General features: G+C 58.4%; 53 protein-coding genes and 1 pseudogene (2 of these 54 running past the window's edge). 23 read left to right on the top strand and 31 right to left on the bottom strand.

Annotated features, from left to right (window positions below; genetic code table 11):
* The 4 genes from gmtY to ACZZ0G_RS19465 form a co-directional block, all read right to left on the bottom strand.
* Positions 1–1,144, bottom strand: partial view of a gamma-mobile-trio recombinase GmtY gene (gene gmtY, locus ACZZ0G_RS19480; protein WP_259198001.1) — the 5' portion only. It extends 212 nt beyond the left edge of the window; 1,144 of the gene's 1,356 nt are visible here — the first part of the coding sequence; its start codon is at positions 1,142–1,144; the stop codon falls past the left edge of the window.
* 404 nt (positions 1,145–1,548) lie between these two features.
* Complete coding sequence (locus tag ACZZ0G_RS19475; protein ID WP_259198003.1) at positions 1,549–2,250, bottom strand: Rossmann-fold NAD(P)-binding domain-containing protein; 702 nt, start codon at positions 2,248–2,250, stop codon at positions 1,549–1,551.
* A gap of 113 nt (positions 2,251–2,363) precedes the next feature.
* The gene (locus ACZZ0G_RS19470) at positions 2,364–5,693 is read right to left on the bottom strand and encodes a UvrD-helicase domain-containing protein (RefSeq protein ID WP_463557205.1); all 3,330 of its coding nucleotides are present in this window, start codon (positions 5,691–5,693) and stop codon (positions 2,364–2,366) included.
* 1 nt (position 5,694) lies between these two features.
* A complete protein-coding gene (locus ACZZ0G_RS19465) occupies positions 5,695–6,927 on the bottom strand; it encodes a hypothetical protein (RefSeq protein WP_259198007.1) in 1,233 nt (410 codons plus the stop codon).
* A gap of 141 nt (positions 6,928–7,068) precedes the next feature.
* On the opposite strand from ACZZ0G_RS19465, the gene ACZZ0G_RS19460 reads away from it, so the two are divergent.
* Positions 7,069–8,058, top strand: a complete 990-nt coding sequence (locus ACZZ0G_RS19460; RefSeq protein WP_463557204.1) for a TauD/TfdA family dioxygenase — start codon at positions 7,069–7,071, stop codon at positions 8,056–8,058.
* A 211-nt stretch (positions 8,059–8,269) separates the two neighbouring features.
* On the opposite strand, the gene ACZZ0G_RS19455 is transcribed toward ACZZ0G_RS19460, so the two are convergent.
* Positions 8,270–9,700, bottom strand: coding sequence for a hypothetical protein (locus ACZZ0G_RS19455; RefSeq protein WP_463557203.1), 1,431 nt, complete (start codon positions 9,698–9,700; stop codon positions 8,270–8,272).
* 191 nt (positions 9,701–9,891) lie between these two features.
* On the opposite strand from ACZZ0G_RS19455, the pseudogene ACZZ0G_RS19450 reads away from it, so the two are divergent.
* A pseudogene (locus ACZZ0G_RS19450) lies at positions 9,892–10,428 on the top strand (mechanosensitive ion channel family protein); the annotation flags it as partial.
* Positions 10,429–10,533: 105 nt separating this feature from the next.
* Here the strand turns inward: ACZZ0G_RS19450 and ACZZ0G_RS19445 are convergent.
* The 3 genes from ACZZ0G_RS19445 to ACZZ0G_RS19435 all read right to left on the bottom strand — a co-directional run bounded on the left by ACZZ0G_RS19445 (position 10,534) and on the right by ACZZ0G_RS19435 (position 12,893).
* Positions 10,534–11,400, bottom strand: a complete 867-nt coding sequence (locus ACZZ0G_RS19445; protein ID WP_463557202.1) for a carboxylate/amino acid/amine transporter — start codon at positions 11,398–11,400, stop codon at positions 10,534–10,536.
* Positions 11,401–11,745: 345 nt separating this feature from the next.
* Positions 11,746–12,345, bottom strand: coding sequence for an FMN-dependent NADH-azoreductase (locus tag ACZZ0G_RS19440; protein WP_463557201.1), 600 nt, complete (start codon positions 12,343–12,345; stop codon positions 11,746–11,748).
* A 233-nt stretch (positions 12,346–12,578) separates the two neighbouring features.
* Positions 12,579–12,893 carry a 3-phosphoglycerate kinase gene (locus tag ACZZ0G_RS19435; protein WP_463397277.1) on the bottom strand — a complete coding sequence of 105 codons (315 nt, stop codon included), beginning with the start codon at positions 12,891–12,893 and terminating at the stop codon, positions 12,579–12,581.
* Between the two features lie 49 nt (positions 12,894–12,942).
* On the opposite strand from ACZZ0G_RS19435, the gene ACZZ0G_RS19430 reads away from it, so the two are divergent.
* The 5 genes from ACZZ0G_RS19430 (at position 12,943) to aqpZ (ending at position 18,145) form a co-directional block, all read left to right on the top strand.
* Positions 12,943–13,866 (top strand): LysR family transcriptional regulator, encoded by a 924-nt coding sequence (locus ACZZ0G_RS19430; protein ID WP_007914443.1) that lies wholly within the window; start codon positions 12,943–12,945, stop codon positions 13,864–13,866.
* A 14-nt stretch (positions 13,867–13,880) separates the two neighbouring features.
* A complete protein-coding gene (locus ACZZ0G_RS19425; RefSeq protein ID WP_463557200.1) occupies positions 13,881–14,684 on the top strand; it encodes an alpha/beta fold hydrolase in 804 nt (267 codons plus the stop codon).
* Positions 14,685–14,687: 3 nt separating this feature from the next.
* Complete coding sequence (locus ACZZ0G_RS19420) at positions 14,688–15,251, top strand: peptidylprolyl isomerase (protein ID WP_122608913.1); 564 nt, start codon at positions 14,688–14,690, stop codon at positions 15,249–15,251.
* A gap of 88 nt (positions 15,252–15,339) precedes the next feature.
* Positions 15,340–17,172, top strand: coding sequence for an ABC transporter ATP-binding protein (locus tag ACZZ0G_RS19415; protein ID WP_463557199.1), 1,833 nt, complete (start codon positions 15,340–15,342; stop codon positions 17,170–17,172).
* A 280-nt stretch (positions 17,173–17,452) separates the two neighbouring features.
* Positions 17,453–18,145 (top strand): aquaporin Z, encoded by a 693-nt coding sequence (aqpZ, locus tag ACZZ0G_RS19410; protein ID WP_463557198.1) that lies wholly within the window; start codon positions 17,453–17,455, stop codon positions 18,143–18,145.
* 116 nt (positions 18,146–18,261) lie between these two features.
* Here the strand turns inward: aqpZ and ACZZ0G_RS19405 are convergent, their stop codons facing one another.
* Positions 18,262–19,386: a GNAT family N-acetyltransferase gene (locus ACZZ0G_RS19405; RefSeq protein ID WP_463557197.1), complete on the bottom strand. Its 1,125-nt coding sequence runs from the start codon at positions 19,384–19,386 to the stop codon at positions 18,262–18,264.
* A gap of 282 nt (positions 19,387–19,668) precedes the next feature.
* Here ACZZ0G_RS19405 and ACZZ0G_RS19400 point away from each other — a divergent pair, with 282 nt between their 5' ends.
* Positions 19,669–20,991 (top strand): putative porin, encoded by a 1,323-nt coding sequence (locus tag ACZZ0G_RS19400; RefSeq protein WP_463557196.1) that lies wholly within the window; start codon positions 19,669–19,671, stop codon positions 20,989–20,991.
* A 143-nt stretch (positions 20,992–21,134) separates the two neighbouring features.
* Here the strand turns inward: ACZZ0G_RS19400 and ACZZ0G_RS19395 are convergent, their stop codons facing one another.
* The 5 genes from ACZZ0G_RS19395 to aceK all read right to left on the bottom strand — a co-directional run bounded on the left by ACZZ0G_RS19395 (position 21,135) and on the right by aceK (position 29,504).
* Positions 21,135–21,371: an anti-sigma factor family protein gene (locus tag ACZZ0G_RS19395; RefSeq protein ID WP_463557195.1), complete on the bottom strand. Its 237-nt coding sequence runs from the start codon at positions 21,369–21,371 to the stop codon at positions 21,135–21,137.
* The gene (locus tag ACZZ0G_RS19390) at positions 21,365–21,976 is read right to left on the bottom strand and encodes an RNA polymerase sigma factor (protein WP_463557194.1); all 612 of its coding nucleotides are present in this window, start codon (positions 21,974–21,976) and stop codon (positions 21,365–21,367) included. The genes ACZZ0G_RS19395 and ACZZ0G_RS19390 overlap by 7 nt, the downstream gene beginning before the upstream one ends.
* A gap of 137 nt (positions 21,977–22,113) precedes the next feature.
* Positions 22,114–23,235, bottom strand: coding sequence for a beta-ketoacyl-ACP synthase III (locus ACZZ0G_RS19385; protein ID WP_150795748.1), 1,122 nt, complete (start codon positions 23,233–23,235; stop codon positions 22,114–22,116).
* A 346-nt stretch (positions 23,236–23,581) separates the two neighbouring features.
* Complete coding sequence (gene hrpA, locus ACZZ0G_RS19380; protein WP_463557193.1) at positions 23,582–27,493, bottom strand: ATP-dependent RNA helicase HrpA; 3,912 nt, start codon at positions 27,491–27,493, stop codon at positions 23,582–23,584.
* A 289-nt stretch (positions 27,494–27,782) separates the two neighbouring features.
* The gene (gene aceK, locus ACZZ0G_RS19375) at positions 27,783–29,504 is read right to left on the bottom strand and encodes a bifunctional isocitrate dehydrogenase kinase/phosphatase (protein ID WP_463397287.1); all 1,722 of its coding nucleotides are present in this window, start codon (positions 29,502–29,504) and stop codon (positions 27,783–27,785) included.
* Positions 29,505–29,901: 397 nt separating this feature from the next.
* Between aceK and ACZZ0G_RS19370 the strand changes: the two genes are divergently transcribed.
* Both ACZZ0G_RS19370 and ACZZ0G_RS19365 read left to right on the top strand, forming a co-directional pair.
* The gene (locus ACZZ0G_RS19370; protein ID WP_463557192.1) at positions 29,902–31,527 is read left to right on the top strand and encodes a methyl-accepting chemotaxis protein; all 1,626 of its coding nucleotides are present in this window, start codon (positions 29,902–29,904) and stop codon (positions 31,525–31,527) included.
* A gap of 85 nt (positions 31,528–31,612) precedes the next feature.
* Positions 31,613–32,521, top strand: coding sequence for a DMT family transporter (locus ACZZ0G_RS19365; RefSeq protein ID WP_463557191.1), 909 nt, complete (start codon positions 31,613–31,615; stop codon positions 32,519–32,521).
* Between the two features lie 119 nt (positions 32,522–32,640).
* On the opposite strand, the gene ACZZ0G_RS19360 is transcribed toward ACZZ0G_RS19365, so the two are convergent.
* The gene (locus ACZZ0G_RS19360) at positions 32,641–33,504 is read right to left on the bottom strand and encodes a DMT family transporter (protein WP_463557190.1); all 864 of its coding nucleotides are present in this window, start codon (positions 33,502–33,504) and stop codon (positions 32,641–32,643) included.
* A 95-nt stretch (positions 33,505–33,599) separates the two neighbouring features.
* Positions 33,600–33,764 carry a hypothetical protein gene (locus ACZZ0G_RS19355; protein WP_463557189.1) on the bottom strand — a complete coding sequence of 55 codons (165 nt, stop codon included), beginning with the start codon at positions 33,762–33,764 and terminating at the stop codon, positions 33,600–33,602.
* 292 nt (positions 33,765–34,056) lie between these two features.
* On the opposite strand from ACZZ0G_RS19355, the gene ACZZ0G_RS19350 reads away from it, so the two are divergent.
* Both ACZZ0G_RS19350 and ACZZ0G_RS19345 read left to right on the top strand, forming a co-directional pair.
* A complete protein-coding gene (locus ACZZ0G_RS19350; protein WP_463557188.1) occupies positions 34,057–34,479 on the top strand; it encodes a hypothetical protein in 423 nt (140 codons plus the stop codon).
* Entirely contained in the window at positions 34,476–34,673 is a 198-nt protein-coding gene (locus ACZZ0G_RS19345) for a hypothetical protein (protein WP_147303366.1), read from the top strand. The genes ACZZ0G_RS19350 and ACZZ0G_RS19345 overlap by 4 nt, the downstream gene beginning before the upstream one ends.
* Positions 34,674–34,730: 57 nt before the next feature.
* On the opposite strand, the gene ACZZ0G_RS19340 is transcribed toward ACZZ0G_RS19345, so the two are convergent.
* Together ACZZ0G_RS19340 and cysK are read right to left on the bottom strand one after the other, a co-directional pair.
* Entirely contained in the window at positions 34,731–35,669 is a 939-nt protein-coding gene (locus ACZZ0G_RS19340) for an aspartyl/asparaginyl beta-hydroxylase domain-containing protein (protein ID WP_463557187.1), read from the bottom strand.
* 184 nt (positions 35,670–35,853) lie between these two features.
* On the bottom strand, positions 35,854–36,828 hold the full coding sequence (gene cysK / locus ACZZ0G_RS19335; RefSeq protein ID WP_127926224.1) for a cysteine synthase A: 975 nt from the start codon (positions 36,826–36,828) through the stop codon (positions 35,854–35,856).
* A 128-nt stretch (positions 36,829–36,956) separates the two neighbouring features.
* Between cysK and ACZZ0G_RS19330 the strand changes: the two genes are divergently transcribed.
* On the top strand, positions 36,957–38,033 hold the full coding sequence (locus ACZZ0G_RS19330) for a DUF748 domain-containing protein (protein ID WP_463557186.1): 1,077 nt from the start codon (positions 36,957–36,959) through the stop codon (positions 38,031–38,033).
* Here the strand turns inward: ACZZ0G_RS19330 and ACZZ0G_RS19325 are convergent.
* Both ACZZ0G_RS19325 and ACZZ0G_RS19320 read right to left on the bottom strand, forming a co-directional pair.
* Positions 38,030–38,527, bottom strand: coding sequence for a helix-turn-helix domain-containing protein (locus ACZZ0G_RS19325; protein ID WP_463557185.1), 498 nt, complete (start codon positions 38,525–38,527; stop codon positions 38,030–38,032). The genes ACZZ0G_RS19330 and ACZZ0G_RS19325 overlap by 4 nt on opposite strands.
* Positions 38,515–38,745, bottom strand: a complete 231-nt coding sequence (locus tag ACZZ0G_RS19320) for a DUF4160 domain-containing protein (protein ID WP_463557184.1) — start codon at positions 38,743–38,745, stop codon at positions 38,515–38,517. The genes ACZZ0G_RS19325 and ACZZ0G_RS19320 overlap by 13 nt, the downstream gene beginning before the upstream one ends.
* A 201-nt stretch (positions 38,746–38,946) precedes the next feature.
* Between ACZZ0G_RS19320 and ACZZ0G_RS19315 the strand changes: the two genes are divergently transcribed.
* Both ACZZ0G_RS19315 and ACZZ0G_RS19310 read left to right on the top strand, forming a co-directional pair.
* Positions 38,947–39,792: an AAA family ATPase gene (locus tag ACZZ0G_RS19315; protein ID WP_028620815.1), complete on the top strand. Its 846-nt coding sequence runs from the start codon at positions 38,947–38,949 to the stop codon at positions 39,790–39,792.
* 12 nt (positions 39,793–39,804) lie between these two features.
* Positions 39,805–40,983: a vWA domain-containing protein gene (locus tag ACZZ0G_RS19310; protein WP_064388394.1), complete on the top strand. Its 1,179-nt coding sequence runs from the start codon at positions 39,805–39,807 to the stop codon at positions 40,981–40,983.
* Between the two features lie 92 nt (positions 40,984–41,075).
* On the opposite strand, the gene ACZZ0G_RS19305 is transcribed toward ACZZ0G_RS19310, so the two are convergent.
* From ACZZ0G_RS19305 to ACZZ0G_RS19290, 4 genes are all read right to left on the bottom strand, one after another.
* The gene (locus ACZZ0G_RS19305; RefSeq protein ID WP_463557183.1) at positions 41,076–41,999 is read right to left on the bottom strand and encodes a 5-oxoprolinase subunit C family protein; all 924 of its coding nucleotides are present in this window, start codon (positions 41,997–41,999) and stop codon (positions 41,076–41,078) included.
* A complete protein-coding gene (gene pxpB, locus ACZZ0G_RS19300; RefSeq protein ID WP_463557182.1) occupies positions 41,996–42,700 on the bottom strand; it encodes a 5-oxoprolinase subunit PxpB in 705 nt (234 codons plus the stop codon). The genes ACZZ0G_RS19305 and pxpB overlap by 4 nt, the downstream gene beginning before the upstream one ends.
* The gene (locus ACZZ0G_RS19295) at positions 42,697–43,449 is read right to left on the bottom strand and encodes a 5-oxoprolinase subunit PxpA (protein WP_463557181.1); all 753 of its coding nucleotides are present in this window, start codon (positions 43,447–43,449) and stop codon (positions 42,697–42,699) included. The genes pxpB and ACZZ0G_RS19295 overlap by 4 nt, the downstream gene beginning before the upstream one ends.
* Before the next feature lie 61 nt (positions 43,450–43,510).
* The gene (locus tag ACZZ0G_RS19290) at positions 43,511–44,797 is read right to left on the bottom strand and encodes an MFS transporter (RefSeq protein ID WP_463557180.1); all 1,287 of its coding nucleotides are present in this window, start codon (positions 44,795–44,797) and stop codon (positions 43,511–43,513) included.
* A gap of 159 nt (positions 44,798–44,956) precedes the next feature.
* On the opposite strand from ACZZ0G_RS19290, the gene ACZZ0G_RS19285 reads away from it, so the two are divergent.
* Positions 44,957–45,871, top strand: a complete 915-nt coding sequence (locus tag ACZZ0G_RS19285) for a LysR family transcriptional regulator (protein WP_463557179.1) — start codon at positions 44,957–44,959, stop codon at positions 45,869–45,871.
* 109 nt (positions 45,872–45,980) lie between these two features.
* Here ACZZ0G_RS19285 and ACZZ0G_RS19280 read toward each other — a convergent pair whose 3' ends face one another.
* The 3 genes from ACZZ0G_RS19280 to ACZZ0G_RS19270 are packed head-to-tail and all read right to left on the bottom strand — an operon-like array spanning position 45,981 to position 47,825.
* Positions 45,981–46,523, bottom strand: a complete 543-nt coding sequence (locus tag ACZZ0G_RS19280; protein ID WP_463557178.1) for a DUF2937 family protein — start codon at positions 46,521–46,523, stop codon at positions 45,981–45,983.
* Between the two features lie 12 nt (positions 46,524–46,535).
* On the bottom strand, positions 46,536–47,312 hold the full coding sequence (locus ACZZ0G_RS19275; protein WP_007911322.1) for a class II glutamine amidotransferase: 777 nt from the start codon (positions 47,310–47,312) through the stop codon (positions 46,536–46,538).
* 15 nt (positions 47,313–47,327) lie between these two features.
* Positions 47,328–47,825, bottom strand: coding sequence for an MFS transporter (locus tag ACZZ0G_RS19270; protein WP_463557177.1), 498 nt, complete (start codon positions 47,823–47,825; stop codon positions 47,328–47,330).
* Positions 47,826–48,051: 226 nt separating this feature from the next.
* Here ACZZ0G_RS19270 and ACZZ0G_RS19265 point away from each other — a divergent pair, with 226 nt between their 5' ends.
* Complete coding sequence (locus ACZZ0G_RS19265) at positions 48,052–50,106, top strand: S9 family peptidase (protein WP_463557176.1); 2,055 nt, start codon at positions 48,052–48,054, stop codon at positions 50,104–50,106.
* 203 nt (positions 50,107–50,309) lie between these two features.
* On the top strand, positions 50,310–50,783 hold the full coding sequence (locus ACZZ0G_RS19260) for a Crp/Fnr family transcriptional regulator (RefSeq protein ID WP_008085900.1): 474 nt from the start codon (positions 50,310–50,312) through the stop codon (positions 50,781–50,783).
* Here ACZZ0G_RS19260 and ACZZ0G_RS19255 read toward each other — a convergent pair.
* Positions 50,780–51,064 carry a hypothetical protein gene (locus ACZZ0G_RS19255; RefSeq protein WP_463557175.1) on the bottom strand — a complete coding sequence of 95 codons (285 nt, stop codon included), beginning with the start codon at positions 51,062–51,064 and terminating at the stop codon, positions 50,780–50,782. The two genes, ACZZ0G_RS19260 and ACZZ0G_RS19255, sit on opposite strands and share 4 nt — an antisense overlap.
* Positions 51,065–51,143: 79 nt before the next feature.
* Here ACZZ0G_RS19255 and ACZZ0G_RS19250 point away from each other — a divergent pair, with 79 nt between their 5' ends.
* From ACZZ0G_RS19250 to ACZZ0G_RS19235, 4 genes are all read left to right on the top strand, one after another.
* A complete protein-coding gene (locus ACZZ0G_RS19250; protein WP_258450151.1) occupies positions 51,144–51,830 on the top strand; it encodes a spermidine synthase in 687 nt (228 codons plus the stop codon).
* Positions 51,831–51,878: 48 nt separating this feature from the next.
* The gene (locus ACZZ0G_RS19245; protein WP_007911336.1) at positions 51,879–52,250 is read left to right on the top strand and encodes a YajD family HNH nuclease; all 372 of its coding nucleotides are present in this window, start codon (positions 51,879–51,881) and stop codon (positions 52,248–52,250) included.
* A 192-nt stretch (positions 52,251–52,442) separates the two neighbouring features.
* Complete coding sequence (locus tag ACZZ0G_RS19240) at positions 52,443–52,913, top strand: RNA methyltransferase (protein WP_007911337.1); 471 nt, start codon at positions 52,443–52,445, stop codon at positions 52,911–52,913.
* Positions 52,914–52,993: 80 nt separating this feature from the next.
* Positions 52,994–53,371, top strand: coding sequence for a YgaP family membrane protein (locus tag ACZZ0G_RS19235; protein WP_095049253.1), 378 nt, complete (start codon positions 52,994–52,996; stop codon positions 53,369–53,371).
* 102 nt (positions 53,372–53,473) lie between these two features.
* Here ACZZ0G_RS19235 and ACZZ0G_RS19230 read toward each other — a convergent pair whose 3' ends face one another.
* Both ACZZ0G_RS19230 and ACZZ0G_RS19225 read right to left on the bottom strand, forming a co-directional pair.
* Positions 53,474–54,703: a hypothetical protein gene (locus tag ACZZ0G_RS19230; protein ID WP_463557174.1), complete on the bottom strand. Its 1,230-nt coding sequence runs from the start codon at positions 54,701–54,703 to the stop codon at positions 53,474–53,476.
* Between the two features lie 35 nt (positions 54,704–54,738).
* Entirely contained in the window at positions 54,739–55,188 is a 450-nt protein-coding gene (locus ACZZ0G_RS19225; protein ID WP_463557173.1) for a YcgN family cysteine cluster protein, read from the bottom strand.
* A gap of 165 nt (positions 55,189–55,353) precedes the next feature.
* Between ACZZ0G_RS19225 and ACZZ0G_RS19220 the strand changes: the two genes are divergently transcribed.
* Positions 55,354–55,947 carry a nitroreductase family protein gene (locus ACZZ0G_RS19220; RefSeq protein WP_463557172.1) on the top strand — a complete coding sequence of 198 codons (594 nt, stop codon included), beginning with the start codon at positions 55,354–55,356 and terminating at the stop codon, positions 55,945–55,947.
* Between the two features lie 132 nt (positions 55,948–56,079).
* Here ACZZ0G_RS19220 and ACZZ0G_RS19215 read toward each other — a convergent pair whose 3' ends face one another.
* Positions 56,080–56,444 carry the 3' portion of a D-2-hydroxyacid dehydrogenase gene (locus ACZZ0G_RS19215; RefSeq protein ID WP_463557171.1) on the bottom strand. The gene runs 568 nt beyond the window's last position, so 365 of the gene's 933 nt are visible here — the last part of the coding sequence; the start codon falls outside the window, past its right edge; the stop codon is at positions 56,080–56,082.

The raw sequence follows: 56,444 nt of genomic DNA, 5'->3' as shown, positions 1-56,444 counted from the left end.
TATTCACCGCGTCACAGTGTTGCCGATTGAAGTTCTTCAGCGTTTCGGGACGACCATGAGTGTTAGTGAACGCATATGGGTGATCATCGTCAGGTTCTGGGTCTACCCGCTGATGCTGCAAGTACATGATGAAGTTATACAAGAAGTCCTTCGATGCTTCAGGAGGGCAGAAATGTACTTCTACATAATCCTCAGTAAGCATCGGCGACTTCCAGCCAGCATGGAGCGCGTTTGACGTTGGATACTTATGCCTAGGCTGCATGCTATACCGTCGATTCAGATAATCTTGGCGATTCGTATAGCCTTCTTCAGGTGCTCTGCCCAAAGACGGATGACTGATCCGAACCACCGCCTCATTCAGCTTGCGGTCGATAATGATATCTTGCAGATACGTGTGAAAAATCTCACTCTTCCTAAGGCCACCGTAGTGCATCAGTATCGTCATCGCCCTACCTTTGTAGTCAATAAAGGCATGCTCTGTAGCGTTGGGATCGCTACACGACCTCGTCCAACCGTTGGTAAGCAGATTATGGAACTCACGCTCAGGAAACCGCTTGGTAATTTTCTGTGACATCGGTATATCAGGCCCTCGCACAGTGCGCACCAATTTCAATTTCCTGGCTGCCTCGTCGGGATTGCGAAGGTGAGCCAGGAAAACATTAGCTTCCTTGTGATAGTAGGCACACCAGTTCATACGCTCCTCAAGTGAGGTAGCAGTACGAAATGGATTGAGTCGGGGCTGACCAAACTCGGGCTGTTCGGCGAGCCAGTCTGTGTAGGCGGTAACATGGCCTATCATTGTACGTGCATCAGTTGCGGAACGCGTTAACCAATAAAGCCCACTAGGATCTCGCTGCGTATCGATATCAATAGTCCCGTATTCGACAGCGACCGCAAAAGACTTGAGCAATTCAGTAGCTTTTTCGAACACGCCTTCATTAGCTTGAATGTACTTAACCAGCATTCGAATCGCGTAAATGTTCCTCGTTCGCCATTCTTCACTTTTCCTATAGTAATCCGGATCAGCCAAGAATCGTAAATGAGATATTAAAATACCATCTTGAGTGAGCAACGCAGGGAGCTGACGCTCCTTGCCGGTACTGTCATTCCTATATAGTGTTTTGATTTTCCTTACAAACGCCATGCTTTTTCCGTCGCAGGATATAAAACTTTCACGAGCACATCGCTACCATCGATTTTTTAGAAATAGCAAAAATACATGAGCGCCGCCAACCAAGAATGCAAAATTTGGCCGGCCATATTAGAGACAATAAGCCCCTTAATACTGCCTAAATTTAAAATTGGGATGTGAGGGTGTTCGTTTTAGCGCGAAAATTCAAAATCATGGTGGTCAAATTTGAAATGCGAGAGGGCTAGGGGGCTTTTCGTGCGCAGAATTCACGTAGCGAACGCTAATTCAGAATTGGAGATTTCTGCGATTTCTGTGAACTGCATCACATTATGTGGAGGGGCGTGACGTTTTTGCGCTCACGCCCGACGCCATGTCGGCCTGTCAAATCGAGGCTAATGCAGCATCGAGCGCTATGGCTAAGCTGGCTGCCAGAAGCGGCAACTGAAGTTATTCAGCGTCCCACTATAGGGATCTGGTTTAGCATCAAGGGCTTCAGGGATGTCGTGTCCAGTTCCACCCTGGCGGAAGAAATCCCTAACAGCGCACAATGCCTGTCCCTTCAAGTATTCCCATTGGCGGTACAGTTCATCTTGGTGATCACGTGCTGCCTTGGCTTTGCTGGGCTTACGTTTAGAAAGGGGCTGTGAGTAATCCGGTAGCGGTGAATAGGCGTAGATAAACGTGATCTGTCCCCTCGCCCAATCTGATGCTGGGGAAGACCGCCAACTATAATCAATGCTGACGGTTAACCGATTACTGAGATGAAAGGGCGATCTCATTTGGTCATCAATTCGAAACAGCTGCCCTTCTTCCTGTTCTGTTTCAACGCGATCTTTCATTGCAGCTACAGCATGGGCCAGGTCTCGACCGGCGTGTAACAGATCGGCCTTGGTTTGCTCGCGTTTTGCAAAAGCCTTGGCTTTGTTGTGTGCGGCCATAGCACGCTCGAACGCCCCTAGTTCGGAACCCACATGCTCCCCGCACTCCCTGAGGCCAAACTCATAGAGTGGAGAAATGCGCTCTTCCATCACACATCTGTCAATTGCCGAGTCAAGAGCCCGCATGTCCACAGCGCTGATCGCTCTCTGCTGATCTTGCGGCAAGTTTATGTAGGTCATAGCTAGTACTTTCCTTATCTACTATCTTGCCCCTTTCCCCGGCCAACCTGAACAAGGCAACGCTTGGGTCAACGCCAATGAAGGGGATGGATCAAATCCCGCAATCGATACGGTCAGTGTCTCTGAGCACAAATCGTCGAATAGGCGCATCGATTGCAGTGCTTGCCTCGGCTCGCTTTACGCTCACCAGCACGCAATGCCGCGATCGCCTTAAACACACTGGTACTGCTCGCTCTTGCAGACGGAACTGCGTCTTCAGAAAGGCCCGTGACGAGCGAATGAATAGACATTCGGTTGCAGCGTCTGCCTCCCAGGTTCTCCAGGATGGGTCGAACATTTCGCGCTACGGTACTCAGGCCTACCCCCGTGCGCAGCCAGATCACATCACCACTCGCATCACGAAGCATCCAGGGCATGGTTATGGCCTGGCCATTCACGCTGGCAGTCGTTTCGGGAACGTAAGACGCGCTGCCCGGCTGCCATGCAGCACCTCGATTGAAGGCGATCCAGGCATGCTCAATCAGCATTTTGTCCTCCTCCAATGTCGGCAACGGCTTCTCGCCCCACGCTTGCAGGAAGGCATCATCGGTCTTCATTCCATCGCGGTAGACGTACTCAAGCCCTGCCAGCACTGCTCGACGAGCCCGAATTGAGACATCCAACTCCTGCTCGATCGGAAGGCCCAATTCGTGGGCATAGTGATATTGCAGGGAGCAGGTCATGAATCCATCAAGGACGGCGTAGGTCATCGCCACGGGTGGTGTCATGGATACGCGCGAGACAGGCGCCGCTACTGGAACAGAGGCTCGCGCGACACTGGCAGGGATGGCTGAAGGATCACACAAGGGGTCGGGAATCGTCGCTGCGTCAGTGCCGCCGTAGACCTTCAACCGATCTTTCGCCCTGGACAGGCCAACGTACAACAAATTGTTCCGCTCGATTGCCTCACCTTGGAGCCGCAGGGCTTGCGTGCTGTGCAACGCTTCAGGGGGCAGCAGCAACGCCTGGCGCTCATCAAAACGTGGCGGTGCCTCTGCGCCAAACTTGCTCTTTTCCACGTTGGCCATGTGCACGACGTCGAACTCAAGCCCTTTGCTGCCATGGACGGTCATGAGCCTCACAGCGTCGATCGCAGCCGCCTCGGGTGGAAGCGCGCGCTCCGCCGAGCGTTGCCCGATGTAGCGCCGAAAATCTTCTCTGACCAAAAACTTCGATAACGTCGCCTGGCTACCTACGCCATCGCTGTTGCGAACCCCGTAGAGGAATTGCCACAACGCCAGGCGATTGATCTGCGCCGCAGCAGACTGGTCAGCCAGCGACTCCAACCCAAAGCCTTTTTCAAACAGGAGGTCACAGACAAACACCCAAGGGCGAGAGCTTCGCGTTGCACCTTCCAACAAATCACTCAATTCCTGGACAACCTGCTGCCCTTGCGCCGAGAGGCCTGCAGTGGGACGGCTCAGCCAACGACCACGCTGGTGGTTGAAACCGATCTTAGACTGGTTCGTCAGCGCCTCGATGTCTGCCGCCGGCATCCTCAAGTTTGCACGCCCGAACAAGCCGAGGAGCGCTCCAGGCGAACGCTGCGTCAGCAGTTGCATCAGGCACATGAATTCTTTGACTTCAGCCCTCTGATTCAACTCACCCAGGTGCAACACAGGAATGCCAGCCGCCTCGATGTCTTGAGCAAGCTTGTCTACTTGGGCATTCGTTGAGCTGATGATGCCCTGACTGCCGTACGAGTGCCCCGCCGCTCGACACTGAGTAATCTCGCCGACGATGACACTGCTCTGAGCATCCCTTTGGGTGTGGAATAAAGCTGGCATGACCCCGCTCACGGAGCGAGAAGGTGATACAGGATCCAGAGGCACGAATGGCTGCAACACATGGTAGGTTCCAGCCCGCTCAACCAGACGAAGAATCTCTGGAGAGCTGCGCCGGTTGATGTCCAAGCTGTACCGCCTGATAGAGGCGGCCTGTCCTCTAGCAACGTACGCCTCGTCAAACTTGAGCAAACTTTGGATCGACGCACCACGCCAGTGATGAATAGCCTGACGAATATCACCGACCACCCACAGGTAACGTTGCGGCGATCCGATCTTTTTGACGAACTCGATCATCACATGATTGACGTCCTGGTACTCATCTACCAAGACGTGATCGTACTGTTCTAGGAAGGCAGCCAGGGACGCACGATCATCACGAGCCTGTACAGTGGGTCGAACCAGAAGGTCTGCATAGTCCACCCACCCTTCCCGCCGTAGTACGGCTTCGTAGGCCCTGTAGAGGGTCACTATGTCGTTCCGCTCTCGCTCGACATCGGGCTGAACCGCCGGCAATGCTCGAACGATCGCAGCGTATTCGTCCGGGGTGACCAATTCTTCTTTGAGACGATGGATGATCCTCAACACATCAGGCAACCAGTCATACGGGTTGCTCAACCTGAAGAAATATTCGAGCTGCAGGGTGGGCAATTCTTCGACCATCATTCTGACTTGCTGCAGCGCGTCAGCAATCTTGATCTGAGGTGTCAGACCGAAGAGAAGGTGGTGCTTTCGCAGGAGCTCAAGCCCAAACGAATGGAAGGTGCCAGCCCATACCTGTGAAGCATTCGGAACATTGGCTGCGGTCAGTCGCTCGACAAGCTCCTGGGCGGCACGGTTGGTAAAGGTCATCACCAAAATTCTATTGGCGGGAACCCCAATGGCGATCAAATGGGCCACTCGGTGTACCAACGTCGTGGTCTTACCGGTTCCTGGGCCCGCAACCACATTGACGAACTTCTCCGGAGCCTCAGCCGCAAGACGCTGGGCATCGCTTGGGGGATGTGCAGGCGCCGGAGGAACTGGAGGGACATCTGGGAGCAGCAGCGCATCAGCCAGTTGCTGCCTTACGACTTCTAGCGGCAGCAGAAAATGCGACGCTATCGATCGAGAACGCCATCTAGCTGACCACAATGCCCTGGCCGTCGTCCTAGGTAGCAACAGTTCTCGCGCAAAAACGTTTGCTTGGAGCTCGTTGCGCTCCCATGCACCATACCCTTCCACCACCGCACTTCCGGGACTAGTGCTGCTGGGGGTGCTAGCAGCGGTGGTTGTATCAGCTTCATCGTCGGGGTCTGCGATGAAAGACACGGTAGAGGTACCTGGAGCAGGTTGGGGTGAGTCGAGATACCAATGGCCCAGTTCGTGAGCCAACAGATAAGCCTTCGCCTCCTGTCGAACGTCATCACGAATCAGGATCGTGCGCATCGACCGCTGCAGTAGCGCATCTGCCCCGCCCAATGCATAGTCATCGGGTGACACCCACTCGATCGCAATGCCTAACGTCGCTTCAGCAACGTCAATCAGTTGCTGGCTGGTCGGATACTGTTCACCGCACGCAGCGATGAGTTTCGCCCGTGCATTGATAGCCTGAATTCGTGCACGGTCGAAAGGATTCATATCAGTCCCCTAAGCCCAACAGTTGCGCCTCTTCGTCATGAGGTAAGTGGAGCGCTTTCACCGCCTCCTCCCAAGAAACAGGCTCTGTTAGCACTCTTGGTTGGCCGTTGGGCGCCTTAAAGGAAGGTGCCGCTAGCTGACGGAAATTCAGACTCACCGCTTCATTCATCGCTTCTGGCGAAACCTGGAAGTACTCGGCGACATCTCTCATCAAGACTCCCGGTGCACGAACTATCCCAACCAGCACCTCGTTGACCAATCTTCGCTTGCCGGGAAGGCCCAGGTGATTGGCCAGCTCATTGGCTTTAGGGCCTACAAAGCCTGCAATCGCGGCTTGAGCACGTACCACTTCAGCTGGATCAGCGATTACTCGGGCAGCGGTAGTAGCGACTGCTTGGGCAGTGGTAGAGACTGCCTGGGCTTGTGGGCAATGAGAAAGCTCCTCAGCCAATAGCCCACCGACGATTTGAGAAGCAGACCGTCCGTATTCTTTCGCGGTCAACTTGAGCTCCAGACTGAGCTTGCGATCAAGTCGGGCCATCCATTGTTCGGACTGGCCATCATAGCTCGCCACCTTCTGCTCATAGCCGTCGAGCACCTTTCTCCCGCTATGCTCTTCGATCGCATCCTCAAAACGCTCGTGGCCACGCTCGACCATCTCTCGAACGAGCACAGAGAATTTCTTACCCTGCTCCTCCGCAACGGCCTTAAGCACTTCATGCATCGCTACCGGCACATACACGCCTACCGTCTGCAATGTGCCCTTGGTGCTAGACACGGATGCAGATCGCGGCGCCTGCGATGCACGAGGCAAAGCGGGTTCGTAATGACTGCGCATAGACACCTCCTGTGGCGACGCTTGGGTTTGTAGACCTTCGGGAATCACGGGCCCGGGTTCGTCCTGCCCTGGCTCACCCTGCTGCTGTTGCTTCTGGCGCTGTTTCGGTTGTTTCGGCTGTTTCGGTGCATCGTGAAGCGATGATGTTGTTGAGCGATCCATGGTCGGCGGAACCACCATGTTGGCAGTCAGGTCGGCCATGACCTGCTTGGCCAGAAGATCTGGGGTCGCCGCCTGCACCTCCAGGATCTGTCCCTCCGGCATCGCAACCGTACACCGACAAACGCCCCCTACCACCTGAAAATCCGCCGTCGCAGACACCCATCCCAGGTAATCCGACCACGCCCTAAGCGGAGCGCTGAGGGCTGGAGACGGCAAATTGACATTACGTTTCATGGTAGACTCTGGGCATCTGGACGGAAGCAGTGGCGCGCTAAAAGGCGCCTGTATATCATCTTTATATCACTTGCGATGGTAGGGACACAATTGATCGACGCTCATTTTTCCAAGGCTATCCGAGGTTCAGTGAGCCAATGGATGCACGATAACTCGCTCGAATCCTGCCTCGCAGCGCTCGACAACCCAGTGGATCTTGGCGCCTACCTGCTACCCCAGGTCATCGCTGCTCTCACCGCTGTGGGCGTCGATCTGTACGACGTCCAGCGCAGTGCTTGGACGAATCCGTTGATTCATCTGCGCGCTGTTTTTGACATTCACGATCTGCCAGATACGCCAACTGCGTTCATCCCCGTGCCTGACGTTGCCAGCACCGTCGCTGCCAGGGCCAGTGCAGTGGTCTGCCTCGCCGCGCTCAATTCGGACACCATTTCATATGGCTCCGAGAATGACGGCCACCTGTTCGTGAACTTGGTGGTGCTTCCGGGCGACGGTGACTTCGCTGACAAATCAAAGAGCAATATGCGCGGCCACACCGACGGCGTGTCGTTCCCGGTTCGCGGACAGCCGCATGAGTTTGACCAGCGCGTAGCACCCTCCCCTGACTTCGTTTGCCTGAGCGGTCTTCGTAATCCCAACAGCACTGCCACCACGGTCATGCCCCTCTCTGCAGTCCTGCAGAAGCTGACGGACGAGGAGATCGAAGAGCTCACGAAGCCTCAGTACATCCTCCGCCCCCAAAAAACTTTCAAGGTTGGGCTGCGCAAGCTCTTGGGCAAGGACAGTCCTCTGCTGGAGGTAATGGTGGACATCCAGCTGCTGTTCGAAACCCAGGATGGACACTGGATTCGCTACAGCCACAGTGCGGCAGATACCGATTTTGACTCTGAGCTTGCGAGCCAAGCGATCAAGAGTTTCGAGCAGGCCTGTCAGGAATGCTCCGCGTCGGTGGTCATCGCACCTGGCGATATCCTGCTCGTGAACAATCGCGTTGGACTGCATGGGCGCGGCGTAGTGGGTGGCAAGGCAGGTGGCGACTCACGGTGGCTGCTGCGTACCTACGGCCTGGATACCCGGGAGTTGCGGGCTGAACAGCGCTATCCCGACAGTACCTTCAAGCTCTACCCGTGATTTGGGCGGGATGCTGTATGTGGCATCCCGCACTACTTCCTAGCGCTGTACGAAATGTGTTCGAGCGAAGGCCAGACAAGGCGAAAACAGGCGACGAAGCGGAGTTTACTGGAGTAAATGAGCATCCGAGCGCGTGTTCAACGCAGCATGGGCGAGCTCGGATGCATTTCGTACAGAGCCTAGCGCTGGACGGTTTTTTCACTTAGCAAGATCAGTTCATGCCGACCGACTGACCATACGAGTTTCGTTCGTCGTTGTACGCGGTACAAAGCACGTGGATCACGCTTTGAGTATCTTCTTCAGTCCAATCTGGAGTCGGCTGCCATTTGGAGTCGTAGAGACCCATCAAGGCATCCTCTTGCCCCCAAAACGTGGAGAATATAACCGCACCGCTCGGGAATGGGATGAACTCATCCACAAGTAGCCCATGTTTGGACATATGACCATCGAATGTCGGAGCACCTTCAAAGTCGGGCACTTTGGAGATTGGTGTACCTATTTTGGCGAAGCATGCATTCCAAAGCACACCAGAAATGTCTGACTCATAATCATGGTCGAAGTACTGAGGGGCGACGCTATCGTTGCCCTTGGGAATTCGCAATCGATCACAAAGCATAAAAGCGAATGTTGGGCCCTGGGCAAACTGAGAATCTTTGAAGGCAGACCTTGCCTTCTTCATCAGCGTATTAATAACTAGCAAAAAAGAACGCGGATCGTATGAGCCATCATCAAACGGCGGTTTAAATGGAGCGATCTCCCTTTCTGCCATCGCGATTCTATTACCCTTCCGAAGCTGGTCTTCGATTTCGATATTCTGATTCATCGCGTCTTCATGCATCTGATCTGATCGAAGCGAAGCCTCCACCAGATCCAAAGATTTCAACTCAACATAGAACTCCTTTCCATTCGGCAGAGCGCAAACGAAGTCAGGCTTCGAATCTTTTTTCGCCACGATCCGCTTAGTCTTGAAGTGCTTGCTGAGCTTCGAATATACAAGTGCTTCGCCGTAGAACTCAAACATCTGCCTGAACCCTTGGCTATCGGACACATCCTTCACACGACCAAATGACAACTTCAGCTCATGAACAAGAGCCTTTAACTCATCATCCGCATATGATTCTTCTTCCAGCCTTTTCAAATGATCCCACGATATAGAGCTCAAACTGTGATCTGCCGAAAGCCTATGGAGCTGGTGGTGCCAGTAGAGATACTTATCATTTACAGGAAATACGCTCTCATGGGTGCGTTTGTAAGTTTCTTTCAGCTCAGCCGCTTGTTCAGGTTTGAGAGTTGTTTGGGAGGCAATATTTAGAAGATTTTGTAGCGAATTTAGGTCTGGCTTGAGGGATGGCAAATGCTGTTCTATCACTCGCGTTATAGCGTCGAGTCTTTCGTAAGCAAACTCAACCAAGTGGGTAGTGCGCTCTTCTCGCGGGAGAGTGCGCTGGTACATCAGAGCGTTGTGGAGAGCCAGGGACAGAGCTGATGCGCCTTCAGGTTGAGGGTGCTGGGCTTGCTGGGATTGTGAGGGCTGGTGAGCTTCTGGAGGGGTTGGGCTGAGCTTTATGGAGGCAGGCGTTAGCTCTCGGGGGTTCAGGTTCTGCTCTGGCAGCTGGGCCGGAGGAGTGCTAGATGATTCCATTCGGGGTAGCTCCTTGTAGGGGTTTCTGGACTTAGTACTTAGTACATAGTTTGTGGAGATTGGGTCAAGGCACCGGGAGACATCCTCTGTCGAAAACCTGGGTTAATGAGTGAACTGGTGGTTTTTTGGGCGTTTCGGGGGTAAGGGACTGCGGGGAAGGTCTAGATAGTATGAAAAATTACCGGTTGTAATGGCGCGGCATGCAGCAATCCGGCGGTAGGCGCATCAAACGCAGCCTGTTCATCGACGCCAGCGGCGTGCGCTTCATCCGTGACGACGAAGAAGAAAAGCTCTCGCAGGTGCACTTGCTCACCGACTACATGAGCCGCAAGAAAGCCGAACTCAAGGCGTGGAACGAGGCGCAGGGCAATGTCGCGGCGATGTCGGCCAATCGCCGGCGCATGACCAATATCGGCACGTTCCGCGCCTATGCGCTGGCGTATCTGAAGAGCCATCCGGAGATTCAGCCGAACATGACCTGCATGGTCCGGCAGATGCAGACCACCGCGCAGGGCATTCCGCTGGAGATCTACTGCTTCACCCGCACCACGGCGTGGGCCGATTACGAGCGGATTCAGGGGGATATTTTCGATTATCTGCTGGCGGTACTGCCGGAGTTCGGGCTGAGTCTGTATCAGCAGCCGAGTGGTGGGGATTTGCGTTCGGGGTTGTTGCCGGCGGTGCTCGGCGCGGCCAGCATTCCCGAGCCGCAGAAACACCTGATGTAACCCAAAGATCAATGTGGGAGCGAGCCTGCTCGCGAATGCAATGTGTCAGTCGCCCCATACTTATCTGACCCAGCGCCTTCGCGAGCAGGCTCGCTCCCACAGGGGTTACGCAGTGACCGGTTTTTTTCGGATGCCCAGTCGACTGATCCATACGGCAGCGAGGATGACGCTGCCGCCAAGGAACAACCGCCCCAGTTCCTCATGCTGATTCCAGATCAGCAGATTCAGCAGCAAGCCCACCGGCACATGCAGGTTGTTCATCACCGCCAGCGTGCCGCCGTTGACCATGCACGCACCCTTGTTCCACCAGTACATGCCCAGCGCGGTCGAGACCAGACCGAGGAACAGCAACACGCCCCACTGCAACGGCGCTTCCGGCAGGAAGTTGGCTTTGCCGAACATCAGGAATGCCGGCAGCACCACCGCCAGTGCGCCGAGGTAGAAGTAGCCGAAACGCCGGTAATGCGGCAGATCGCTCGGGTGTTTCGCCACCAGATGCTTGTACATCACCTGGCCTGCGGCGTAGGTGAAGTTGGCCAGTTGCAGCAGCAGGAAGCCGATGAAGAAGTCTGGACTGATGCTGTCGAAGCGAATCACCGCTGCCCCGCTCACCGCCACCAGCGCGGCGATCAGTGCCCACGGGTTGAAGCGGCGGTTCAGCGCATCTTCGATCAACGTCACGTGCAACGGCGTGAGGATGGTGAACAGCAACACCTCCGGCACCGTCAGCACGCGGAAGCTCAGGTACAAGCAGACGTAGGTCACGCCGAACTGCAACGCGCCGATCACCAGCATGCCGCGCATGAACGCAGGTTCCACCGAGCGCCAGCGGGTCAGCGGGATAAACACCAGACCGGCCAGCACCACACGTACCAGCACCGCGAAATAACTGTCGACATGACCGGCCAGGTATTCGCCGATCAGACTGAAGGAAAACGCCTGGATCAGCGTGACAAAAAGTAGATAGCCCATGCTCGCCCCTAATTTGAATGGCGGCGACGATAGCGGTTTTTGCGCAAGACCGCGAACCCACGGACAACGCCGATTCCTGTGGGAGCGAGCTTGCTCGCGAAGAGGCCGTGTCAGTAAACATCGTTGCTGAATGAAATATCGCTTTCGCGAGCAAGCTCGCTCCCACAAGGATCTGATGACATTCAACAAATCCCAGGCAAAAAAAAGCCCGATCTCGCTAATGCGTTCAATCGGGCTACAGCACTCAGGAGCAACAAGTGCAAAGGGAGGTTCGATGCGCGTAGAGCCTTGAAGGGGTTGCGCCGGGTCACTTAAACAATCGGCGATTATCTGGGGATTAACCTATCAAGCGACCTGGGACAGTTTGGCGTTGGCCTGATTCAGGCCCTTCTCCTGGAAGTCGCCACCGAGGTTCATGCCTTCGGCGTGAATGAACGTCACGTCGTTGATGCCGATGAAACCCATCACCTGACGCAGGTACGGTTCCTGATGATCCGCCGGGCCACCGGCGTAAATGCCACCGCGAGCTGTGAGCACATAGGCACGTTTGCCGCTGAGCAGGCCTTGCGGGCCGGTTTCGGTGTACTTGAAGGTCACGCCGGCACGCAGTACGTGGTCGAGCCAGGCCTTGAGGGTGCTCGGGATGGCGAAGTTGTACATCGGCGCAGCCATCACCAGTACGTCGGCGGCGAGCAACTCATCGGTCAATTCGTTGGAACGATCCAGCGAGGCTTGTTCGCTGTCGTTGCGCTGTTCTGCAGGTTTCATCCAGCCACCCAACAGGTTGGCGTCCAGATGCGGTACCGGATTCACGGCGAGGTCACGCACGGTGATCTGATCGGTCGGGTGCGCCGCTTTCCACTGACTGATGAAGGTCTGGGTCAGTTGACGGGAAACCGAGTCTTGCTGGCGGGCGCTGCTTTCGATGATCAGAACGCGGGACATGGTGTGTAGCCTCCATCCGAGAATGTTGTAGGTCGATGGAGTGAAGGTTAAACAGAGTCGAATCGATGAAAAAGCGCAAATAATTGCTGCAAAGTATCGAATAATTCGTTTAGATGCTGACACATACTCTGTGGGAGCGAGCTTGCTCGCGCATTGGCCGTATCAGTCGACATCATTGTTGAATGACACACCGCTTTCGCGAGCAAGCTCGCTCCCACAAGGGATTCACAGTGTTATTTCGGGGTGCAGGTCAGTTTGATGCGCAGCTTGATGATCTCGCGGGTGAACTTGGCCGTGGCGTTCTTGTGTTTGCCGGCCGGTACATCGATCGTGCGGGTGCGCGGTGCTTCCGGGCCATTGCTGAACACGGCTCTGCACGTCGCGTCGACATCGCCGTAGTTGGCCACCCGAATCGAGCCGATATCGTTATCGGTAGCGAAGGTCTCGTAATCGATCTTCATGCCGTTGAGATCCTTTTCCACATCGATCGGGTAAGCAAAAGCAGTCAGCGGCAGCAGCGCCAGCACCACACAACAGAATTTTTTCATTCGGCAGTCTCCATGAGGGACGGCCAGCTTAGGACAAGAGGAGCTATTGATGAAAGCGCCCCGCGTGACCCTTGATCAATGGCGAACATTGCAGGCCGTGGTCGACCACGGCGGATTCGCCCAGGCCGCCGAGGCCTTGCACCGTTCGCAATCGTCGGTGAGCTACACCGTCGCCCGTATGCAGGACCAACTCGGCGTGCCGTTGCTGCGTATCGACGGGCGTAAAGCAGTGCTCACCGAAGCCGGTGGCGTGTTGCTGCGCCGCTCGCGGCAACTGGTGAAACAGGCCAGCCAACTGGAAGACCTCGCCCATCATATGGAACAAGGCTGGGAAGCCGAGGTGCGGCTGGTGGTCGATGCCGCGTACCCGAGCGCGCGCATCGTCCGCGCGTTGACCGCGTTCATGCCGCAGAGTCGCGGCTGTCGCGTGCGTCTGCGTGAGGAAGTGTTGTCGGGTGTTGAAGAGGTGCTGCTCGAAGGCGTGGCCGATCTGGCCATCACCGGCCTGAGCATTCCCGGCTACCTCGGCGCGGAACTGAGCGACGTCGAATTCGTCGCCGTCGCCCACCCCGATCACCCGCTGCACCGGCTCAATCGCGAACTGAGCTTTCAGGATCTGGAAACCCAGATGCAAGTGGTGATCCGCGACTCCGGCCGTCAGCAACCCCGGGATGTCGGCTGGCTCGGCGCCGAACAGCGCTGGACCGTCGGCAGTCTCGCCACGGCCGCCACGTTCGTCAGCAGCGGACTGGGCTTTGCCTGGCTGCCCCGGCACATGATCGAGCGAGAACTGAAAGATGGCTCGCTCAAGCTGCTACCGTTGGACAGGGGCGGCAACCGCAACTCGAGCTTCTATCTGTATTCGAACAAGGACAAACCCCTGGGTCCGGCCACGCAAATCCTCATCGAACTGCTGCGCACCTTCGACACTTTGCCGCTGGACGCACCGTTCGCCGCCCCTGAACAAGCCTGACACGGAGTTCACCGATGGCCTATTTCGAGCACGAAGGTTGCAACCTGCACTACGAGGAATATGGCCACGGCACGCCGTTGCTGCTGGTTCACGGGCTCGGCTCGAGCACGCTGGACTGGGAAATGCAGATCCCGGCCCTGGCCGCACACTACCGGGTGATCGTCCCGGACATCCGCGGCCACGGGCGCTCGGACAAACCGCGCGAGCGCTACAGCATTGCTGGTTTCAGCGCCGACCTGCTGGCGCTGATCGAACACCTGAACCTCGGCCCGGTGCATTACGTCGGACTGTCGATGGGCGGCATGATCGGCTTCCAGTTTGGCGTTGATCAGCCGCAGTTGCTTAAAAGCCTGACCATCGTCAACAGCGCACCCGAAGTCAAAATCCGCAGCCGCGACGATTATTGGCAGTGGTTCAAACGCTGGAGCCTGATGCGTGTGCTCAGCCTCGCCAGCATCGGCAAAGCCCTGGGCGGCAAACTTTTTCCGAAACCGGAACAGGCCGATCTGCGGCAGAAAATGGCCGAACGCTGGGCAAAAAACGACAAACGTGCTTATCTCGCCAGCTTCGATGCGATTGTTGGCTGGGGTGTTCAGGAACGACTTTCCCGAGTGTCCTGTCCAACGCTCGTCATCAGCGCTGACCGTGATTACACACCGGTCGCACTGAAAGAAACCTATGTAAAACTGCTGCCGAATGCGCGGCTGGTGGTGATCGCCGATTCGCGCCACGCCACCCCGCTCGATCAACCCGAACGCTTCAACCAAACGCTGCTGGAGTTTCTCGCCACAGCCGATATTCAATCTCAGGATCACTGACCCATGCTGAAAAAACTTGCCCTCGCCGCCGGTACCGTATTGTTTGCCGCCAACCTGATGGCTGCCACGCCGGCCAAGGCACCGCACGTGCTGCTGGACACCACCAACGGTCAGATCGAAATCGAACTGGACCCGGTCAAGGCGCCGATCAGTACCAAAAACTTTTTGGATTACGTCAACAGCGGCTTCTACACCAACACCATTTTCCACCGTGTGATCCCGGGCTTCATGGCTCAGGGCGGCGGTTTTACCCAGCAGATGCAACAGAAAGACACCAAGGCACCAATCAAGAACGAAGCCAGCAATGGCCTGCACAACGTTCGCGGCACCTTGTCGATGGCGCGCACCTCCAACCCTGATTCGGCCACCAGCCAGTTCTTCATCAACGTCGCCGACAACGCCTTCCTCGACCCGGGCCGTGACGCCGGTTACGCGGTGTTCGCCAAAGTGGTCAAGGGCATGGACGTCGTCGACATCATCGTCAACTCGCAAACCACCACCAAAAGCGGCATGCAAAACGTGCCTGTCGACCCTGTGATCATCAAGTCGGCCAAAGTCATCGACTAAGCTGTACAGGGCGTATCGAGCGGCGCCGGCCTGATCCGGCGCCGCTCACACCGATAAAAGGAGAGCCCGTACTCCGGGCGGTTATCTGATGCTCTATCGCCGTTTCGAACAACTGATCGACGTGTTCCGCGACGCCCCGACGGCGTCCCCGCCGGACCGTGTGCTGCCCTTCTACACCTATTACCTCAAGCAGGTTTGGCCAAGCTTTGCGGCGCTGCTCACTGTCGGTCTGTTCGGCGCCCTGATCGAAGTGGCGCTGTTCAGCTATCTCAGTCGCATCATCGATCTGGCACAAGGCGCACCCAACCCCAACTTCTTCCAGGAACATGGCCTTGAGCTGGCCTGGATGGCCGTGGTCGCGCTGATCCTGCGTCCGGTGTTCGTCGGGCTGCACGACCTGCTGGTGCACCAGACCCTGAGCCCGAGCATGACCAGCATGATTCGCTGGCAGAACCACAGCTACGTGCTCAAGCAGAGCCTGAATTTTTTCCAGAACGACTTCGCCGGACGTATTGCCCAGCGCATCATGCAGACCGGCAACTCGCTGCGTGACTCTGCGGTGCAAGCGGTGGATGCGTTGTGGCATGTACTGATCTACGCGATCAGCTCGCTGGTGCTCTTCGCCGAGGCAGACTGGCGCCTGATGATCCCGCTGCTGACCTGGATCGCTGCCTACATTGGCGCGCTCTATTACTTTGTGCCGCGGGTCAAGGAACGCTCGGTGGTGTCCTCCGATGCACGCTCCAAGCTCATGGGGCGGATCGTCGATGGCTACACCAACATCACCACCCTGAAGCTGTTTGCCCATACCAATTACGAGCAGCAATACGCCCGCGAAGCCATCGAAGAACAGACCGAAAAAGCCCAGCTGGCCGGCCGCGTTGTGACCAGCATGGACATCGCCATTACCACCATGAACGGCCTGCTGATCGTCGGCACCACTGGTCTGGCCCTGTGGCTGTGGACGCATTCGCTGATCAGCGTCGGCGCGATTGCACTGGCCACCGGTCTGGTGATCCGCATCGTCAATATGTCCGGCTGGATCATGTGGGTGGTCACCGGCATTTTCGAAAACATCGGCATGGTCCAGGACGGTCTGCAGACCATCGCGCAACCGGTCAGCGTCACCGATCAAGAACAGGCCAAACCGTTGGCCGTGGCGCGTGGCGAAGTGCGGTTCGAGCACGTGGATTTTCACTACGGCAAGAAGCGCGGCATCATTGGCGACCTCAATCTGAACATCAAGCCGGGTGAGAAAATCGGTTTGATCGGGCCGTCCGGTGCCGGCAAATCGACTTTGGTCAACTTGCTGCTGCGCCTGTACGACGTCGAAGGCGGACGGATTCTGATCGACGGCCAGAACATCGCCGAAGTCGGCCAGGAAAGCCTGCGTGCGCGGATCGGCATGATCACGCAGGACACCTCGCTGCTGCACCGTTCAATCCGCGACAACTTGCTGTACGGCAAACCGGATGCGACCGATGCCGAGTTGTGGGATGCGGTGCACAAGGCACGCGCCGATGAGTTCATTCCACTGCTGACGGACGCTGAGGGTCGCACAGGCTTCGATGCACACGTCGGTGAGCGCGGGGTCAAATTGTCCGGTGGACAACGGCAGCGTATCGCTATCGCGCGAGTGCTACTCAAGGACGCGCCGATCCTGATCATGGACGAAGCGACCTCGGCGCTGGACTCGGAGGTTGAAGCGGCGATTCAGGAAAGCCTGGAAACCCTGATGCAGGGCAAAACCGTGATCGCGATTGCCCACCGTCTCTCGACCATTGCCCGAATGGACCGGCTGGTGGTGCTGGAGAACGGCAAGATTGCCGAGAGCGGCACCCATGCTGAACTGTTGGCTCATCGCGGTCTGTATGCACGGCTTTGGGCTCATCAGACCGGAGGGTTTGTCGGCATCGACTGACCCCTCCAAGATCGTTCCCACGCTCTGCGTGGGAATGCAGCCCGTGACACTCCGCGTCACTGGACGCAGAGCGTCCCTTGAGGCATTCCCACGCAGAGCGTGGGAACGATCACCGCCACAGCCCTTTAACCACGGGCGCTGGCGGTTTTTTTGTGGCTGCTGGAAATCCGCAAAAACCCTGCTGTACTCAGCCAAGGTTCCGGAATGGAGCCTGTCGTAAGTCTGCAAGGACGCACAACTCGATGCAGTCTCGATAGCAGGGCTATCAAGGACGCCTCTCATGTCTCTGTTCAAACGTTCAGTCACTGAGTTGTTGGGTACGTTCTGGTTGGTATTGGGTGGTTGCGGCAGCGCGGTGATCGCCGCGTCTTCACCGCTGGGAATCGGGGTGCTGGGGGTGGCCCTGGCGTTTGGTCTGACGGTGCTGACCATGGCGTTTGCCATCGGTCACATCAGCGGCTGTCACCTCAACCCGGCCGTGTCGGTCGGGCTGTTCGTCGGCGGTCGGTTTCCGGCCAAAGAGTTGCCCGCCTACATCATCGCGCAGGTACTCGGCGCGATTCTCGCGGCGGCGTTGATCGCGCACATCGCCAGCGGCAAGGAGGGTTTTGATATCGCCGCCGGCCTGGCGTCCAACGGTTATGGCGAGCATTCGCCGGGCAAGTATTCGATGGCGGCGGGGTTCGTGACTGAACTGGTGATGACGGCGATGTTCGTGATCATCATTCTCGGGGCGACCGATAGACGCGCGCCGCCGGGGCTGGCACCGATCGCCATCGGCCTGGCTCTGACGCTGATTCACCTGATCTCGATTCCGGTCACCAACACCTCGGTGAACCCGGCCCGCAGCACGGGACCGGCACTGATGGTCGGCGGCTGGGCGATCGCGCAGTTGTGGCTGTTCTGGGTCGCGCCGTTGATTGGTGCGGTGGTCGGTGGCGGGGTTTATCGCTGGCTGGGCAAAGAAGAGTAGCCAAGGCATACACAAAACAAATGTGGGAGCGAGCTTGCTCGCGAAGGCGGTGTGTCAGCTGATATCCATGTCACTGAAACACCGCTTTCGCGAGCAAGCTCACTCCTACAGGGGATCTAGGTTTGGCGGTAGGGCAACGCTGTTTTTGCTTCTTCGGCGTAGGCGAGGATGCCGGCACGTTCCTGTTGCAGGAAATCTTTTACCGCTGCCTTCAAGCCCGGATGGCGCAGGTAATGCCACGAATGGGTGATCACCGGCTCGAACCCGCGAATCAACTTGTGTTCGCCTTGGGCACCGGCATCGAAACGCTGATAACCCTGGGCAATCGCGTAATCCATACCCTGATAAAAACACGTCTCGAAGTGCAGCCGATCGAACTCCGCCAGACAGCCCCAATAGCGCCCGTAGAAACTGTCGCCACCCACCAGACTGAACGCCATCGCTACCGGCCGTGAGCCTTGTTTGGCCAGTACCACGCGAATGGCCTCGGGCATGCGCTCGGCCAACAGGCTGAAAAACTCCCGCGTCAGGTACGGCGTTTGTCGGCGCACCGCGTAGGTGTTGGCGTAGCAGGCATAGACAAAATCCCACTGTGCCTCGTCCAGTTCACGCCCCTCAAGCCATTCAAATTCAAAGCCCTGCCCCGCTACTTGCTCGCGCTCCTTGCGCATCTGTTTGCGCTTGCGCGAACTGAGTACGTCGAGGAAATCCTGAAAGTCGCGGTAACCGCGATTCTGCCAGTGATACTGACAGCCAATCCGTTGCAGCCAACCCGGTTGCTCGGCCATCGCAGCGTCGGTGAAGGGGTCAGTGAAATTGAGGTGCGCGCTGGAAAGCCCTTCGATTTCCAGGTAGCCGGGCAGGCTCTTGAGCAGCTCAAAACCGTCTTCGACCCTGGCTGCCAACAGGCGCGGGCCGCTGACCGGACTGAACGGCACAGCGGTCAACAGCTTGGGGTAATACTCGATACCGGCGCGGGCGCAGGCGTCGGCCCAACCATGATCGAACACGTACTCGCCGTAGGAATGCCACTTGCGATAACCAGGCAACGCGGCGATCAGTCGATCGTCTTCGATGTGCAGCAAATGCTCAGGTTGCCAGCCAGTGTGGGGACCAACGCTGCCGCTGTCCTCCAATGCACTGAGGAAGGCGTGGCGCAGAAATGGCTGGTTTTCAGGCACCAGCGCATCCCAGGTTGCCGGAGCGATTTGCGACAGGTTTTGCAGGCGTTGCAACGGCATCAACAAGCTCTCCACAACAGGACTTCAGCGCCCGGCGAGTATCGCCGATTGCGCGGCATTGCACACCCGCAATCGGCCGACAGCGCTCTAGATCAATAGTTCAGGGCGAATCGAGATCGTCATCATCCTGCCATCACTGTGCCACTGCTCTGTCATAAACCATCGCGATACTGGCGCCTGTTTTTAGAGCGCCGGGTTCTACCCGGACACTGTTTTCCGACGTTCAAATCGTCGGTTGTGCCCAGGATGGTTCAGCCATCCCTCTCATCTTCGGAGATTGCTATGCGTCTTGCTTCCACAAAAACTGCGGCGGCCCTGTGCGGTGGCTTGTTGCTGGCCATCAGTGTTCCGGCCAGTGCTGCAGTCGACGCCAAACTGCTCGACATGCTCAAGGCTAACGGTTCCATCTCCCAGGCGCAGTACATCGAACTGCAAACCGAACTGGCCAAGGATCAGAAGGCTCAGCAAATCGCGCAGCAGGCGCAGCAAGAGACCAACGAACAAGTCGCTGCTGTTGCGAAGAAAACCAACGAACAAAGCGTCTTCGACCAGAAACTGGCCTGGGCGGCCAAGACCCAGTTCAAGGGCGATGTGCGTATCCGTCAGGAAACCATCAAGATCGACGGCGAGCCGAACAACGGCGGCCGCGACAAGGATCGTCAGCGCATTCGTGCCCGACTGGGTGCCTACACCGAGATCAACCCGCAAGTCGACACCGGTATCCGTATCGCCACCGGCGGCGGCGACGATGCCCGTTCGACCAACCAGGATCAGGACAACTACTTCGACAAGAAGCAGATCTGGCTCGACCTGGGCTACATCGACTACCACCCTGATCAGATCAAGAACCTGCACATTATCGGCGGCAAGATGCTCCAGCCGTGGGTCAGCATGGGCGACGTGATCTGGGACAGCGACATCAACCCGGAAGGTCTGGCCGTCACCTACAAATACCCGCTGGGCAGCAGCGCCGAACTGTTCGGCAGCCTGGGTAACTACAACCTCAAGGACAACGTTGACGGCGATGGCGTGCAATTCCGTCACGACCTGCGCCTGACCGCTGGCCAATTGGGTAGCCGCTTCAACATCACCGACAACCTGAAAGTGACCTTGGGCGGCAGCGTCTACGCCTACCAGAACGACGAAGACAGCCGCTGCACCGGGACTTCCACACCGTGCGCGCTGGCGGTCAATGGCAACTCGGCCGACAACGAATTCCGTCTGTATGAAGGGTTCAGCCAGGTCGATATCGGCGGTCTGCCAATGCCACTGTCGTTCTACGGCCAGTACGTGAAGAACAACGATGCCGTGACCGATCAGGACACCGCGTGGCTGGTGGGTGCCAAGTCGAAAGTCTTCGGCCTGAACCTCGACTACAACTATCGTGACGTACAGCGCAACGCCGTGGTCGGCGCCTTCACCGACTCCGACTTCGCCAACGGCACCACCGGCTCCCGTGGCCACAAGTTCAAGGTCGGTTACGACATCGACAAGAATTTCGCCATTGGCGCCACGTACTTCCTGACCAAGGCCGACTTCGCCAGCCGTACCCAGCGTGACGCTGACGCCAACACCCTGCAACTGGATGCGGAAGCCAAGTTCTAAGAAGACAGCGACAAGCTTCGAGCGACAAGCTGCAAGTAATGCTCCGCTTGTAGCTTGAGGCTCGCAGCTCGAAACTTTTAGCCCGATGCAGCAACAGCGATCCCCATCATCCGTTCGCTGGCGCTGCACCGGGCTGTGTTTTTTCAAGGGCTATCGTCCCGCCGCTGCGTCGCCAGGCGTTCAGCCAAGACATCCACGCCTTCCTCCGGCTTTTCCGGAAGCGCCTTCAGGGTGGCTTGCATCACACGCATCTGACGCATGAAACGCCGGCAATTCGGGCAAAACATCAGGTGATGACGCACCATCCACTTTTCGCGAAAGCTCAACTGGCCATCGAGATAATCGCTGGATCGTGCCACTTGCTCCTTGCAGGTCAACATTCTCCTGTCTCCTCAAAATGTTCTACGGTCGCGAAGACCTTCAAACGTGCACGATGCAACAGCACGCGGACATTGGAGAGTGAGATCTCCAGAAGATTACAGATCTCCTCCAGCTCCAGCCCCTGCCGCTCGCGCAAAAGCAAAACGCTGCTTTGCAGTTCTGACAGGTTCAGCAACGTGTGCTCCAGGCACTCGCGCAATTCGTCTTGAGTGAGCAGAGCTTCGGGGGTGTCCTGGTGCCAGGCGAAGGGCGCTACCAGCCAATGGCCGTCACCGGCGGAGAAGCGGTCGTCGTCGATCGTGCCATGGGGCGACGGCAGATCATCCATCAACACTTCGCGGCGATTGTGTTTATAACGGCTTTTGGCGGCGTTGGCCGTGATGGTCAACAGCCAGGTCTTGAGACTGGAACGACCTTCGAAACTGGCGATGTGGCGCACCACGGAGAGCCAGGCATCCTGCACCACTTCTTCGACATGACGCTGGCCGACAATGGCATACGCCACCGCGCGCATGGCGCTCTGATAGGTCGTCACCAGTTCCTTGAAAGCCTGTTGCTCACCAGCCAGCAAGCGCGCATGCAGTTGAATGTCGTCAGCCGCCATCCAAAAATCTCCTTGTGCCGATTCCGAAAATGACAACGGCAGGTCTTCACCTGCCGCCATTTCCGTGAAATTACAGCGTTTGAGCCGATTCGGATGTAGGAAAGGTCGGCACGATCAAGAGGAAATTAAACCTCTTTTCAGCGCTTGCGCAGAATCACGCTGCCGATCGAATAGCCTGCACCGAACGAACTCAAAACAGCCAGCGAACCGGCGGCCAGATCGTCCTGATATTTGTGGAAAGCAATCACCGAACCGGCAGAGCTGGTGTTGGCGTAGGTGTCAAGGATTACCGGTGCTTCTTCTTCGGTGGCTTCTCGACCCAGCAGTTTGCGCACGATCAGATGGTTCATGCTCAGGTTGGCCTGATGCAGCCAGAAGCGCTTCACATCGCCGACGTTGAGCTTGTTCTCTTCCAGGTGTTCGCCAATCAACTCGGCGACCATCGGGCAAACATCCTTGAACACCTTGCGGCCTTCCTGCACGAACAACTTGTCGCGGGCACCGATGCCCTCTTCCGCCGCGCGATTGAGGAAACCGAAGTTGTTGCGGATGTTGTTGGAGAACTTGGTCAGCAGTTTGGTGCTGACTACATCGAACTGGTGCTTGGACGTCGCGGTGTCAGCGCGCTCGATGATCACCGCAGTGGCGGCATCGCCGAAGATGAAGTGACTGTCGCGATCACGGAAATTCAGGTGACCGGTGCAGACTTCCGGGTTGACCATCAGGATCGCCCGGGCCTGGCCCAGTTGCACGCTGTTGGCTGCGGCCTGGATACCGAAAGTCGCCGAAGAACAGGCCACGTTCATGTCAAAACCGAAGCCCTGAATGCCCAGTGCTTCCTGGACTTCGATGGCGATGGCCGGGTAGGCACGTTGCAGGTTGGAGCAGGCAACGATGACGCCATCGATATCAGCGGCGGTTTTGCCGGCACGCTGCAGGGCTTGCTCGGCAGCGCCGATTGCCATCTGGCAAAGCACCGACCATTCGTCGTTGGAACGCTCCGGCAAGCGCGGGGCCATGCGTTGCGGATCAAGAATGCCGTCCTTGTCCATGACGAAGCGGCTCTTGATGCCCGAGGCTTTTTCGATGAACGCGGCGCTGGATTCGGTCAGGGCCTGGACTTCACCGCTGGCAATGGCCTCGGCGTTGTCGGCGTTGAACTGGGCGACGTAGGTATTGAAAGACTGCACCAGCTCTTCATTGGAGATGCTGTTGGCCGGGGTGTACAGGCCGGTGCCGCTGATGACGACGTTATGCATGGTCGTTTCTCTAATCTGTTCAGGCAGAAAGTGCTGGAACCGTCGTACCAACACACAAAGGGTCTATTCCCGTCCGGGGGACGCAAACCTGGCATCGCTTTATTCCGTCGCGCGACACGGCCGAAGGCTCTGGGTCGCGAAACCGGCGTTTATGGTCGCGAAGTTTGCCATAAACCATGGCTTTTGGCGCCTTTTTGCTGGATAGGGCATTAGTCATGAGCGCCACATCAACCTGTGGGAGCGAGCTTGCTCGCGAAGGCGGTGGGTCAGGCGATCAAGTCGTCGGCTGACACATCCCATTCGCGAGCAGGCTCGCTCCCACAGGGGGATTGCGTATGTCTCCAGGTCAGGGCTCGACCTGGCTCCACTGCTTGTTCAGGCGTTTGTCGGAAATCGGCACTTTGGTGCCCAACTGCTGGGCGAACAGCGACACCCGGTATTCCTCCAGCCACCAGCGATACAGCTCAAGCTGCGGATCGCGTTTGCCTTCCTGCGCATGCTTGGCCGCGCGGGTCTGGTATTGCGCCCAGAGGCCGGCGAGTTCGCCGCTCCAGACGCGATCCTTCTGCACCTGCGCGCCGAGTTTTTCGAAACGCTGCTCGACCGCTTTCAGATAACGCGGCAACTCTTTGAGCCACTGCATCGGCGTCTCGCGGACAAAGCCCGGATAAACCAGATTATTGATCTGCTGCTTGATGTCATTCAACGCCACGGCCTGGGCCAGATCGATCTTGCCTTTGAAGCGTTTTTGCAGACCGTGCCAGAGCTTGAGAATCTCCAGCGTCAACCGGGCGACGCGCTCGGCGTGCTCGGTCCAACTGCCGCGTTTGCGCTCGGCCAACGCCGCCAATCCTGCGCCGTCACGGGGCAACGGGTCTTCGCCTTCGAGAATGCAGCTGTCGAGGCTGGCCAGCAGAATGTCTTCAACCAGCGCATCAACCCGGCCCAACTCGCGATAGAGCAGGCCCAGCTCGGTCTGCCCCGGCAACTTGCCGCGCAGGAACTTGGCCGGTTCCGCCAATTGCTGCATCAACAACCGCTGCAAGGCGCGACGATGCTGGAACTCGGCCTCGGCCGGCGTCGAGAAGCGCCCTTCCTTGACCGTGCCGCCCTCTTCCACCAACGCCGGATACACCGTCATCGACAGCCCGGCGATCTTCTGCTGGGTTTTTTCCGCCACCGGGGCGAAGACTTTCGCCTCCACAGGTTGCTGACTTTTCGCACTCTGCGGCACCGCCAGCGCGGCCTGACTGGCTTCGGCAAACCGTGCGGTCAGCTCGGCCAGATCGCGACCTTCGCCAAGGAATTTGCCTTGGCCGTCGACGATTTCCAGGTTCATCCGCAGATGCCCCTCGACGCCCTGTTCAGCTTCCGTCCACGCCTCATCGCTGACCCGCGCGCCGGTCATGCGCAGCAGTTCGCGACCGAGCGCTTGCGGCAACGAACCTTCGGCAAAGGTCATGCGCTGCAAGGCAGCCTTGATGAAGTCCGGTACCGGCACAAAATTCTTGCGCAGCGCTTTCGGCAGGTTGCGCACGAGGGCGATGCACTTGGCTTCGATCAGCCCCGGCACCAGCCACTCCAGACGCTCCGGCGGCAACATCGGCAGCAGCGGGGCCGGCACGCGCAGGGTCACACCGTCGCGCGGATGATTGGGTTCGAAGTGATAGGTCAGCGCCAGTTCCAGATCACCGATGTGCAGGGTGTCCGGGTAATCGCGCGCGGTGACTTCACTGGCCTCGCGAGCCAGCACGTCTTCTTCGCGCATGATCAACAACTGCGGGTTCTTCTGGCTGTTGATTCGATACCAACTGTCAAAGGTCGCGGTCTGGTGAATCTCCGCCGGCAGCCGCGCATCGTAGAACGCGTACAAGGTTTCTTCGTCGGCAAGAATATCGCGACGACGGGCCTTGGCTTCGAGTTCGTCGAGCTGTTCGAGCAACTGTTTGTTGGCGGTCAGGCACTTGGCTTTCGATTGAATTTCGCCACGCACCAGGCCTTCACGAATGAACAGCTCTCGGGAAACCACCGGATCCACCGGGCCGTAATGCACCGGCCGACGGCCGACCACGATCAGCCCGAACAGGGTGATCTGCTCGAACGCCACGACTTGACCGCGCTTCTTTTCCCAGTGCGGTTCGAAATGGTTTTTCTTGATCAGATGCCCGGCCAGCGGTTCGATCCAGTCGGCGTCGATCTTGGCGACCATGCGCGCGTAGAGCTTGGTGGTTTCCACCAGTTCAGCGGTCATCAGCCATTGCGGACGCTTTTTGCCGATGCCCGACGACGGATGAATCCAGAAGCGCCGCTGACGCGCGCCGAGGTAATCGCCGTCCTCGGTTTTCTGACCGATCTGGCTGAGCAGACCGACCAGTACCGCTTTGTGCAATTTCGGGTAATCCGCCGGCTCTTTGTTGAGGCTCAACTGCATGTCGCGGCAGATCAGGCTCAACTGGCGATGGGAGTCGCGCCACTCGCGCAGCCGCAGATAGTTGAGGAAGTTCTTGCGGCACCAGTTGCGCAGCGGGCTGGCCGTCAGCGCCTGGCGCTGCTCTTCAAAACCACGCCACAGATTCACCAGACCGGCGAAGTCCGAGTCGATATCTTTCCATTGCGCGTGCGCCTGATCGGCGGCTTGCTGACGCTCCGGCGGGCGTTCGCGCGGGTCTTGAATCGACATGGCACTGGCGACAATCAGCACTTCTTGCAGGCTGCCGAGTTTGGCCGCTTCGAGCAACATGCGACCCATGCGCGGGTCGACAGGCAAGCGCGCCAATTGGCGACCGAGCGGGGTCAGTTGACTGTTGCGATCAACTGCCGAGAGTTCTTGCAGCAGGTTGAAACCGTCGCTGATCGCCTTGCCATCCGGCGGCTCGATAAACGGGAACGCGGTGATCTCGCCAAGGCGCAGATGGAGCATCTGCAAAATTACAGCGGCGAGGTTGGTGCGCAGAATTTCCGGATCGGTGAACTCCGGGCGACCGAGAAAATCTTCTTCGCTGTACAAGCGAATGCAGATGCCCGGCTCGACCCGGCCGCAACGACCTTTACGCTGGTTGGCGCTGGCCTGGGAAATCGCTTCGATCGGCAGACGCTGCACCTTGGCGCGATAGCTGTAACGGCTGATGCGCGCGGTGCCGCTGTCGATCACGTAACGAATGCCCGGCACGGTCAGCGAGGTTTCGGCGACGTTGGTCGCCAGCACCACGCGACGGCCCGGGTGCGACTGGAAAATCCGCTGCTGTTCGGCCGGCGACAAGCGCGCGTACAGCGGCAGGATTTCGGTGTGTTTGATTTGCGCCTTGCGCAGCATGTCAGCGGCGTCACGAATCTCGCGCTCGCCCGGCAAGAACACCAGCACATCACCGGGGCTGCGGCGTTCACTGCGCTCATAAGCGGCGATTTCGTCGAGGGTGGCGAGGATCGCCTGATCCACCGTCAAGTCATCCTCAACACGGTTGCCCTCTTCGTCCTGCTCCAGTGTCAACGGGCGATACCAAGTGTCTACCGGGAAGGTACGGCCGGACACTTCGACAATCGGCGCATCATCGAAGTGCTTGGAAAAGCGCTCCAGATCGATGGTCGCCGAGGTGATGATGACTTTCAGATCGGGACGACGCGGCAGCAGGGTTTTCAGGTAGCCGAGCAGGAAGTCGATGTTGAGGCTGCGTTCGTGGGCTTCGTCGACGATGATCGTGTCGTAGCGTTCGAGGTAGCGGTCGTTCTGGGTTTCCGCGAGCAAAATGCCGTCGGTCATCAGTTTGATCAGGGTGTTGGAATCGCTCTGATCCTCGAAACGTACCTGATAGCCGACCAGCGAACCGAGCGGCGTGCCGAGTTCTTCGGCGACGCGGCTGGCAACGCTGCGTGCGGCGATTCGACGGGGCTGGGTGTGGCCGATCAGGCCGTGCTGGCCGCGACCGATTTCCAGGCAGATCTTCGGCAGCTGGGTGGTTTTACCCGAACCGGTTTCGCCGGCGATGATCAGCACCTGATGTTGCTCCAGCGCCTTTTTGATTTCGTCGCGCTTGGCCGCAATTGGCAGGCTGTCGTCGTAACGAATCACTGGCAGGCTGGCCTTGCGGGCCAGCACCTGATCACAGGACGCCTGCATGCGCGTCACCCACTGGGCCAGTTTGGCCTCGTCGGGTTTCTTGCGCAGCTCAAGCAACTGCCGCCGCAGCCGGTGACGGTCGGCGAGCATGGCGTGATCGAGGTTTTTCAGCAGTTTGTCGATGGAGGGCGATTCGTCGGTCATCGGGTAGGCAATTCGGTCGTCTATATGTGCAGGGGGCGGATTGTCGCAGATTTGGCGGATTAGTGGCGTGTCGGGGGGATTGCTGCCCTCACCCTAGCCCTCCCGAAACGTCGGACCGCCCCGAGGGAGAGGGGACCGACCGAGTCAACTTCGCCAGCTTCGCCGACCTGAACGTGCATCACTGAATCCATAATCGCCAAGCTCTTTCAGGTCGGCGCTTGGCGCAAGACACCTCGATCGGCCCCCTCTCCCTCTGGGAGAGGGCTGGGGTGAGGGGTTTTTAAAAGAGCTACTCGTTGTCGAGGCCTTTACGCCGATACGGAAAAACATCAATAACCTTCCCCGCCCGAATCGCCTCCTGCAGGCTCTTCCAGTAATCGGCGTTATACAACTCGCCGTGCAACTGATCGAACAACTTGCGCTGCCCGGAATCGGCAAACAGAAACGGCGGAAACTCCTCGGGAAACACATCCAGCGGCCCAATCGAATACCACGGCTCGGAGGCCATTTCGTCCTCCGGCGTGCGCGGCGCAGGGATGTGGCGGAAGTTGGCTTCGGTCAGGAAACAAATCTCGTCATAGTCATAAAACACCACCCGCCCATGCCGGGTGACGCCGAAGTTTTTCAGCAGCATGTCGCCGGGAAAGATGTTCGCCGCCGCCAGTTGCTTGATCGCCAGGCCGTAATCTTCCAGCGCCTCACGCACCTGCGCATCGTTGGCGTTTTCCAGATACAGATTGAGCGGGGTCATCCGCCGCTCGGTCCAGCAGTGGCGGATCAATACGGTTTCGCCCTCGACCGAGACTGTCGAGGGCGCGACTTCCAGCAATTCCTCAAGACACGCCGGATCGAACTTGCTCAGCGGAAAACGGAAGTCGGCAAACTCCTGGGTATCGGCCATGCGCCCTACCCGATCGACGCTTTTCACCAGCCGATACTTCTCGATCACCGTGGCGCGATCGACGTTTTTCGACGGCGAAAAACGGTCCTTGATGATCTTGAACACGGTGTTGAAACCCGGCAGGGTAAACACGCTCATGACCATGCCGCGCACACCCGGAGCCATGATGAACTGGTCATCGGTGTTGGCCAGATGGTTGATCAGGGCGCGGTAGAACTCGGATTTGCCGTGCTTGTAGAAGCCGATCGAGGTGTACAGCTCGGCGATGTGCTTGCCCGGCAGGATGCGCCGCAGGAAACCGATGAATTCCGCCGGCACCGGCACGTCGACCATGAAATACGAACGGGTGAACGAGAAGATGATCGACACGTCGGCTTCGTCGGTGATCAGCGCATCAATCTGAATCCCGCGCCCTTCGCGGTGCAGCAGCGGAATCACCAGTGGCCACTGTTCGTCGCGGGTATAGATGCGCCCGACCAGATAGGCGCCCTTGTTGCGGTACAACACCGAAGAAAACAGTTCGACGGCCAGTTCCGGATCCTTGCACACCCAATCCGGCAAATTCTCGCGCAATTGCGCTTCGAGCCGCTGCAGGTCGCCAGGCAAATCGGCGTAATCCTCGCTGAAGCGATAATCGGCGAAAATGCTCGCGAGCATCCCCGACAACTGCCCTTGCGGCTTGTAGGTGCGGGTTTGCGCGGCGCGGGCACGGCGCAGGCTCGGACGGGTGGTGTGGATGAACATGCAGCCGTCGCTGATCAGGTCGTGACTGAACAGCCCGCAAAAAATCGAGTTGTACCAGGTCTCGGAAAGCTCATCGTCGAAGCGCAGGTCAATGACGCTGATATAGGCGCTTTTCACCAGCGGCCAGCAGCTGACATTCATCAGCGTGTCGTCGTCGAAATACTCGCGCAGGCGGGCGATGGTTTCGCCGACCTTTTCTTCGTAGAGATTGATCCGCGCCGCCGACGCCGTTTGCGTCTCCTGCCAGCGGGCCTGTTCGAAACGTTCCCGGGCACCGTCGGTGATCCGCCGGAAATGCTCGCGGTAATCGTCAAAGCCATCGAGGATCATGCGGGCGATGTCGGTGGCTGGCCATTGCTGCGGCATAGATAGGACCTCGGCGTGCGTGGGGAATCTGTGCCTGAGCTTAGCCACGCAAGTGCGCGTGCGTGAAGTGCAATTTCGGCCAAATTCGCGTCAGGGTTGTACAGCGACACAGTTTTTAGCAAAGTTTTTTTAATCGACCGTTCGGTCAGTTAATCACCTCAGCGGTCCTTCTTGCCGCCCTGCGCCAGCCCGCGAATTCTCTGGTCTTCGGATCCAATACTGATCAAACGCCTCTAGTTCGCGGCTTTGCAGCAAATGCACTTACCGCCAGCGTCGCTTACAGATTGGTCTTACCAAAATAGTGGCACTTTGATATACAGCCCGCCGTTATCCGCCTCAAAACAAGATCCTCGCTGACGAGGACGACCTCCCCCTTCAATGATCAAGGAGCACACTGATGTCTATCCGGAATCTGCGCATAGGTTTGCGCGCCAGTTTGAGCTTTGCCGTTTTGGCCGGTCTGCTGGTGGTGGTCGGGCTGTTCGGTCTGGGCCAGATGAAAACCCTGCGCGAGAGTGCAACGGTGATTGAAGAATCCTGGATGCCGAGCATCGAGAGCATCCATGACGCGGCGGCGAACATCGCCAGCATTCGCCTCGAATCCTTGCGCCTGATCACCAGCACCCAGCCTGCCGTGCGCGACCGAAGCAAAGGCATCATCAAGGCGCAGCGCGAAGAATTGCTCAAGCGCCTCGCCGATCACAAAACCCTGCTCTCCAGCGAAGAAGAACGGGTGATGCTCGACAGCTTGAATGCCAGCACCGCCAAGTACATGAGCATCCTCGAACAGATCATCGGCCAGATCGACGCCGGGCAGAGTGAACAGGCCTACACCCGCCTTAGTAATGAACTGGCACCACAGGGAACAGTTCTCGACAAGGCACTGGAGCAGATGATCTCGTTCAATCAGCAAGGCGCCGATGTCGCCGCCGATGCCGCCGCAGCGATGTATCAACGGGCGTTGTGGATCGTCGCGAGCATCATCGTGGTTGCCCTGATTGCCACGCTGCTGTTGGCCTGGCAGTTGACGCGCAGCATTACCACCCCGATCAATCAGGCGCTGAATGTGGCGCGGCGCATTGCTGCCGGAGACCTCAGCGGACAGATCGTCAGCACCGGTAAAGATGAGGCTGCGCATCTGCTCGACGCCTTGGCCGAGATGCAGGGCAATCTGCGCTCGACCATTCGCGGCATCAGCGAATCGGCGCAGCAACTGGCTTCCGCTGCCGAGGAAATGAGTTCGGTGATGGAGCAAAGCACTCGCGGCCTGCAACAGCAGAATGATCAGATCGAGCAAGCCGCCACGGCGGTCACCGAGATGAGCACGGCGGTAGACGAAGTCGCCGCCAACGCCGTGTCTAGCGCCGAGGCGTCTGCTGCGTCGAACGAGGACAGCAAGCACGGCCATGTGCAGGTCAGTGAAACCATCAGTTCGATTCAGGAGTTGGTCGATGCGGTACTCGGCGCTTCCGCCCAAGCCGAGGGCCTGGCCACGCAGGCACAGGACATCAGCAAAGTGCTGGAGGTGATTCGCGGGATTGCCGGGCAAACCAATCTGCTGGCGCTCAATGCGGCGATCGAAGCGGCACGCGCCGGTGAAGCCGGGCGAGGTTTTGCCGTGGTGGCCGATGAAGTGCGTTCGCTGGCACAGCGCACGCAGAATTCCACCGAAGAAATCGAGCTGATGATCAGCAGCATCCAGCAAGGCACCGGGGCAACAGTGGGTGCCTTGCAGAGCAGTGCCGAGCAGGCTGGCCAGACGTTGCGCCGAGCCAACAGCGCGGGTCAGGCGCTGGAGAAAATCACCGCGTCGATCTCGCAGATCAACCAGCGCAATCTGGTGATCGCCAGCGCTGCCGAACAACAGGCCTTGGTGGCGCGTGAGGTCGATCAGAATCTGGTGACCATCCGCGACCTCTCGACCCAGACCGCTGCCGGTGCCACCCAGACATCTGCGGCGAGCCAGGAACTGTCGCGTCTGGCCGTCGACCTTAACGGCCTGGTGACACGCTTCGTGATCTGATCGGAAAGTTGCATGCCCGAATAGCGGTTGCCATCGTCAGGGCACTCGGCAACACTCTCGTCCCGATCAAGGAAGGAGACCCGCCGTGAGCCCTGTCGATATTTTCCGTATGTTGTCGCTGGCGGCCATCTGGGGCGCGAGTTTTCTGTTCATGCGCATTATTGCGCCAGTGATCGGCACGATTCCGACCGGGTTCTTTCGCGTGTCGATTGCGGCCGTTGGCTTGCTGGTGATCCTCGGGCTGATGCGCGTGCGTTGGGATTTCAAAGGCAAACTGAAAACCGTGATGCTGCTGGGTGTGATCAACTCGGGGATTCCGGCGACACTGTATTCCGTTGCGGCTCAGGTACTGCCAGCCGGCTATTCGGCAATCTTCAACGCCACCACGCCGTTGATGGGCGTGCTGATTGGCGGGTTGTTCTTCAGTGAAAAACTCACCACAGCCAAACTGGGCGGAGTGTTCCTCGGCCTGTTCGGCGTTGGCGTGCTGACCCGCGCCGGTCCCGTGGCATTTGACATGCAACTGTTGATGGGCGCCCTCGCCTGCTTGCTGGCGACCACTTGTTATGGTTTTGCCGGTTTCCTCGCGCGCCGCTGGCTCGATCAGGCCGGCGGGCTGGACAGTCGTCTGTCGGCGCTGGGCAGCATGCTCGGTGCGACGTTGTTCCTGTTGCCGCTGTTCGCCTACAGTGTCATCACCGCGCCACCGATCAGTTGGGGCGGCTGGAATGTCTGGCTGTCGCTGCTCGGTCTGGGCCTGGGTTGCACGGCGTTTGCCTACATCATTTATTTCCGCCTGCTCAGTTCGATTGGCCCGGTGAAATCGATGACCGTGACTTTCATGATTCCGCCGTTCGGCGTGCTGTGGGGGGCGTTGTTGCTGGATGAGCCGCTGTCGATGGCGCATATCTACGGTGGCGTGCTGATTGCAGCGGCGTTGTGGTTGGTGTTGAAGCCGGCGACGGTGAAGCCTTCGCAGGTGACAGCTCGCTAGACTTCTGACGCTGCCGAAATGGCTATCGCGAGCAGGCTCACTCCTACAGGGGAATGCATTCCAATGTGGGAGCGAGCTTGCTCGCGAAGGCGGCGGGACAAGCGCCGCCAATCTATCTATTAACTGGTTTTACGAAACACAAACGCCAGCCCAACGATGATTAATAGCATCCCCAGCACACTCAACGCCGCCAGGCGATTGCCGAAAATCAGATAGTCCATCACCGCGGTCACCGCTGGCACCAGATAAAACAGACTGGTGACATTCACCAGATTGCCCCGCGCAATCAGCCGATACAGCAACAACGTCGCCAGCACCGACACCACCAGCCCCATCCACAACACCGGCACGATAAAACCTGCGTTGTGTTCAAAGTGGAACGGCTGAAACGGCACAAAAATCCCGCACAACAACAGCCCGGCCAGGTATTGCACTGGCAGCGTACCGAGGGGATTTTCCGTGATGCGCTTCTGCATGATCGAGCCCAGCGTCATGCTTGCCAGCGCCAGCAATCCAAACAACATTCCCGCCCAGGACATCCCGGCCAGGCCGATGCCTTGGTAAACCACCATGATCAGGCCCGCCAGCCCCAGCGCCAGACCGAACATCCGGCTCGCCGAGCGCTGCCGCTCCATCAGTACCACCGTGAGAATCGGCTGCACGCCCATGATGGTGGCCATTACCCCCGGCGTGACTTTGCTGTTGAGCGCCAACAGATAGAAAATCTGATACGCCCCCAAGAACACCACTCCGGTGACGATCGCAAAGAGCATTGGCCGCCCGCCCTTGGGCAACTTCAACTTGAGCAACGGCGCCAGCAGCGCCAGCCCGCACAAGGCAATCACAAAGCGAATCAGCAGAAAAGCAAAGGGCGACGCGTGGGCCAGCCCCCATTTGGAGAAGATCGCGCCGCTGCTCCACAGCAGAACGAACAGGCTCGTGGACGCCGCCGCGAGCGCGGATTTTTTCGACAGGACAAACATGAATACCACCTGTAGTCAGGCAAGAAGCCAACTCAGCCGAAGCTGAAATTCAGTAGGTTTTTCTGGCGGGCGCAGGGGTCAGCAGAAACTGCCGATCAGCCCGAAACGCCAACGCCCGGCGGTGATACGACTGCGCACACCGGCGTGCTACTGACAGGTGGAGGGTAATGACTGATCTGCTGGGGCTGCTGATTCCCGCACGGCACGACGCCAGCGTTGACCGCTGAATCGACTACCGCGTTGATGAGGGATGCAGGCATTTGGCAGATCTTTTTTGAAGGGGTGGAAGGTGAACCAGGGGCTCACGAGCGCCGACTATAACCAGCGTGGGACATGGATTGCAATGATTTGGACAAAGGGCCAGTAGCGACGGATGCATGAGAGCTGAATAGGCTGTTGAGCACGGCTACACCTATCGATGGGGAGACATGGAATGCTCGAAATCAAATGCCAAGGGAACGGAGTTATCTGCGCTATCAATTGTATCGGTCGCTGGCCAGGAAGCAGGCAAGCATCGCCACTGCTCTGTTGCAGCTACCAGCGGGACAGGACTTGTCGAAACTACGCTTTGAACCTATCGATGCCAAAGCACTAGGTGCGTTTGATCTTTGGGATGATCCGCATTTTTGCTGGCGAGAGATTGCCGAATGGAAGTCACGAGAACCTTTGTCCCTGGATATCGCGATCTGGTTTGAAGAACAGCTATGCGGGCTGTGTTTTGTCAACCCGAACAAAAGCCGCCAGCGAATTCGAATCGTACGATTGGAGGGGCGGCCTGGAGTGCCTCACCCGCTTAAAAAGCGTGTTGCGCTTTTGTCGATGGTGGCCATCGATGAGTTTGCGCAAATAATCGGCAGCAAGTGCATTGAAGTCCAGGAACCGATACCAGGAGCAATTCCTGTTTACACAAAACTCGGCTTCAAATTTGATTTTGAAGGCCGCCTTGTCCTCGCAGTGGAGAGTAAAGTATCGTGAAAACTGTTCAAGTAATGATCAACGAGGGCGGGAGCATGCGCAAATCAGTGAAAAAATCCCCCACTAAGAAAAGATCAATCAAAACTGACGAAAAGCTTATCTCCTCTGAGCTATCAGCCAATCAGCAGCGCTTTCTTCAGCTACTGATTACAGGCATCGAAGACGAACCCAACGTTCTCGCTGGACGGCGCTGATTCGCAGGCAATAAAAAACCGCTCACAAGGAGCGGTTTTTTATTGCCTGATCCAGCCTTAACCAAACAGCCAATACCCCAACAACGTCAACACCACCACCGCCAGCACCGGTCGCATCACGCGGTAGGCTTTCGGGTTACGGCGTTTCCACTGTTTGACCACACCACTGAACTTGTCGCTGAAGTTCTTGCTCCAGGCATAAGCCTGGTTGATCCCGCCTACGCGTTCGTCGTCGAGATTCTGCGGTGCGGTGGCACGGCCGAGCCAGGCGCTGATCGAGCGGTTGATGCGTGTCATGAGGCGGTTGCTCAGCGGGCGCTCGACGTCGCAGAACAGGATCACGCGGGTTTGGTCGGTTTCGTTCTTGACCCAGTGAACGTAGGTCTCGTCGAACATCACGTCCTCGCCGTCCCGCCAGGCGTAAACCTGACCATCAACGAAGATCCGGCAATCGTCGGAGTTCGGCGTCGACAGGCCGAGGTGATAACGCAGGGAACCGGCGAACGGATCGCGATGCGGGTTCAAGTGGCTACCACCCGGCAACAGCGCGAACATCGCGCCTTTGACGTTGGGAATGGCGCTGACCAGTGCCACGGTTTTTGGGCACAGGGCTTCGGCCGAGGGCAGTGGTTTGTCGTACCACTTGAGGTAGAAACGCTTCCAACCCTTTTTGAAGAACGAACCGAAACCGGCGTCGTTGTTCTTTTCTGCCGCGCGAATATAGCCCTCATCGAACAAATGCATGGCTTCGTCGCGAATGGTTTCCCAGTTATCACGCAGCACGTCCAGTTCAGGGAATTTGCTGCGATCCAGATACGGCTTGGACGGTACGCCGGAGAACAGGTACATCAAGGCGTTGTACGGGGCAAACAGCGCCGAGTGGTTGACGAACTGGCGCAGAACCGGCAAACGTGCTTTGCCGCGCAAATGCACATAGAGGATGCTGCCCACAAACAGCAGCAGCACCAATACCTTGGCGGCTAACGAAAAGGTCATCAACGACTCCTTGAATAAAGACAACGCTGCGCAATGCCTTTTACCCGGCATGGCAGCCGGCCATGATAAACACTACCGGCTTCGGGCAAAACCCGCCTTACACAAGATTCAGTGTTAAGAATTGCGCAACAAAGCATTTATTAGCATAACGATCCTGAACCCAGCCTGATCTGAATCAACTCGATTATTGCTGAGTCTCCTGCTCAGTGAACAGATCGCTGAACAGCATGCTCGACAGATAACGTTCGCCCGAGTCCGGCAGAATCACAACGATGGTTTTGCCCTGCATCTCCGGGGTCTCGGCCAGACGCACTGCTACCGCCATCGCAGCACCGCAGGAGATGCCGCACAAAATCCCTTCTTCCTGCATCAAGCGCAGCGCCATGGCCTTGGATTCGTCGTCGGTGACCTGCTCGACCCGGTCGACCATCGACAGATCAAGGTTCTTAGGCACAAAACCGGCGCCGATCCCCTGAATCTTGTGCGGGCTCGGTTTGATCTCTTCACCGGCCAGCGCCTGAGTGATCACGGGGGACGACATCGGCTCCACCGCCACCGACAGAATCGGTTTGCCCTGGGTATTCTTGATATACCGCGAAACGCCGGTGATGGTTCCACCGGTGCCGACGCCTGCCACCAGTACATCGACGGCACCGTCGGTATCGTTCCAGATCTCCGGACCGGTGGTTTTTTCGTGAATCGCCGGGTTGGCCGGGTTATCGAACTGCGCCGGCATGAAGTATTTGTCGGCATCGCTGGCAACGATCTCGGCCGCCTTCTCGATGGCCCCTTTCATGCCTTTGGCCGGCTCGGTGAGCACCAGTTCGGCGCCCAGTGCCTTGAGCACTTTGCGGCGCTCGATGCTCATCGAGGCCGGCATGGTCAGCATCAACTTGTAACCACGAGCGGCAGCGACAAAGGCCAGACCGATGCCGGTGTTACCCGAGGTCGGCTCGACGATGGTCATGCCCGGCTTGAGTTTACCGCTGCTTTCGGCGTCCCAGATCATGTTGGCGCCGATCCGGCACTTGACCGAATAACCAGGGTTGCGCCCCTCGATCTTGGCCAGAATGGTCACACCGCGCGGCGCGATGCGGTTGATCTGCACCAGCGGTGTATTACCGATGGAGTGGGCGTTGTCAGCGAAAATACGGCTCATGGCTGGGTCCTTATGCAGCATTGAATTCAGCGTTCCAAGGTAAGCCTGTTGCCCATCACAGTCCAGTCGGGTCGAACGACTGCGGCCATCAGCAGTCAATCGCTTTGAATCGTTGGGGAATGACTGCCATGAAACGTCGCTACAGCTGGCCATTGTGGATTTTCGCGGGAATCGTTGTGTTGCTGCTCGCGCTGCACATCGCCCTGCCCTACATGGTGCGCGACTACCTGAACGGCAAGCTGGCGGACATGGGTGATTATCGGGGCCAGATCACTGATGTCGACCTGGCCCTATGGCGCGGCGCCTACAAGATCAATGGGCTGAAGATCGTCAAGGTCGACGGCAAGGTGCCGGTACCGTTCGTCAACGCGCCGCTGATCGATCTGGCGGTCAGCTGGCATTCGCTGTGGTACGACCATGCCGTCGTGGCACGGGTGAGATTCGTAAATCCTGAAGTCAATTTCGTCGATGGTGGCGCTAACAAACAGAACTCACAAACAGGTCAAGGCACCGACTGGCGCGCACAATTGGGCAAATTGCTGCCGATCACTCTCGACGAAGTACAGATTCAGGACGGCAAGATCAGTTTTCGCAACTTCAATTCAAAACCTCCAGTGAACATGAACGCGACCAACGTCGACGCGAGCATCTACAACCTGACCAACGTGGTCGACAAACAGGGCAAACGCGATGCCCGCTTCGAAGGCAAAGCCCTGCTGCTGGGCCACGCGCCGCTGGAAACCACCGCAACGTTCGACCCTCTGAGCAACTTCGAAGACTTCGAATTCCGCCTGCGCGCCAAAGACATCGAGCTCAAGCGCATGAACGACTTCGCCTCGGCCTACGGCAAATTCGACTTCAACGCCGGCCACGGCGACGTGGTGATCGAGGCCAAAGCCAAAAAAGCCCAGGTCAACGGCTATATCAAACCGCTGCTGCGCGACGTCGAAGTGTTCAACTGGCAGCAGGACGTGGAAAACAAGAACAAAAGCATCTTCCGCTCAGTCTGGGAGGCACTGGTGGGCGGCACGGAAACCGTGCTGAAGAACCAGGCGAAAAACCAGTTCGCCACCAAGGTCGAGCTCAGCGGTAATGTGCATCAGCAAAATATCAGCGCGTTCGAAGCGTTTTTGCAGATTTTGCGTAATGGCTTCGTGCAGGCATTCAACGCCAGGTATGAACGGCCGAAGCCGGATGCCGGTTAGGTTTTGCGGTTGACGATATAGCGACCCGACTCCTCTGCGGCCAGTGTTGAGCTTTGTTGCAGTGAATCCCAGCCCAGACAAGCCAGCGCCAGTGAACGTGGGACTGCCTCGCGCCCACTACTGTAGCGACTGATGCTACGAGCGCTGACACCCAGCGCTTCGGCAGCCTGATTAAGAGACAGTCCCGTTCGGGCGCGCCAGTCGATAAAGATTCGCGTGTTTTCATCAGCTGCGTTTTGAGCCAGCGCATCCATGTAAAGTGTGTCTGCACCAATCTGTATATCAGGTTCAAGCCATTCGACAGTCCAGCCGTCGTCGTCCATTGTCGCAGTGGCAAACACTTCGGGATCGAGCAAAGGTTGCAGACCTGGATAAGCGTGAATATCCCCGCCGAGCTCAAGTGTCAGTTCCTGACCATCAATAAAGGTCAGTGCCAATCGAAAATCTGACAGTGCTTGCACAGCCGACAGACGAGGCCTTTTCATGGGTAACATCGTTTCCAGTCCTCCAACAGTTGCACCTGATGAGCCGCAACCCACGCCAGCGCTTCCTTGATAATCAGCGGCGGCGCCTTGCCCGTCATCACCTCAACGGTTTCAAGGCTCAGCATCACCTCAATTCCGCCACCGATAAGGTGAACATGGGGCGGCGGGCGATCCTTCTCGCGCAACTGAATGCGGTATTTGTCGCGAAATCGGTATTTAGTTGTCATGTCCGAGAGGCTATCGCCAAATCGGCGATACCTGAATACTGGCCATCGGCCGAGACTGAGTCAACATGTGACGCCCCATTCAGAGACTGAATAAGCCGTCTGCGTTCACAGTCGACCGGGCTGCGCGTTATAGTCGGGCATCCGATTATTTCGCCCCCGCCCTGCCCGTTCAGGTCGGCGTTACTGTTCGAGGATTAGCAGATGAAGTTCGAAGGCACCCAGGCCTACGTCGCCACCGATGACCTGAAGCTGGCGGTCAACGCCGCCATCACCCTGGAGCGGCCGCTGCTGGTCAAGGGCGAGCCGGGCACCGGCAAGACCATGCTCGCCGAGCAGCTGGCCGAATCGTTTGGCGCCAAGCTGATCACCTGGCACATCAAGTCCACCACCAAGGCTCATCAGGGCCTGTACGAGTACGATGCGGTCAGCCGTCTGCGCGACTCGCAACTGGGCACTGAAAAAGTCCATGACGTGCGCAATTACCTAAAGAAAGGCAAGCTCTGGGAGGCTTTCGAGTCCGAAGAGCGGGTCATTCTGCTGATCGATGAAATCGACAAGGCCGACATCGAGTTCCCCAACGACCTGCTGCAAGAACTCGACAAGATGGAGTTCTACGTTTACGAGATCGACGAGACCATCAAGGCCAAGAAGCGCCCGATCATCATCATTACCTCCAACAACGAAAAAGAGCTGCCGGACGCCTTCCTGCGCCGTTGCTTCTTCCATTACATCGCCTTCCCCGACCGCACCACCCTGCAGAAAATCGTCGACGTGCATTACCCAGACATCAAGAAAGATCTGGTCAGCGAAGCGCTGGACGTGTTCTTCGATGTGCGCAAGGTGCCGGGCCTGAAGAAGAAGCCGTCGACTTCGGAACTGGTCGACTGGCTGAAGCTGCTGATGGCCGACAACATCGGCGAAGCGGTGTTGCGCGAACGCGATCCGACCAAAGCCATTCCGCCGCTGGCCGGTGCGTTGGTCAAGAACGAGCAGGACGTGCAACTGCTTGAGCGGCTGGCGTTCATGAGCCGTCGCGGCACCCGCTAAGAGGCTGATGCCATGTTGCTCAACCTGTTCAATGAAATGCGTGCAGCCAAGGTGCCGGTGTCGGTGCGTGAGCTGCTCGACCTGATCAACGCGCTGAAACAGCGCGTGACCTTCGCCGACATGGACGAGTTCTACTACTTGTCGCGGGCGATTCTGGTGAAGGACGAACGCCATTTCGACAAGTTCGACCGTGCGTTCGGCGCCTACTTCAATGGACTGGAAAAGCTCGACGACCACTTGCAGGCACTGATTCCCGAAGACTGGCTGCGCAAGGAGTTCGAGCGCTCGCTGACTGATGAGGAGCGTGCGCAGATCCAGTCCCTCGGCGGGCTGGACAAGTTGATCGAAGAGTTCAAGAAACGTCTGGAAGAACAGAAGGAACGCCACGCTGGCGGCAACAAATGGATCGGCACCGGTGGCACCAGCCCATTTGGCTCCGGTGGATTCAACCCGGAAGGTATTCGGGTCGGCGATGCCGGCAAGCGGCAGGGTAAAGCCGTGAAAGTCTGGGATCAGCGCGAGTACAAGAACCTCGACGATTCGGTGGAACTCGGCACGCGCAACATCAAAGTCGCCCTGCGTCGCCTGCGTAAATTCGCCCGCCAGGGTGCGGCAGAAGAACTCGACATCGACGGCACCATCGACCACACCGCCAAGGACGCCGGGCTGCTGAATATCCAGATGCGTCCCGAGCGACGCAACACGGTGAAGCTGTTGTTGCTGTTCGACATCGGCGGCTCGATGGACGCGCACGTGAAGATCTGTGAAGAGCTGTTCTCGGCCTGCAAGACCGAGTTCAAGCATCTGGAGTACTTCTACTTCCACAACTTCGTTTATGAATCGGTGTGGAAGAACAACATGCGCCGCACGTCAGAGCGCACGTCGACCCAGGATCTGCTGCACAAGTACGGCGCCGACTACAAAGTGATCTTCATCGGTGACGCCGCCATGGCACCGTATGAAATCACCCAGGCTGGCGGCAGTGTCGAGCACTGGAACGAAGAGCCGGGCTACGTGTGGATGCAGCGCTTCATGGAGAAGTACAAGAAGCTCATCTGGATCAACCCGTATCCGAAAGATACCTGGGGCTATACCTCGTCGACCAATATCGTGCGGGATCTGATCGAGGATCAGATGTATCCGTTGACGTTGCGCGGGTTGGAGGAAGGGATGCGGTTTTTATCCAAATAATCTGCGTTGTCAGTGATGACCTCTTCGCGAGCAGGCTCGCTCCCAAAGGTGAAATGCATTCCAATGTGGGAGCGAGCCTGCTCGCGAAGCTTTTAGCTATTCAGAAAACGCTGCAGATATTCGATGTGCTCACGGTGCGCGACGTCCTGCACCACCGGCCGCAACCGCACCTTTGCCCCCGGCAAACATTGCGCTAACCGCACCAGTGCCAGCGGCGTCAACGCTCCCAAACGTGGGTAACCACCAATGGTCTGGCGATCATTGAGCAGCACGATCGGTTGCCCATCCGGTGGCACCTGCACCGCTCCGAGCGGAATTCCCTCGGAAATCATCGGTTGCCCTTGATACTCCAACGTCTTGCCGAGCAAGCGAATGCCCATGCGATCAGCGCGACTGTCCAGGGTCCAGGCACTGTTGAACACATCGAAAAGGCTCTGCCCGCTGAACTGACCGATCTGTGCACCGAGCACCAGATCCAGCGGTGCATTCGCTTTCAAATCCGGCCGTAACGCCGATGGCACTTCACGCAGCAACAGCGATTCTCCGCGATAACTCAGCGTCGCCTCTTTGGCCAACGGCAAGCCCATGCCATCAAGTCCACCGAGTTCTTCGCGGACAACCGTGGCGCTACTGCCCAACACCTTCGGCGCAGCAAAACCGCCGGGCGCGGCCAGATAAGCCCGGGCACCGAGCAACGGCTGAGTGAGTTGCAGCTTCTGCCCTTTGCCCAATCTGAAACTGTGCCACGGCGCCAAGGGCTGCCCGTCAATCAGTGCGCCAAGATCCGCTCCGGCCAACGCCAGACAACAGTCTTCCTCTGCCACCACTGCAAAGCCGCCGAGAGTGATTTCGATCACCGTTGCATCGAGATTATTGCCCAGTAACCAATTGGCCCAACTCATTGAGCACCAATCCGTCGCGCCGCCCTGGGTGACGCCCAAGTGCCGCACGCCAAACCGTCCCGCGTCCTGCAACAGACACAGCGGTGTACTCGCCTCAATCGTCAGTCGGCTCATGCCTGCGCCTCCAATGGCGTGTCGTCGCCGCCCAGATTGATGAACTCGGCGTGGCTCACGGCTTCGAAGCGCACCGTGTCGCCCGGTTGCATCAGGCTGTAGCCGTCGCGATTGCGGTCAAACAGTTTCGCCGGAGTACGGCCGATAAGATTCCAGCCACCGGGGGATACGACCGGATAGGCAGCGGTCTGGCGCTCGGCAATACCGACACTGCCCGCCGCGACTTTCTTGCGCGGCGTGCTCAAGCGCGGCGCCGCCAGAATCTCTTCGACCAGCCCCATAAAGGCGAACCCCGGGGCGAAACCGAGAGCGAACACCTGATACTCCCGCGCACTGTGACGCCGGATTACCTCCGCCACCGCCAGTCCACTGCGCTCAGCGAGCAGGCTCAATTCCGGACCGACGCTCAAGTCATACCAGACCGGCAACACATGACACTGGCCAACGGCCCGCACATTTGGCGACAGGTCGATCAACGCTTCGGCGATCAACTCCCGCGCCTGATTCGGGCTCAGAGACGTCAGATCGTAATGCACCATCAACGTCGTATAGGACGGCACCAGATCAATCAGTTGCCCACCGAACACCGTACGCAAACGCTCACTGGCGGCGAGCATCCACGGCATGTTGGCTTCGGCGATTTCATCGAACAGACGCAGCATCAGGCAATCCAGTGCCACCACTTCAATCCTTGGGCTCATAAGACACTCTGCTGATTCAAGGCCTCGCGAATGCGCTGCACGGCGGCGACCGAACTGGCGTTGTCGCCATGTACGCAAAGGGTATTGGCGTGCAGACGCAAGGCGCTGCCGTCGCTGGCGCTGAAGTTGTCACCACGGGCGATGGTCAGCGCTTGTTCGATGATTTTTTCAGGTTCGTGATGCACCGCGCCCGGCAGTTGCCGCGAAACCAGTCTGCCAGCGCTGTCGTACGCGCGGTCGGCAAAGGCTTCGAACCACAGGGTCACGCCATACTCATCGCCGATTTGCTGCGCGGCAGAATTGTCGCGAGTGGCCATCAGCATCAGCGGCAAGCTGCGGTCGTAAGCGGCTACAGCCTGGATCACCGCACGCAATTGCGCCGGGTTGGCCATCATGTCGTTGTACATCGCGCCGTGGGGTTTGACGTAACTGACCCGCCCGCCCTGGGCTTTGCAGATGCCATCGAGGGCGCCGATCTGATAATGCAGGATGTCTTGCAGCTCTTGCGCCGAATACGCCATGGAGCGGCGGCCAAAACCGACCAGATCCTGATAGGCCGGGTGTGCACCAATCTTTACGCCGTGGCTCAAGGCCAGGCTGACGGTCTTGCGCATGATGCTCGGGTCGCCGGCATGGAAGCCGCAGGCGACGTTGGCGCAATCGATGAAGGGCATGACCTCGGTATCCAGACCCATGGTCCAGCTGCCGAAGCTCTCGCCGATGTCGCAATTCAATAGCAGGCGGCTCACGGTGAACACTCCTGTAGGGCTTGTCTTTTTATCTGTAGGACTTTGCAACGCAGGTTATCAGTTACTGCGCATCGAGTTGCTTGCCACGGGTTTCCGGCAAGCTCAACGCCGCGATAATCACCACGCCGTAGGACACCGCCGCAAAGGCGCCGATGCCTACGCTCAACGGTACTTTCTGGCTAAGCAGACCGATCAGCAGCGGAAACAATGCCGCCAGCGCCCGACCGATGTTGTAGCAAAAGCCCTGCCCCGAACCGCGAATCCGCGTGGGGAACAGCTCAGTGAGAAACGCGCCCATGCCGCTGAAAATCCCCGAGGCGAAGAAACCCAACGGGAAACCCAGCCACAACATCACGCCGTTGCTCACCGGCAGTTGTGTGTAGAGCAGAACGATGGTGAACGAGCCGACTGCGAACAGGATGAAATTCTTTTTGCGGCCGAGCAGATCGGTCAGATAGGCGCTGATCACGTAGCCGACGTAAGAGCCGACGATCACCATCGCCAGATAGCCGCCGGTGCCGAGTACGCTCAAGCCGCGTTCGTTCTTGAGGAAGGTCGGCAGCCACGAAGTGATGGCGTAATAACCGCCCAACGCACCGGTGGTCAGCAACGAAGCACGGAATGTGGTGAAGAGCATGCCGGGGGCGAAGATCTCGTAGAACTTCGATGGGTTTTCTGGCGTTTGCTGTGCCTTGGCCTCGCGATAAATCTCCGGATCCTTGACCAGTCGACGGACGAAAATCACGAAAATCGCCGGCACAATGCCGAGAATGAACAGCGCGCGCCAGGCATCTTCCGGCGGCAACACGGAAAACAGCAACGCATACAGAATCGCCGTCAGCCCCCAGCCCAGCGCCCAACCGGATTGCACCATGCCTACTGCTTTGCCACGGTCCTTGGCGCGGATCACCTCGCCGATCAGCACCGCACCAGCGGTCCACTCGCCGCCAAAACCGAAACCCATCAAGGTGCGGGCGATCAGCAATTGTTCGTAGTTTTGCGCAAAGCCGCAGAGGAAGGTGAAGAAGGCAAACCACAGCACGGTGAGTTGCAACGTGCGCACGCGACCGATGCGGTCGGAGAGAATCCCGGCGACCCAGCCGCCAATGGCCGATGCGATCAACGTGCTGGTGTGAATCAGCCCCGCTTCACCGGTGGTGATGCCCCACATCGCGATCAGCGTCGGCACGACGAAACTGAGCATCTGCGTGTCCATGCCGTCCAGACCGTAGCCGATCTTGCAGCTCCAGAACGTACGACGCTCCTGCTGGTTGATGTTGCGATACCAGTCGAACGGCCCCGGACGCGCCGTTGCCTTGGGTACTTCTAGGGTGTCGGGAGCACGCATGGCTTATCTCCGCAGGTTTTTTATTGGTCTTGTTCGTAGCCCCGACGACGCCTATCGTGGGGACCGGATGCGTCGATTTTTCGTCGCGCGGCCCTGCTGCGTCCAACGAATAAAAACCCGCCTTAGCCATAAGAAAAATTTGTCACCCGAGCCTTGCCCATGAACCTGAAGTTTCTCGAGACCTTTGTCTGGGTCGCCCGACTGAAGAGTTTTCGCCTGACCGCTGACAAGCTGTTCACCACCCAGGCGTCGATTTCCAGCCGCATTGCGGTGCTGGAAGGCGAGTTGGGGGTGAAGCTGTTTTTACGCGATTCGCGCGGTGTCAGCCTGACGCCCGAAGGTCTGAAAGTGCTGGAATATGCCGAGCAGATGCTCGACACCATGTCGGCGCTCAAGCAGTCGATCGAGACTCGCTCAAGCAAGGTCGGCCGCGTGCGTATCGGCGTGATGGACACGGTGATCCACACCTGGCTCAGCCCTTTGGTCGCGCAGATGACCGACCTGTATCCACGGGTAGAAATCGAGTTGGTGGCGGATACCTCGCTGAACCTCTGCGATCAGCTGCAAAAAGGCTTTCTCGACATCGTTCTACAAACCGATCTGGTACGCCATGAAAGTGTGCGCAGTCTGGAGCTGGCCAGTCATCCGCTGGGCTGGATTGTCGCCAGTAATTCGATCTACAACCGCGACTATGCTGACCTCGCCGAACTGGCGCAGGAACGCATCATCACCTACTCGAAAAACTCCCGGCCGCATCAGGACCTGCTGGCGTTGATGCAGGCGAACGGCGTGCTGGCGCCGCGGTTGAATTGCGTGAATTCAGTGTCGGCGATCACGCGGTTGTTGCGCGATGGGTTTGGGATTGGTGTGCTGCCGCCGGTGCTGGTGGCTGAGGAATTGGCGCGAGGGGAACTGACGTTGTTGGCCATTGATCAGCGGCCACCGAATTTGCAGGTGGTGGTGTCGTGGCGGGTCGGCGTGGAATGGGTCGAAGAGATTGTGACGTTGTGTCAGCAGGTGTTGGCAGGGTATGCGATCAAGGTGGGCACTGACTACATCGCCCTGACACCATGATCGTTCCCACGCTCTGCGTGGGAATGCAGCCCGGGACGCTCCGCGTCCCTTCCAAGCCGAACGCGGAGCGTCCGTTGAGGCATTCCCACGCGGAGCGTGGGAATGATCATCAAAGGCCGCGCACGTCGCGGTCTTCGATCGGCCGGCTCTGGCGCAGGCGTCGGCCACCGAGAACAACCCAATCGATCAAGCGGAACAGGCATTCAATGCCGAACGACAGCAACAACGCGCCGCTCATGCCCCAGATCATCGCTTCCGGGGTCAACAAAATCTGGTAGCTGTAACCGTTCCAGGTTTCCTTGCGGATATCCGGATCGGCGGCCAGCACCACTTGCAGGAAACGGATGTACCACGGGCCTTGCATCGCCTGGAACTGCTTGTCCAACGCAACCTGACGCATGAGCAACGTGTTCAGACTGTCAGCATCACTGCGAAATATCGGATCTTCACTGGCGCGATAATGCGCAACCAGCGCCTGCATATCGCCCTTGAAAAACTGCTCGGCAGTGCCCTGAAAACCGCGCAGACCGGTCTGTGCTTCGATCAGGTGCGCCTCGACGCGTTTGGCGTAATCGTTGATGAAACCCGGCACCTGGACACCGATCAACAGGCCCGCCGCAAACAACACCAGCCGTACATAACTGAGCAACATGGGGTGCAATCCTTATTCGGTCTTGCCTTGGCTGACGCATTCGCCGCGTCGCCACAGGCTCCATTGGCCCGGTTCGTAGCGGGTCCAGGTTTCGTTTTCGGTCAAAGGCTCGGTGGCGATCACCGTGACCACGTCGTTGGGCGTGGTTTCCGCCTGGAAATCGACGATGACATCGACATCCTTCAGGCGTGCCGGGCCGAACGGGGCGCGACGGGTGATCTGTGCGAGTTTGGTCGAGCAATAGCAGAACAGCCAGTCGCCATCGCTGAGCAGACAGTTGAACACGCCTTTGCTGCGGTACTCAGCGCAGGCGGCGACCAGATCCGGCAGCAATTCTTCTATATCGACCGGCTCCGGAAATGCTGCACGCACGCGATTAAGCAAATCGCAGAACGCCGCCTCACTGTCGGTATCGCCGACCGGGCGGTAGAAGCTTTTGATCGGGGTGAAATCAGCGAGCTGGCCGTTGTGCGCAAAGCACCAGTTGCGGCCCCACAGTTCACGGACGAACGGGTGGGTGTTGGACAGGCAGACCTTGCCGACGTTGGCTTGGCGGATGTGGCCGATGACCACTTCGCTCTTGATCGGATAGCGCTGCACCAGATTGGCGACTTCCGACTCGCAACTCGCCGCCGGGTCCTGAAACAGACGCAAACCACGGCCTTCATAGAAGGCGATGCCCCAGCCGTCGCGGTGCGGGCCGGTGCGACCGCCGCGCTGCATCAGACCGGTGAAGCTGAACACGATATCGGTCGGCACGTTGGCACTCATGCCCAGTAATTCACACATGTGCGGACTCTCGGGTTACAGGCGCGGCTCGACCCGCATGCGCTGCGGATTGTTCGGGACCGGTGGGCGCCCGTAGCGGTCGTCACCGGCACCGCCAAACGGTTGATCGTCATCGCGATCATCGGCGCGGGCGGCGGCTTTCGCGGCTTCAGCCTGTTCGCGGCGCGCGCGGGAGGCGCGTTCGATCGGGAAGCGGATCAGCACGAAAATCAGGTAGATGCCGAAAGCGATCATGCCGTACATGAACAGATCGGAAACTGCACGCCAGGCGTTGTTGCCGACCTTGAAGGCCAGATCCAGCGCAGTAATGGCGATGGCCGGCGCGACCTTTTCCTTGACCGGGTCAATGATGGTCGGGCTGAACAGCAACACTGCCATCAACACACGCAGCGGTTCGCGCAACCAGCGCCACATCCAGGTGGTCAGGCGCATCCATACCAACAGGCAGCCCACGGCGGCAAAGGCGTAGAGGCCCCAGGCGATCAGATAGTCGTTCTCGGTCATGGTGTCCATGGCAAGGCAGGCAAAGAGGCGCTTATAGTAACGACTTTTCGCCCGTCCGGCTTGTCCCAATAGACACACGACCTGTGGGAGCGAGCCTGCTCGCGAATACGGACTGTCAGTTGAAACTTTGGTGTCTGACCCACCGCATTCGCGAGCAGGCTCGCTCCCACAGGGGAATGCGGCGGTTTCAAGCGCTGCGAAAAACCTTATTCCGAATATTGTCCGAGAGCCTTCCATGCCCCAATCCGCCAACGTCATCAGTGCCCCGATCGCCCGCAAGGCTGCCGGTGCCGACCCGTATGCCTGGCTGCAGGAGCGCGACACCGACGCGGTGCTCGATTATCTCAAGGCCGAAAACGCTTATCAGGAAACGCAAACCGCCGATCAGGCTCAATTGCGTGAAACCCTGTTCGAAGAAATCAAGGGCCGGATCCTCGAAACCGACCTGTCCCTGCCCTCGCCGTGGGGCCCGTATCTGTATTACACGCGCACCACAGCGGGCGACGAGTACGCCCGGCATTACCGTTGCCCGCGCCCGGCAGATGACAGCCTGACCCTTGATGAGAGCCGCGAACAACTGCTGCTTGATCCGAATGTGCTGGCCAACGGCGGGTTCTTTTCGCTGGGCGCGTTCAGCATCAGCCCGGACCACCAGCGTCTGGCCTACAGCGTCGACGCCTCGGGCGATGAGATTTACACGCTGTTCGTCAAGGAACTGGCCAACGACAAGGTCAGCGAACTGGAATTCGAAGACTGCGACGGCAGCATGACCTGGGCCAACGACAGCCTGACGCTGTTTTTCGGCGTACTCGACGACACCCATCGCCCGCACAAATTGTTCCGTTATCGCCTCGACGGCACTGCGGCCGAAGAAGTGTTCAACGAGCCGGACGGGCGTTTCTTCCTGCATTGCTACCGTTCCAGTTCCGAGCAGCAATTACTGCTGTCGCTGGGCAGCAAGACCACCAGTGAAGTCTGGGTGCTCGACGCCAATCAGCCGCACCTGCCGTTCACCTGCCTGGCGCCACGGGTCGAAGATCATGAATACGATGTCGATCACGGCCTGCTCGACGGCGTGTGGACATGGTTTATCCGCACCAACCGTGACGGCATCAACTACGCCCTGTATCAAGCCCCGGACACCGGCACCGCGCCGACCGAGGCCGACTGGCAAAACCTGATTCCCCACAGCGACACGGTGATGCTCGATGGCGTCAGCCTCAACACCGAGGCCATGACCCTGAGCCTGCGCGAAGGCGGGCTGCCGATCATCGAAGTTCACCCACACGGTCTGACGCCTTATCGCGTGCAATTGCCGGACGCGGCCTACAGCCTCTACGTGCAAAACAGTCTGGAGTTCGAGAGCGACCGCATTCGTCTGCGCTACGAGGCGTTGAACCGTCCGGCACAGGTTCGCCAACTGATCCTCGCCAGCGGCGAACAAGCGGTGTTGAAAGAAACCCCGGTGCTTGGCCCGTTCGACGCAGACGCTTACGTCAGCCAGCGTCTGTGGGCCACTGCGCCAGACGGTACGCAAGTGCCGATCAGCTTGGTGATGAAGTGTGAAATGGTCGGCCAAGCGGTGCCGCTGTATCTCTACGGATATGGCGCTTACGGTTCGAGCCTGGATCCGTGGTTCTCCCATGCGCGCCTGAGCCTTTTGGATCGCGGTATGGCCTTTGCCATCGCCCATGTGCGCGGCGGCGGTGAATTGGGCGAAGCCTGGTATCGCGCCGGCAAGCAGGAACACAAGCACAACACCTTCAGCGACTTCATTGCCTGCGCCGAATTTCTGATCCTCAACGGCATTACCGCCGCCGATAAGCTGGCCATCAGCGGCGGCAGCGCCGGTGGCTTGTTGATCGGTGCGGTGCTCAACCAGCGCCCGGATCTGTTCGGTGTGGCGATTGCAGAAGTGCCGTTCGTCGACGTGCTCAACACCATGCTCGACCCGGACCTGCCGCTGACCGTCACCGAATATGACGAATGGGGCAATCCTGAAGAGCCGGAGGTTTACGAACGGATCAAGGCTTATGCGCCGTACGAAAACGTCAGCGCGCAGCATTATCCTGCGACGCTGGTGATCGCCGGCTACAACGACAGCCGCGTGCAATATTGGGAAGCGGCCAAGTGGGTGGCGAAATTGCGCGCCACCAAGACCGACGACAATGTGCTGCTGCTCAAGACTGAACTGGGCGCCGGGCATGGCGGGATGAGCGGGCGTTATCAGGGATTACGTGACGTAGCGCTCGAATACGCATTTGTTTTCAAGGTTTTGGGCCTGGCCTGAGGAACTCCGTCGGTCACTTGGGTCTTAATTGCAGACCCAAGAGGCCGATACTCCACAGATCCCTTTGTGGGAGCGAGCCTGCTCGCGAATGCGACCTGTCATGCACATCGTCGGTGACTGACACTACGCTTTCGCGAGCAGGCTCGCTCCCACAAGGGCGGTGTACCGCCTTGAAAATGTAAAAACAAAAAGACCGTGACGACATGTCAGAACCGACCTTCCTGAACAACGAAATCCGCGACTGGCTGATGGACTGCGGCCTGTTCGATCAATTGCAGTTGGCCGACTTTGCGGCCGCTTCCGGCTATTTCAGCATCAGCACTGTGGCTGAAGGCGAGGCGATTTTCCGTGAGGGCGATGCCGGCAGTTTCATGTGCATCCTCCACACTGGCCAGGTCGCCGTGCAGAAAACCGGGCCCGATGGCCAGGTCATCACCATGGCCACCCTGCGCAGTGGGCGGGCGTTCGGCGAAATGGCCGTGCTCGACGGCGAACGGCGTTCAGCCACCTGCATCGCTGCGAGCAATTGCCAACTGTTGAACCTGGGCAAGGATTCGCTGGAAAAAATGCTCAACGATGCGCCGAAGATCGCCGCGAAGATCATCCGCGCCCTCGCCGTCTCGCTGTCGAAACGCCTGCGCATGGCCGACGGTCAATTGGCGGCGCAGCAGGTTTAACCGCCGGGAGATTTAGCCTTGGTGCCGCTCGGTTCGATGCCCGGCACCGGTTGATCCTTGCTCGGCGGGTTGGGCATTTCGATCGGCACCAGCGGCGGGCTGCCACTGCCGGCGCCGGACTTGGGAATGTTGATCGGCGTGATCTGCGGGTACGGCGTCGGTGTCGCAGTGCCGGGCGAGCCGGGTTGTGGCGTCGGGCTGACCGGAATGGCCTGTTGTGCCTGCACGGCAGTAATCGAGAGCGCGGCCAGGGTAATGACCGTTAGAATGGTGCGCTTCATCAAGGGCTCCGTTTGGCCTTAGTCTGTGCTCAGGCTACTCCCAACGGGCCTGCTTGCCTTCCCCCTTGTAGAGATTTCCATGAAACGTTTCGTTCTGCTCGACACCACCCCGATCCCTGAAAGCGGCGGTGCCCTGTGCCTGTTCGAGTATGGCGAAGATTTCGTCATCAAGATCCAGGGCGGCGACGGCGGGCAATTGATGAACACGCGCATGCACGGCTCCGAAGATGCGCTGGCGGAAATTCCTTGCCGCAAGGTCGCTGGGCGGCCTGATTCGCGGGTGCTGATCGGCGGTCTGGGCATGGGTTTCACCCTCGCCTCGGCACTCAAGCATCTGGGCAAAAGTGCCGAAGTGGTGGTCGCGGAACTGGTGCCCGGTGTGGTCGAGTGGAACCGTGGCCCGCTCGGGGAAAAGTCCGGCCGCCCGCTGCTCGATCCGCGCACGGTGATCCGTCAGGAAGACGTGGCCAAGGTCCTGCAAAGTGAGCCGAACGGCTTCGACGCGATCATGCTTGACGTCGACAACGGCCCCGAAGGCCTGACCCAGAAGGCCAACAGCTGGCTGTATTCCGCCGCTGGTCTGAATGCCTGCGCCAAAGCCCTGCGCCCCAAAGGCGTGCTGGCCGTGTGGTCGGCCAGTGCCGATCGGCAGTTTTCCGACAAATTGAAGAAGGCCGGTTTCAAGGCCGAAGAAGTTCAGGTCTTCGCCCATGGCAACAAGGGCACGCGCCACACGATCTGGATTGCCGAGAAGCTCAAGGGCTGAGCTAAACTCTGCGCATAACCGTCATTAGTCTTTTACAAAGGTGAACCCATGAGTTCGTCCACCCCAACCAATACGTCGAAGCTGGATCGCATCCTCGCCGACAATCAGCGCGACAAGGAAATGGGCTACCGCGACAAAGCCCTGAAGATGTACCCGCACGTCTGTGGCCGCTGCACCCGTGAGTTTTCCGGCAAGCGCCTGAGCGAACTGACCGTGCACCACCGCGACCACAACCACGACAACAACCCGCAGGACGGCTCGAACTGGGAATTGTTGTGCCTGTATTGCCACGACAACGAACACTCGCGGTATACCGATCAGCAGTACTTCAGCGAAGGCTCGCTGAGCACACCGAAGATTGCCAAGGCTACGCACAACCCGTTTGCTGCCCTCGCCGGGTTGATGAAGAAAGAAGACTGAAGATCTTCAGTGCCTGAACTGGCCCATTCGCGAGCAGGCTCGCTCCCACAAAGGTTTGGTGTACGACGCCGATCAAATGTGGGAGCGAGCCTGCTCGCGAAGGCGGCCGGCCAAACACCACAGATCTCGAATCTGCCCGCCCTCTCCCAATCCCCGTATAATCTCGCTCTTTTTCCCGAAGGCACCCCGCTCGTGGCAGACAAACGGTATAGCTGCATTGGTTTGTATAACCCCAAATCACCGGAGAACGTCGGTTCGGTGATGCGCGCCGCAGGTTGCTATGGCGTGGCGTCGGTGTTCTACACCGGCAAGCGTTATGAACGCGCCGCCGACTTCGTCACCGACACCAAACGCGTGCACTACGACATCCCGCTGATCGGCATCGACGATCTGAAAAAAATCCTCCCGCTCAACTGCGTGCCAGTCGCCGTGGAACTGGTCGAGGGCGCCCGCCCGCTGCCGGAATACACGCATCCGGATCGCGCGCTGTATATCTTCGGTCCCGAAGACGGCTCGCTGGATAAAGAGATCCGTGACTGGTGCGAAGACGTCGTGTACATCCCGACCACCGGTTGCATGAACCTCGCCGCGACGGTCAACGTTGTGCTTTACGACCGCATGGCCAAGGGCTTGAACACCCGCTCCGGGCCGAAATTCCGCTAAAGCGTCGCACATTTGATGGAACGAGCTGACCGCTCAGGCAGTCAGCTTGTTATCCATTACTCATTGCCTGGAGAAAGATCATGACCGAGCTCAAACGTGTCGAACGTATCGAATCCACCCCGTTCCAGAGCCGTTCCGAACAGAATGTCGAAGGCTGGGAGCGCATCGGCTCGCTTGCTGGCGGCGTGATCATGGTCGGCAAAGGCCTGCGCCGTGGCGGTGTGTTTGGTTTGATTCAGGTGGCGATTGGCGGCGTGGCCATGGCGCGCGGGATTACCGGACACAGTTCGGTGAAAAGCCTGTTTGAGAAAAGTCGTCAGGACATGAACAACGTGCGGGCGAAGATCGAGCGGGCCGGCGAAGAACTGAGCAAGCTCAAGGCCAATGCCGAGGCGGCGACCAGCACCGCCACCGTGACCGGCAATGATTCGGTGAAATCGCCGAAAGCCGGGGTTTGATCCAAGAGTTGCGGTGGAGCTAATCGCCCCTTCGCGAGCAAGCTCGCTCCCCCAGTTGAAATGCATTCCCCTGTGGGAGCGAGCTTGCTCGCGAAAGCGGTGTCACTGAAGTAACGCGGTATCAAGAACCGTGGAGGACTCGCCCAGAACACTCTCGGCCAGTTGCACAAACGCCTTGGTACTCACCGTCCCCAAATGCATCGCCCCACGCAACACATCATCCAGCGAACGCTTGTTGCGTGTCTTCAAACGAATCTCGCCATCCAGCTCCTGCAGCACCAGCACCGCTTTCGAAACCTGTGCCGGGCTGATCTGTTCGCCGCGCAACGTCGTGACTTTCTGGCTGTCCCTGGCCAGTTTCGCCTGTAACGCCTGATAACGCTCATCGCTCATGCCACCCGCGCGGCGCACCAGTTCGATCGCGTAATACTCGGCAAAGCCTTCACTGATCCAGTCGCTACGCTGCTCGTCGTTGATGCGCCCGAACACTTGGGCCAACTCCCGCACCAAAGCGCTGCTGCCGCTCTCGCTGACCAGCGGCAATCGCGTATTCACGAAGATCGATTCATGTGCGCCGAGGCTGCCGCGCCACATCGGGTCGTTGGCGCCGACAATCAACAACTTGGTCGGATGGCGCGGATAGACGGCTTGCACCTGCGGCCAGACGAATGTCAGCAAGGTCAGCACGTCCATCCTGCGCATGCCCTGCCCTTGCGGCGAGGCCACGGTGACTTCGGTTTCGCCCAAACGTGTGCGGCGGCTGCCGAGGTGGCCGGCGAGCATCCAGCCGGTCGGGCGGTCGAACAGGCGTGACGGGTTGTCGATGCGGAATTTGTTCTTGCCGATGCGGGGCCACGCGGTTTCGATACTCTTCCAGCCCTCGGGCAGTTCGAATTGCAGGCGTGAGACCAGTTCGGTGCCGTCCTGCTGATCAAGTTTGGCCGGCGGCACCAACTCATCACCCCGCATCAGCGCCCAGTTCGCGGTCATGCGTGTATCGAAGCTGCCGTTCTTGCGACCATGGCTGATGCGCACGCGGTAGATGAGACTGGATTGGTCACTGGCTGGCCGCCAGACGCCGCGTGCATTTTTGCCCGGGGTCAGCAGCCATTGGCCGTCGGCCTTGAAATCGGAGTAATGGCTGCCATCGCCAAGGTCGAAATCGAGACTGCGCACCACCTCGCCTTTGGCCAGGGTCAGGCGCACTTCGGCCTGATCGCTTTGCGGCAACAAGCGCACGTGATAATCCAGATCGACTTTCTTCGCCGCCCATGCCGGCGCGCTCAGCGCCAGCAGCGCAATCATCAACGCTCGCGACAATCCGACAGCCATACGCACTCCTTGGTAAAGCTTGAATCAGCAGGTATTCAGCCCGCGCGGAAAATCAGGTGATCTTCCCAGTCGTCCTCCGCCACGCTGCCTTCGGCAAGCATTCGCCCGGACTGGGAAATCCGCTCGTGGTGCACCGCGTCGCGATCGCCGCAGACCAGGTGATGCCACAACGGCAGGTCCTTGCCTTCGCTGACCAGGCGATAACCGCAGGTCGGCGGCAGCCATTTGAACTCTTCGGCCTGGCCCGGGGTGAGCTGGATGCAATCCGGGACAAACTTGAGGCGGTTCGGATAATCGCTGCACTGGCAGGTTTTCAGGTCCAGCAGTTTGCAGGCGATGCGCGTGTAATAAACGCTGTTGTCTTCCTCATCCTCGAGTTTTTGCAGGCAGCACAGGCCACAGCCGTCGCACAGCGATTCCCATTCCTCGTGATCCAGTTGATCGAGGGTTTTGCGTATCCAGAACGGTTCGACTTTGGCGGCCATGGCTCGAGCATCAACATCAGGTGGTGAAAAGGCCGCCAGTCTAGTGCCCCCGGCCTTGGGGGCCAAGCGCTGGCGACTGTCGGTAAATCACGCTTGTCAGCCTGAGCGCCGCCAAGTAGGGTTTTGCCTCGAATTCATTACTCAAACGTAGCAAGGAAACTCTCGATGAGTGCCAACCCTCGCGTTGCCGATTACGCCATTCACCCGCAATTCACCGATCGCTGGTCGCCGCGCGCCTTCACCGGCGAAGCGATTGCGGAAGAAACCCTGCTGAGCTTCTTCGAAGCCGCGCGCTGGGCGCCTTCGGCGTACAACTCGCAGCCGTGGCGTTTCCTGTATGCGCGTCGCGATACGCCAAACTGGGAGCGTTATCTGGGCCTGTTGAATGAGTTCAACCGCAGCTGGGCGCAGCACGCGTCGGCGCTGGTGATCGTGATTTCGAAAACCACCTTCACCGCACCGGGTGCCAGCGAAGAGACGCCAGCGCTGTGGCACACCTTCGACACCGGTTCGGCGTGGGGCCATCTGGCGCTGCAAGCGAGCATCAGCGGCTGGCACACCCACGGCATGGCCGGTTTCGATCAGGAACTGACGCGCAAGGAGCTGAACATTCCTGAGAGTTATGCGCTGCATGCGGCCGTGGCCGTTGGCAAACTGGGTGACAAGGCAACGCTGGCTGAATATCTGCAAGCCCGTGAGGAGCCGAGCCCGCGCCGTCCACTGAACGAACTGGCGGCGGAAGGCGACTTCACCCTCTAAGCCACACCGCAAATGATCGTTCCCACGCTCCGCGTGGGAATGACTCAAGGGACGCTCCGCGTTCCAGTGGGACGCAGAGCGTCCCCGGCTGCGTTCCCACGCGGAGCGTGGGAACGATCTGAAGCAACGAGATCAATACCCGCGGTTGAAATCCACTTCCCCGCGCAACGCTTCGCTCGCCTGATACGCCTTCAGGTTCTCGACAAACAACTGCACCATCAACGCCGGCGAAGTCGGTGCCGAGCTGTGCCCGGTCAGCAGCAAGCCCCACGCGGTCCAGAACGGATGCCGTTGCGGCAACGGCTCCTGACGGCAAACGTCGATCACTGCCCCCGCCAGATGCCCTTCTTTCAGCGCTTCGACCAGATCAGCGTCGACCACCGCGACACCGCGCCCGGCGTTGATAAACAACCCCGTCGGCTTGAATTGCTTGAACAGCGCCGCATCGTAGATATCGTGGGTGTGCTCGGTGTTCGGCAGCAGATTGACCACGTAAT

The sequence above is a fragment of the Pseudomonas sp. AC169 genome, assembly GCF_979258515.1.
The sequence above is the reverse complement of the archived record's forward strand: the minus strand, read 5'-3'. Positions and strand labels throughout refer to the sequence as shown.

Bases quoted from the DNA above. Each gene is read 5' to 3' on its own strand.
- ACZZ0G_RS19475 (WP_259198003.1), bottom strand. From the start codon at position 2,250: ATGACCTACATAAACTTGCCGCAAGATCAGCAGAGAGCGATCAGCGCT.
- ACZZ0G_RS19470 (WP_463557205.1), bottom strand. From the start codon at position 5,693: ATGAATCCTTTCGACCGTGCACGAATTCAGGCTATCAATGCACGGGCG.
- ACZZ0G_RS19465 (WP_259198007.1), bottom strand. From the start codon at position 6,927: ATGAAACGTAATGTCAATTTGCCGTCTCCAGCCCTCAGCGCTCCGCTT.
- ACZZ0G_RS19460 (WP_463557204.1), top strand. From the start codon at position 7,069: ATGCACGATAACTCGCTCGAATCCTGCCTCGCAGCGCTCGACAACCCA.
- ACZZ0G_RS19455 (WP_463557203.1), bottom strand. From the start codon at position 9,700: ATGGAATCATCTAGCACTCCTCCGGCCCAGCTGCCAGAGCAGAACCTG.
- ACZZ0G_RS19445 (WP_463557202.1), bottom strand. From the start codon at position 11,400: ATGGGCTATCTACTTTTTGTCACGCTGATCCAGGCGTTTTCCTTCAGT.
- ACZZ0G_RS19440 (WP_463557201.1), bottom strand. From the start codon at position 12,345: ATGTCCCGCGTTCTGATCATCGAAAGCAGCGCCCGCCAGCAAGACTCG.
- ACZZ0G_RS19435 (WP_463397277.1), bottom strand. From the start codon at position 12,893: ATGAAAAAATTCTGTTGTGTGGTGCTGGCGCTGCTGCCGCTGACTGCT.
- ACZZ0G_RS19430 (WP_007914443.1), top strand. From the start codon at position 12,943: ATGAAAGCGCCCCGCGTGACCCTTGATCAATGGCGAACATTGCAGGCC.
- ACZZ0G_RS19425 (WP_463557200.1), top strand. From the start codon at position 13,881: ATGGCCTATTTCGAGCACGAAGGTTGCAACCTGCACTACGAGGAATAT.
- ACZZ0G_RS19420 (WP_122608913.1), top strand. From the start codon at position 14,688: ATGCTGAAAAAACTTGCCCTCGCCGCCGGTACCGTATTGTTTGCCGCC.
- ACZZ0G_RS19415 (WP_463557199.1), top strand. From the start codon at position 15,340: ATGCTCTATCGCCGTTTCGAACAACTGATCGACGTGTTCCGCGACGCC.
- aqpZ (WP_463557198.1), top strand. From the start codon at position 17,453: ATGTCTCTGTTCAAACGTTCAGTCACTGAGTTGTTGGGTACGTTCTGG.
- ACZZ0G_RS19405 (WP_463557197.1), bottom strand. From the start codon at position 19,386: ATGCCGTTGCAACGCCTGCAAAACCTGTCGCAAATCGCTCCGGCAACC.
- ACZZ0G_RS19400 (WP_463557196.1), top strand. From the start codon at position 19,669: ATGCGTCTTGCTTCCACAAAAACTGCGGCGGCCCTGTGCGGTGGCTTG.
- ACZZ0G_RS19395 (WP_463557195.1), bottom strand. From the start codon at position 21,371: ATGTTGACCTGCAAGGAGCAAGTGGCACGATCCAGCGATTATCTCGAT.
- ACZZ0G_RS19390 (WP_463557194.1), bottom strand. From the start codon at position 21,976: ATGGCGGCTGACGACATTCAACTGCATGCGCGCTTGCTGGCTGGTGAG.
- ACZZ0G_RS19385 (WP_150795748.1), bottom strand. From the start codon at position 23,235: ATGCATAACGTCGTCATCAGCGGCACCGGCCTGTACACCCCGGCCAAC.
- hrpA (WP_463557193.1), bottom strand. From the start codon at position 27,493: ATGACCGACGAATCGCCCTCCATCGACAAACTGCTGAAAAACCTCGAT.
- aceK (WP_463397287.1), bottom strand. From the start codon at position 29,504: ATGCCGCAGCAATGGCCAGCCACCGACATCGCCCGCATGATCCTCGAT.
- ACZZ0G_RS19370 (WP_463557192.1), top strand. From the start codon at position 29,902: ATGTCTATCCGGAATCTGCGCATAGGTTTGCGCGCCAGTTTGAGCTTT.
- ACZZ0G_RS19360 (WP_463557190.1), bottom strand. From the start codon at position 33,504: ATGTTTGTCCTGTCGAAAAAATCCGCGCTCGCGGCGGCGTCCACGAGC.
- ACZZ0G_RS19355 (WP_463557189.1), bottom strand. From the start codon at position 33,764: ATGCCTGCATCCCTCATCAACGCGGTAGTCGATTCAGCGGTCAACGCT.
- ACZZ0G_RS19340 (WP_463557187.1), bottom strand. From the start codon at position 35,669: ATGACCTTTTCGTTAGCCGCCAAGGTATTGGTGCTGCTGCTGTTTGTG.
- cysK (WP_127926224.1), bottom strand. From the start codon at position 36,828: ATGAGCCGTATTTTCGCTGACAACGCCCACTCCATCGGTAATACACCG.
- ACZZ0G_RS19330 (WP_463557186.1), top strand. From the start codon at position 36,957: ATGAAACGTCGCTACAGCTGGCCATTGTGGATTTTCGCGGGAATCGTT.
- ACZZ0G_RS19325 (WP_463557185.1), bottom strand. From the start codon at position 38,527: ATGTTACCCATGAAAAGGCCTCGTCTGTCGGCTGTGCAAGCACTGTCA.
- ACZZ0G_RS19320 (WP_463557184.1), bottom strand. From the start codon at position 38,745: ATGACAACTAAATACCGATTTCGCGACAAATACCGCATTCAGTTGCGC.
- ACZZ0G_RS19315 (WP_028620815.1), top strand. From the start codon at position 38,947: ATGAAGTTCGAAGGCACCCAGGCCTACGTCGCCACCGATGACCTGAAG.
- ACZZ0G_RS19310 (WP_064388394.1), top strand. From the start codon at position 39,805: ATGTTGCTCAACCTGTTCAATGAAATGCGTGCAGCCAAGGTGCCGGTG.
- ACZZ0G_RS19305 (WP_463557183.1), bottom strand. From the start codon at position 41,999: ATGAGCCGACTGACGATTGAGGCGAGTACACCGCTGTGTCTGTTGCAG.
- pxpB (WP_463557182.1), bottom strand. From the start codon at position 42,700: ATGAGCCCAAGGATTGAAGTGGTGGCACTGGATTGCCTGATGCTGCGT.
- ACZZ0G_RS19290 (WP_463557180.1), bottom strand. From the start codon at position 44,797: ATGCGTGCTCCCGACACCCTAGAAGTACCCAAGGCAACGGCGCGTCCG.
- ACZZ0G_RS19285 (WP_463557179.1), top strand. From the start codon at position 44,957: ATGAACCTGAAGTTTCTCGAGACCTTTGTCTGGGTCGCCCGACTGAAG.
- ACZZ0G_RS19280 (WP_463557178.1), bottom strand. From the start codon at position 46,523: ATGTTGCTCAGTTATGTACGGCTGGTGTTGTTTGCGGCGGGCCTGTTG.
- ACZZ0G_RS19275 (WP_007911322.1), bottom strand. From the start codon at position 47,312: ATGTGTGAATTACTGGGCATGAGTGCCAACGTGCCGACCGATATCGTG.
- ACZZ0G_RS19270 (WP_463557177.1), bottom strand. From the start codon at position 47,825: ATGGACACCATGACCGAGAACGACTATCTGATCGCCTGGGGCCTCTAC.
- ACZZ0G_RS19265 (WP_463557176.1), top strand. From the start codon at position 48,052: ATGCCCCAATCCGCCAACGTCATCAGTGCCCCGATCGCCCGCAAGGCT.
- ACZZ0G_RS19260 (WP_008085900.1), top strand. From the start codon at position 50,310: ATGTCAGAACCGACCTTCCTGAACAACGAAATCCGCGACTGGCTGATG.
- ACZZ0G_RS19255 (WP_463557175.1), bottom strand. From the start codon at position 51,064: ATGAAGCGCACCATTCTAACGGTCATTACCCTGGCCGCGCTCTCGATT.
- ACZZ0G_RS19250 (WP_258450151.1), top strand. From the start codon at position 51,144: ATGAAACGTTTCGTTCTGCTCGACACCACCCCGATCCCTGAAAGCGGC.
- ACZZ0G_RS19245 (WP_007911336.1), top strand. From the start codon at position 51,879: ATGAGTTCGTCCACCCCAACCAATACGTCGAAGCTGGATCGCATCCTC.
- ACZZ0G_RS19235 (WP_095049253.1), top strand. From the start codon at position 52,994: ATGACCGAGCTCAAACGTGTCGAACGTATCGAATCCACCCCGTTCCAG.
- ACZZ0G_RS19230 (WP_463557174.1), bottom strand. From the start codon at position 54,703: ATGGCTGTCGGATTGTCGCGAGCGTTGATGATTGCGCTGCTGGCGCTG.
- ACZZ0G_RS19225 (WP_463557173.1), bottom strand. From the start codon at position 55,188: ATGGCCGCCAAAGTCGAACCGTTCTGGATACGCAAAACCCTCGATCAA.
- ACZZ0G_RS19220 (WP_463557172.1), top strand. From the start codon at position 55,354: ATGAGTGCCAACCCTCGCGTTGCCGATTACGCCATTCACCCGCAATTC.